The 57,088-nt window shown below is 74.3% G+C and carries 50 protein-coding genes and 1 pseudogene (1 of these 51 cut by a window edge); 37 read left to right on the forward strand and 14 right to left on the reverse strand.

Annotation, left to right across the window (positions count from 1 at the left end):
- The first annotated feature begins 257 nt into the window (after positions 1-257).
- The 5 genes from ACYVGT_RS15410 (at position 258) to ACYVGT_RS15430 (ending at position 7,252) form a co-directional block, all read left to right on the forward strand.
- Positions 258-1,349, forward strand: a complete 1,092-nt coding sequence (locus tag ACYVGT_RS15410; protein ID WP_460858882.1) for a glycosyltransferase family 4 protein — start codon at positions 258-260, stop codon at positions 1,347-1,349.
- A 244-nt stretch (positions 1,350-1,593) separates the two neighbouring features.
- Positions 1,594-2,721 (forward strand): TerC family protein, encoded by a 1,128-nt coding sequence (locus tag ACYVGT_RS15415; RefSeq protein ID WP_460858697.1) that lies wholly within the window; start codon positions 1,594-1,596, stop codon positions 2,719-2,721.
- A gap of 377 nt (positions 2,722-3,098) precedes the next feature.
- A complete protein-coding gene (gene uvrA, locus ACYVGT_RS15420; protein WP_460858699.1) occupies positions 3,099-5,936 on the forward strand; it encodes an excinuclease ABC subunit UvrA in 2,838 nt (945 codons plus the stop codon).
- Between the two features lie 160 nt (positions 5,937-6,096).
- A complete protein-coding gene (locus tag ACYVGT_RS15425; protein WP_460858702.1) occupies positions 6,097-6,654 on the forward strand; it encodes an RDD family protein in 558 nt (185 codons plus the stop codon).
- 160 nt (positions 6,655-6,814) lie between these two features.
- Positions 6,815-7,252: a Rieske (2Fe-2S) protein gene (locus tag ACYVGT_RS15430; RefSeq protein ID WP_460858705.1), complete on the forward strand. Its 438-nt coding sequence runs from the start codon at positions 6,815-6,817 to the stop codon at positions 7,250-7,252.
- A 102-nt stretch (positions 7,253-7,354) separates the two neighbouring features.
- On the opposite strand, the gene ACYVGT_RS15435 is transcribed toward ACYVGT_RS15430, so the two are convergent.
- A complete protein-coding gene (locus ACYVGT_RS15435; protein WP_460858707.1) occupies positions 7,355-8,551 on the reverse strand; it encodes a mechanosensitive ion channel family protein in 1,197 nt (398 codons plus the stop codon).
- A gap of 297 nt (positions 8,552-8,848) precedes the next feature.
- Here ACYVGT_RS15435 and uvrC point away from each other — a divergent pair, with 297 nt between their 5' ends.
- From uvrC to ACYVGT_RS15485, 10 genes are all read left to right on the forward strand, one after another.
- Positions 8,849-10,975, forward strand: coding sequence for an excinuclease ABC subunit UvrC (gene uvrC, locus ACYVGT_RS15440; protein ID WP_460858709.1), 2,127 nt, complete (start codon positions 8,849-8,851; stop codon positions 10,973-10,975).
- Between the two features lie 11 nt (positions 10,976-10,986).
- Positions 10,987-11,871 (forward strand): RNase adapter RapZ, encoded by an 885-nt coding sequence (gene rapZ / locus ACYVGT_RS15445; protein ID WP_460858885.1) that lies wholly within the window; start codon positions 10,987-10,989, stop codon positions 11,869-11,871.
- A gap of 263 nt (positions 11,872-12,134) precedes the next feature.
- Positions 12,135-13,061 carry a gluconeogenesis factor YvcK family protein gene (locus ACYVGT_RS15450; RefSeq protein ID WP_460858888.1) on the forward strand — a complete coding sequence of 309 codons (927 nt, stop codon included), beginning with the start codon at positions 12,135-12,137 and terminating at the stop codon, positions 13,059-13,061.
- A gap of 18 nt (positions 13,062-13,079) precedes the next feature.
- Positions 13,080-13,466, forward strand: coding sequence for a DUF488 domain-containing protein (locus tag ACYVGT_RS15455; protein ID WP_460858712.1), 387 nt, complete (start codon positions 13,080-13,082; stop codon positions 13,464-13,466).
- A gap of 318 nt (positions 13,467-13,784) precedes the next feature.
- On the forward strand, positions 13,785-14,765 hold the full coding sequence (gene whiA, locus ACYVGT_RS15460) for a DNA-binding protein WhiA (RefSeq protein ID WP_460858714.1): 981 nt from the start codon (positions 13,785-13,787) through the stop codon (positions 14,763-14,765).
- Between the two features lie 304 nt (positions 14,766-15,069).
- Positions 15,070-16,074, forward strand: coding sequence for a type I glyceraldehyde-3-phosphate dehydrogenase (gene gap, locus ACYVGT_RS15465; RefSeq protein ID WP_460858716.1), 1,005 nt, complete (start codon positions 15,070-15,072; stop codon positions 16,072-16,074).
- Between the two features lie 138 nt (positions 16,075-16,212).
- Complete coding sequence (locus ACYVGT_RS15470) at positions 16,213-17,400, forward strand: phosphoglycerate kinase (protein ID WP_460858719.1); 1,188 nt, start codon at positions 16,213-16,215, stop codon at positions 17,398-17,400.
- A gap of 172 nt (positions 17,401-17,572) precedes the next feature.
- Entirely contained in the window at positions 17,573-18,355 is a 783-nt protein-coding gene (tpiA, locus tag ACYVGT_RS15475) for a triose-phosphate isomerase (RefSeq protein ID WP_460858721.1), read from the forward strand.
- A gap of 260 nt (positions 18,356-18,615) precedes the next feature.
- The gene (gene secG, locus ACYVGT_RS15480; protein ID WP_460858723.1) at positions 18,616-18,852 is read left to right on the forward strand and encodes a preprotein translocase subunit SecG; all 237 of its coding nucleotides are present in this window, start codon (positions 18,616-18,618) and stop codon (positions 18,850-18,852) included.
- 93 nt (positions 18,853-18,945) lie between these two features.
- Entirely contained in the window at positions 18,946-19,323 is a 378-nt protein-coding gene (locus ACYVGT_RS15485; protein ID WP_460858724.1) for an RNA polymerase-binding protein RbpA, read from the forward strand.
- Positions 19,324-19,469: 146 nt separating this feature from the next.
- Here the strand turns inward: ACYVGT_RS15485 and ACYVGT_RS15490 are convergent, their stop codons facing one another.
- Complete coding sequence (locus tag ACYVGT_RS15490; RefSeq protein ID WP_460858727.1) at positions 19,470-20,234, reverse strand: IclR family transcriptional regulator; 765 nt, start codon at positions 20,232-20,234, stop codon at positions 19,470-19,472.
- 512 nt (positions 20,235-20,746) lie between these two features.
- Positions 20,747-20,905, reverse strand: coding sequence for a hypothetical protein (locus ACYVGT_RS15495; protein WP_460858729.1), 159 nt, complete (start codon positions 20,903-20,905; stop codon positions 20,747-20,749).
- Positions 20,906-20,978: 73 nt separating this feature from the next.
- Here ACYVGT_RS15495 and ACYVGT_RS15500 point away from each other — a divergent pair, with 73 nt between their 5' ends.
- The 5 genes from ACYVGT_RS15500 (at position 20,979) to ACYVGT_RS15520 (ending at position 27,871) form a co-directional block, all read left to right on the forward strand.
- Positions 20,979-21,926, forward strand: a complete 948-nt coding sequence (locus ACYVGT_RS15500; protein WP_460858731.1) for a LysR family transcriptional regulator — start codon at positions 20,979-20,981, stop codon at positions 21,924-21,926.
- A 4-nt stretch (positions 21,927-21,930) separates the two neighbouring features.
- Positions 21,931-23,505 (forward strand): histidine ammonia-lyase, encoded by a 1,575-nt coding sequence (hutH, locus tag ACYVGT_RS15505; protein WP_460858733.1) that lies wholly within the window; start codon positions 21,931-21,933, stop codon positions 23,503-23,505.
- Between the two features lie 95 nt (positions 23,506-23,600).
- Positions 23,601-25,250 (forward strand): urocanate hydratase, encoded by a 1,650-nt coding sequence (hutU, locus tag ACYVGT_RS15510; protein ID WP_460858735.1) that lies wholly within the window; start codon positions 23,601-23,603, stop codon positions 25,248-25,250.
- 233 nt (positions 25,251-25,483) lie between these two features.
- A complete protein-coding gene (gene hutI / locus ACYVGT_RS15515) occupies positions 25,484-26,689 on the forward strand; it encodes an imidazolonepropionase (protein ID WP_460858737.1) in 1,206 nt (401 codons plus the stop codon).
- A gap of 132 nt (positions 26,690-26,821) precedes the next feature.
- On the forward strand, positions 26,822-27,871 hold the full coding sequence (locus ACYVGT_RS15520) for a GNAT family N-acetyltransferase (protein ID WP_460858739.1): 1,050 nt from the start codon (positions 26,822-26,824) through the stop codon (positions 27,869-27,871).
- Positions 27,872-28,899: 1,028 nt separating this feature from the next.
- On the opposite strand, the gene ACYVGT_RS15525 is transcribed toward ACYVGT_RS15520, so the two are convergent.
- Positions 28,900-29,169 carry a hypothetical protein gene (locus ACYVGT_RS15525; protein WP_460858890.1) on the reverse strand — a complete coding sequence of 90 codons (270 nt, stop codon included), beginning with the start codon at positions 29,167-29,169 and terminating at the stop codon, positions 28,900-28,902.
- Between the two features lie 322 nt (positions 29,170-29,491).
- Between ACYVGT_RS15525 and ACYVGT_RS15530 the strand changes: the two genes are divergently transcribed.
- The 10 genes and pseudogenes from ACYVGT_RS15530 to ACYVGT_RS15575 all read left to right on the forward strand — a co-directional run bounded on the left by ACYVGT_RS15530 (position 29,492) and on the right by ACYVGT_RS15575 (position 37,577).
- Positions 29,492-29,995 (forward strand): DoxX family protein, encoded by a 504-nt coding sequence (locus tag ACYVGT_RS15530; protein WP_460858741.1) that lies wholly within the window; start codon positions 29,492-29,494, stop codon positions 29,993-29,995.
- A gap of 333 nt (positions 29,996-30,328) precedes the next feature.
- Positions 30,329-30,673: a DUF485 domain-containing protein gene (locus ACYVGT_RS15535; RefSeq protein WP_460858743.1), complete on the forward strand. Its 345-nt coding sequence runs from the start codon at positions 30,329-30,331 to the stop codon at positions 30,671-30,673.
- Positions 30,674-30,720: 47 nt separating this feature from the next.
- Positions 30,721-32,397 (forward strand): solute symporter family protein, encoded by a 1,677-nt coding sequence (locus ACYVGT_RS15540; RefSeq protein ID WP_460858893.1) that lies wholly within the window; start codon positions 30,721-30,723, stop codon positions 32,395-32,397.
- Between the two features lie 122 nt (positions 32,398-32,519).
- Positions 32,520-32,738, forward strand: a pseudogene (locus ACYVGT_RS15545) (DUF1697 domain-containing protein); the annotation flags it as partial.
- 95 nt (positions 32,739-32,833) lie between these two features.
- Complete coding sequence (locus ACYVGT_RS15550) at positions 32,834-32,989, forward strand: hypothetical protein (protein WP_460858902.1); 156 nt, start codon at positions 32,834-32,836, stop codon at positions 32,987-32,989.
- A 267-nt stretch (positions 32,990-33,256) separates the two neighbouring features.
- A complete protein-coding gene (locus ACYVGT_RS15555; protein WP_460858746.1) occupies positions 33,257-34,108 on the forward strand; it encodes a metallophosphoesterase in 852 nt (283 codons plus the stop codon).
- Between the two features lie 159 nt (positions 34,109-34,267).
- Positions 34,268-34,993: a DsbA family oxidoreductase gene (locus tag ACYVGT_RS15560; protein ID WP_460858749.1), complete on the forward strand. Its 726-nt coding sequence runs from the start codon at positions 34,268-34,270 to the stop codon at positions 34,991-34,993.
- A 144-nt stretch (positions 34,994-35,137) separates the two neighbouring features.
- Positions 35,138-36,358: an RNA-guided endonuclease InsQ/TnpB family protein gene (locus ACYVGT_RS15565; RefSeq protein ID WP_460858753.1), complete on the forward strand. Its 1,221-nt coding sequence runs from the start codon at positions 35,138-35,140 to the stop codon at positions 36,356-36,358.
- Between the two features lie 42 nt (positions 36,359-36,400).
- The gene (locus tag ACYVGT_RS15570; RefSeq protein WP_460858756.1) at positions 36,401-36,688 is read left to right on the forward strand and encodes a hypothetical protein; all 288 of its coding nucleotides are present in this window, start codon (positions 36,401-36,403) and stop codon (positions 36,686-36,688) included.
- 34 nt (positions 36,689-36,722) lie between these two features.
- Positions 36,723-37,577 carry a phosphotransferase gene (locus ACYVGT_RS15575; protein WP_460858758.1) on the forward strand — a complete coding sequence of 285 codons (855 nt, stop codon included), beginning with the start codon at positions 36,723-36,725 and terminating at the stop codon, positions 37,575-37,577.
- Between the two features lie 62 nt (positions 37,578-37,639).
- Here the strand turns inward: ACYVGT_RS15575 and pgl are convergent, their stop codons facing one another.
- The 6 genes from pgl to tkt all read right to left on the reverse strand — a co-directional run bounded on the left by pgl (position 37,640) and on the right by tkt (position 46,095).
- Complete coding sequence (gene pgl / locus ACYVGT_RS15580) at positions 37,640-38,428, reverse strand: 6-phosphogluconolactonase (RefSeq protein ID WP_460858761.1); 789 nt, start codon at positions 38,426-38,428, stop codon at positions 37,640-37,642.
- The gene (locus tag ACYVGT_RS15585) at positions 38,425-39,336 is read right to left on the reverse strand and encodes a glucose-6-phosphate dehydrogenase assembly protein OpcA (protein ID WP_460858763.1); all 912 of its coding nucleotides are present in this window, start codon (positions 39,334-39,336) and stop codon (positions 38,425-38,427) included. Before ACYVGT_RS15585 ends, pgl begins: the two co-directional genes overlap by 4 nt.
- Before the next feature lie 76 nt (positions 39,337-39,412).
- Positions 39,413-40,942, reverse strand: a complete 1,530-nt coding sequence (gene zwf, locus ACYVGT_RS15590; RefSeq protein WP_460858765.1) for a glucose-6-phosphate dehydrogenase — start codon at positions 40,940-40,942, stop codon at positions 39,413-39,415.
- Between the two features lie 139 nt (positions 40,943-41,081).
- The gene (locus ACYVGT_RS15595; RefSeq protein ID WP_460858768.1) at positions 41,082-42,701 is read right to left on the reverse strand and encodes a glucose-6-phosphate isomerase; all 1,620 of its coding nucleotides are present in this window, start codon (positions 42,699-42,701) and stop codon (positions 41,082-41,084) included.
- A gap of 161 nt (positions 42,702-42,862) precedes the next feature.
- A complete protein-coding gene (gene tal / locus ACYVGT_RS15600; protein WP_460858770.1) occupies positions 42,863-43,966 on the reverse strand; it encodes a transaldolase in 1,104 nt (367 codons plus the stop codon).
- Between the two features lie 35 nt (positions 43,967-44,001).
- Positions 44,002-46,095, reverse strand: coding sequence for a transketolase (tkt, locus tag ACYVGT_RS15605; protein WP_460858772.1), 2,094 nt, complete (start codon positions 46,093-46,095; stop codon positions 44,002-44,004).
- Positions 46,096-46,651: 556 nt separating this feature from the next.
- On the opposite strand from tkt, the gene ACYVGT_RS15610 reads away from it, so the two are divergent.
- Together ACYVGT_RS15610 and ACYVGT_RS15615 are read left to right on the forward strand one after the other, a co-directional pair.
- Positions 46,652-47,629: a heme o synthase gene (locus ACYVGT_RS15610; protein ID WP_460858895.1), complete on the forward strand. Its 978-nt coding sequence runs from the start codon at positions 46,652-46,654 to the stop codon at positions 47,627-47,629.
- A 149-nt stretch (positions 47,630-47,778) separates the two neighbouring features.
- Positions 47,779-49,086, forward strand: coding sequence for a PrsW family intramembrane metalloprotease (locus ACYVGT_RS15615; protein ID WP_460858775.1), 1,308 nt, complete (start codon positions 47,779-47,781; stop codon positions 49,084-49,086).
- Here the strand turns inward: ACYVGT_RS15615 and ACYVGT_RS15620 are convergent.
- Positions 49,037-50,092, reverse strand: coding sequence for a COX15/CtaA family protein (locus ACYVGT_RS15620; protein WP_460858777.1), 1,056 nt, complete (start codon positions 50,090-50,092; stop codon positions 49,037-49,039). The genes ACYVGT_RS15615 and ACYVGT_RS15620 overlap by 50 nt on opposite strands.
- Before the next feature lie 269 nt (positions 50,093-50,361).
- On the opposite strand from ACYVGT_RS15620, the gene ACYVGT_RS15625 reads away from it, so the two are divergent.
- The gene (locus ACYVGT_RS15625; RefSeq protein WP_460858779.1) at positions 50,362-50,826 is read left to right on the forward strand and encodes a nitroreductase/quinone reductase family protein; all 465 of its coding nucleotides are present in this window, start codon (positions 50,362-50,364) and stop codon (positions 50,824-50,826) included.
- Between the two features lie 240 nt (positions 50,827-51,066).
- Entirely contained in the window at positions 51,067-51,855 is a 789-nt protein-coding gene (locus ACYVGT_RS15630) for an SAM-dependent methyltransferase (protein WP_460858781.1), read from the forward strand.
- Between the two features lie 55 nt (positions 51,856-51,910).
- Here ACYVGT_RS15630 and ACYVGT_RS15635 read toward each other — a convergent pair whose 3' ends face one another.
- Positions 51,911-52,825, reverse strand: a complete 915-nt coding sequence (locus tag ACYVGT_RS15635) for an EamA family transporter (RefSeq protein ID WP_460858783.1) — start codon at positions 52,823-52,825, stop codon at positions 51,911-51,913.
- A 140-nt stretch (positions 52,826-52,965) separates the two neighbouring features.
- On the opposite strand from ACYVGT_RS15635, the gene ACYVGT_RS15640 reads away from it, so the two are divergent.
- On the forward strand, positions 52,966-54,186 hold the full coding sequence (locus ACYVGT_RS15640; RefSeq protein ID WP_460858785.1) for an arginine deiminase: 1,221 nt from the start codon (positions 52,966-52,968) through the stop codon (positions 54,184-54,186).
- 38 nt (positions 54,187-54,224) lie between these two features.
- On the opposite strand, the gene ACYVGT_RS15645 is transcribed toward ACYVGT_RS15640, so the two are convergent.
- The gene (locus ACYVGT_RS15645; protein ID WP_460858788.1) at positions 54,225-55,016 is read right to left on the reverse strand and encodes an ABC transporter permease; all 792 of its coding nucleotides are present in this window, start codon (positions 55,014-55,016) and stop codon (positions 54,225-54,227) included.
- Entirely contained in the window at positions 55,013-55,975 is a 963-nt protein-coding gene (locus ACYVGT_RS15650; protein ID WP_460858791.1) for an ABC transporter ATP-binding protein, read from the reverse strand. Before ACYVGT_RS15650 ends, ACYVGT_RS15645 begins: the two co-directional genes overlap by 4 nt.
- A gap of 226 nt (positions 55,976-56,201) precedes the next feature.
- Here ACYVGT_RS15650 and ACYVGT_RS15655 point away from each other — a divergent pair, with 226 nt between their 5' ends.
- Positions 56,202-57,038, forward strand: a complete 837-nt coding sequence (locus ACYVGT_RS15655) for a helix-turn-helix transcriptional regulator (protein WP_460858793.1) — start codon at positions 56,202-56,204, stop codon at positions 57,036-57,038.
- Positions 57,038-57,088, forward strand: partial view of a Fe-S cluster assembly protein SufB gene (gene sufB, locus ACYVGT_RS15660; RefSeq protein ID WP_460858796.1) — the start only. 1,362 nt of this gene lie beyond the right edge of the window; the window shows 51 of its 1,413 coding nt (coding positions 1-51); it begins with the start codon at positions 57,038-57,040; the stop codon falls past the right edge of the window. The genes ACYVGT_RS15655 and sufB overlap by 1 nt, the downstream gene beginning before the upstream one ends.

Raw genomic sequence — 57,088 nt, forward strand, 5'->3', positions numbered from 1 at the left:
GTGCTGCCGGGGGAGCGGCGGCGCTGGCGGTGTTCGCCGCCGCGGCCGCCCTGGTCGACGCCCCCGCCGCCCGCGAACTCGCCGGGCGCCTGCGCCGGCGGCAGTGACGGTGCCGCGCAGCGGCGCGGACGGACCGGCCCCTCGCGGCAGAGCAGCAGGGCCGCCCGGCGGGTCGGAGCGGCCGGCAGCGGGAGCAGCGGGGAGAGTCGGCAGTGCAGCACAGGACGCGCCGCCGCGGCGGCGGCAAGGGGGAGCACGTGCGGATCGCGCAGGTCGTGGCAACGAGCAGCGGGGGAGTGGGGACACACGTCCACTCGCTCACCCGAGAGCTGGTGGCACGCGGCCACCGGGTGGCGGTGCTCGGCCCCGCCGCCACCGAGGAGCGCTTCGCCTTCACCGGCGCCGGTGCGGCCTTCCGCGCTGCCGACATCGGCGCGGTGCCGCGTCCGCTGCACGACGCCGCAGCCGCCGCCGCGCTCTCCGGGCCGCTCGCCGGCGCCGACGCCGTCCACGCCCACGGAGTCCGGGCCGAGGCGCTCGCCGCGCTCGCCGGCGCCCGGCCGCTCGTCGTCACCCTGCACAACGCGCCGCCCGGGGATCGCCGCGGCGCGGCGGCCTACCGCCTCCTGGAGCGCTGGACCGCGGTGCGCGCCGACGCCGTGCGCGGGGTCTCCAGCGACCTCGTCGGCCGGATGCGCGCCCTCGGCGCCCGCCGTACCGCGCTCGAGCTCGCCGCCGCCGACCCGCCGGCGCCGCCGCGCCGCCCGCGCGCCGCGGTCCGCACCGAACTGCTCGGACCGCACGGCTACCGGCCGCTGCTGCTGACCGTCGCGCGGCTCGCGCCGCAGAAGGGCCTCGACGTCCTGCTGGACGCAGCAGCCAAGGCCGACGCGGCCGGCCCGCCGCACCCGCTGTTCGCGGTGGCCGGAGACGGTCCGCTGCGCAGGGTATTGGCGGACCGCATCGCCGCCGAGGACCTGCCCGTCCGGCTGCTCGGCCACCGCGCCGACATCGCCGACCTGCTGGCCGCCGCCGACGGGTTCGTCCTCTCCTCCTGGTGGGAGGGGCCGTCGCTGGTGGTGATGGAGGCGCTCGCCGCCGGCCTCCCGGTGGTGTCCACCCGGGTCGGCGGCATCGCCGACTCCTACGCCGGGGCGGCGCTGCTCACCCCGCCCGGCGACGCGGCGGCGCTCGCTGCGGCGGTGCGCCGCGTCCTCACCGAGCCGGGCCTGGCCGACCGCCTCGGTGACACTGCTCTCACCCGGGCCGCCCGGCTGCCCGGCGCAGAGGCGGTAGCTGACCAGGCGGAAGGGGTATACGTCCAGGTAGCGACTGAAACGCGGCGGTGATTCTGTCCGGGGGGTGGACCGCCTGCGGAACAGTTCACGGCACGCCCGAGAGATGGCATCATGGGCTGCGGACCGATCACGGTCCCTCGTGAGGGGAGTATCCCGAACGCGGCGGTGTCGTCACCACGGAACGCAATGGCGCGGGCCCGGTGCCGCCGGTCCTCCAGTGGAGGGTGGGAGAGACCTCCGGTGCACGTATCTGCCCGGATGAACCGGACAACGCGACCGGAGGAGCGTACTTCCTATGGACGTGCCCTTGTGGGTCTGGCTGGCCACCATCGGAGCGATGGTCGTCATTCTCGCCGTCGACCTCGCCATCGTCGACCACCCCTGGAGCAAGAAGAGCGGGCCCAAAGAGTTCGGCATGAAGCAGGCCGCCTGGTGGGCGGCGTTCTATGTCGGCCTCGCCCTGGTGTTCGGCCTCGGCATCTGGTACTTCGGCGGCGGTACCGCCGCGGGTGAGTACTACGCGGGCTTCCTCACCGAGAAGAGCCTGAGCGTCGACAACCTCTTCGTCTTCTACCTGATCATCGGCGCCTTCGCGGTGCCCAAGCGCTACCAGCACGAGGTGCTGCTGGTCGGCATCGTCATCGCGCTGATCATGCGCGGTATCTTCATCGCCCTCGGCGCGCAGGCGATCAACCGCTGGAGCGAGGTCTTCTACCTCTTCGGCGCGTTCCTGATCTACACCGCGATCAAGATCGTGCGCGACCACATGAAGCAGGACGAAGAAGACAAGGACTACACGCAGAGCCCCGCGGTCCGCTTCGTCCGCAGGTTCTACCCGGTCAGCAACGACTACCACGGCGCCAAGCTGACGGTGAAGCTGGACGGCGTCCGGCACGTGACGCCGATGCTCATGGTCATCGTCGCGATCGGCGTGACCGACCTGGTGTTCGCGGTCGACTCGATCCCGGCGATCTTCGGCCTGACCCAGGACGCCTACATCGTCTTCACCGCCAACGCGTTCGCGCTGATGGGCCTCCGCCAGCTGTACTTCCTCCTGGCCGGCCTGATGGACAAGCTCGTCTACATCAGCTGGGGCCTGTCCATCATCATGGCCTTCATCGGCGTGAAGATGGTCCTGCACGCCCTGCACGAGAACGGCGTGCACGTTCCGGAGGTCGGCATCGCCACCTCGCTGACGGTCATCATCGGCGTGATGGCCATCACCGTCATCGCCAGCCTCGTCAAGGCGCGTATGGACGGGAACAAGGAGGCGGGCGCGGTGGCCGCGTCCGGCGGAAACTCCGGCGGCGGCGAGGGCGGCCCGTCCGGTGAGTCCGGCGAGTCCGGCGGCGAGGGCCCCGGCGGCGGGTCCGGCGGCTCCGGGTCCGGCGGCGGCGTCGGCTCTGCGGGCGCCCGGCACTGACCCGGGGCGGGCCGTAGCGGTCCGGCCGCCGGCCCGGCCCGCGAAGACGCGGCGGCGAACCGGTCCCCTTCGAACGGCTGTTCGTCTATAGTGGTGGTCCCCGCTCTCACGGCGGGGGCCACCACTGCGTCATGCGCCCGCCCCCGGCGGCAGGCACCGGAGGGAAGTCCCCCCGGCGCTCCCAGGAAGAACAAGCCGTTCGGCGGCGTTGTGCGCAGTGGACCTGCGGGCGCTGCCCGCTGCCGGCGCCCCTGCCTGCCCGCCCCGCGGCGGCCCGCCCGGGCGCACCGCCCGCCGCCCCGGCCGTTCGCCCTCGGGGCAGTGCGCGGGCGGATACCGTAGACCCTTTCCGAAGCCGACCGGGCGGATGGAGCGACATGGCCGACCAGCTGGTGATCCGGGGTGCGCGCGAGCACAACCTCAAGGACGTCTCGCTCGACCTGCCCCGGGACGCGATGATCGTGTTCACCGGGCTGTCCGGGTCGGGCAAGTCCTCGCTCGCCTTCGACACGATCTTCGCCGAGGGGCAGCGGCGCTACGTCGAGTCGCTGTCGGCGTATGCGCGCCAGTTCCTCGGCCAGATGGACAAGCCCGACGTCGACTTCATCGAAGGCCTGTCGCCGGCGGTCTCCATCGACCAGAAGTCCACCAGCAAGAACCCGCGGTCCACCGTGGGCACCATCACCGAGGTCTACGACTACCTGCGCCTGCTCTGGTCGCGGATCGGCGTGCCGCACTGCCCCGAGTGCGGCCGCGAGATCGCCCGGCAGACGCCGCAGCAGATCGTCGACCGGGTCCTGGAGATGACCGAGGGCACCCGCTTCCAGGTGCTCGCGCCGGTCGTGCGCGGCCGCAAGGGCATCTACACCGAGCTCTTCAAGGACCTGCAGGCCAAGGGCTACACCCGGGCGGTCGTCGACGGCGCCGCGGTCCGCCTCGACGAGCCGCCGGAGCTCAAGAAGACCGAGAAGCACGACATCTCCGTCGTCGTCGACCGGCTCGCCGTCAAGGCGTCGGCCGCCAAGCGCCTGACCGACTCGGTGGAGACCGCGCTCAAGCTCGCCGGCGGCACCATCGTCCTCGACTTCGTGGACCTCGACGCCGGCGACCCCGAGCGGCAGAAGGTCTTCTCCGAGCACCTCTACTGCCCGTTCGACGACCTCTCCTTCGAAGAGCTCGAGCCGCGCTCCTTCTCCTTCAACTCGCCCTACGGCGCCTGCCCGGACTGCGTCGGCCTCGGCACCCGGATGGAGGTCGACCCCGAGCTGGTCGTCCCCGACCCGGAGAAGACGCTGGCCGAGGGCGCCCTGGCGCCGTGGTCCGGCGGGCACGCCGCCGAGTACTTCGGGCGGCTGATGAAGGCCGTGGGCGACGCGATCGGCTTCGACATGGACACCCCGTGGGAGCGGATCCCGCGGGCCGGCCGCACCGCGCTGCTCGAAGGCCACGAGACGCAGGTGCACGTCAGCTACCGCAACCGGTACGGGCGCAACCGCTCCTACTACACCTCCTACGAGGGCGTCATCCCGTGGGTGAAGCGCAAGCACGCCGAGAGCGAGTCGGACTTCGGCCGCGAGCGGCTCGAGGGCTACATGCGGACCGTGCCCTGCCCCACCTGCGGCGGCAACCGGCTCAAGCCGGTCGTGCTCGCGGTGACCGTGGGCGGCGCGTCGATCTCCACGGTGGCGGCGCTGCCGCTGAACGAGGCCGCCGACTTCCTGCGCGACCTCGCGCTGAGCGAGCGGGACCAGGTCATCGCGGCGCAGGTGCTGAAGGAGATCAGCGCACGGCTCGGCTTCCTGCTCGACGTCGGCCTCGACTACCTGAGCCTGGAGCGGCCCTCGGCCTCGCTCTCCGGCGGTGAGGCGCAGCGCATCCGGCTCGCCACCCAGATCGGCTCCGGCCTGGTCGGCGTCCTCTACGTGCTGGACGAGCCCTCCATCGGGCTGCACCAGCGGGACAACGCCCGGCTGCTGGACACCCTGCGCCGGCTCCGCGACATCGGCAACACGCTCATCGTCGTCGAGCACGACGAGGACACCATCCGCGCCGCCGACTGGGTGGTCGACATCGGCCCCGGCGCCGGCGAGCACGGCGGCTCCGTCGTGGTGTCGGGCACCGTGCCCCAGCTGCTGGAGGCGGCCGGCTCGGCCACCGGCGACTACCTGACCGGCCGCGCCGAGGTCCCGGTGCCCGCCGTGCGCCGCCCCGTCGCCAAGGGCAAGGAGCTCGTGGTCAAGGGTGCGCGGGAGAACAACCTGCAGGACGTCGACGTGGCGTTCCCGCTGGGCGTGCTCACCGCGGTCACCGGCGTCTCCGGTTCCGGCAAGTCCACACTGGTCAACGAGATCCTGTACAAGGTCCTCGCGAAGGAGCTGCAGGGCGCCCGCTCGGTGCCCGGCCGGCACACCCGGGTCAACGGCCTCAACCAGGTCGACAAGGTCGTGCACGTCGACCAGAGCCCGATCGGCCGCACCCCGCGCTCCAACCCGGCCACCTACACCGGGGTCTGGGACCACGTGCGCAAGCTCTTCGCCCAGACGCAGGAGGCCAAGATGCGCGGCTACCAGCCGGGCCGGTTCTCCTTCAACGTCAAGGGCGGCCGCTGCGAGGCCTGCTCGGGCGACGGCACGCTCCGCATCGAGATGCAGTTCCTGCCCGACGTGTACGTGCCCTGCGAGGTGTGCCACGGCGCCCGGTTCAACCGGGAGACCCTGGACGTGCACTACAAGGGGAAGAACATCGCCGAGGTCCTCGACATGACCATCGAGGAGGCGCTCGGCTTCTTCGAGCCGATCACGGCGATCCGCCGGCACATGCAGACCCTCAACGACGTCGGACTGGGCTACGTGCGGCTCGGCCAGCCCGCCACCACGCTGTCCGGCGGTGAGGCGCAGCGCGTGAAGCTCGCCACCGAGCTGCAGCGCCGCTCCACCGGCCGCACCGTGTACGTGCTGGACGAGCCGACGACCGGCCTGCACTTCGAGGACATCCGCAAGCTGCTCGGCGTCCTCGACCGGCTCACCGACGCCGGCAACACCGTGATCGTCATCGAGCACAACCTCGATGTCATCAAGACCGCCGACCACATCATCGACATGGGCCCGGAGGGCGGTTCGCGCGGCGGCACCGTCGTCGCGCAGGGCACGCCCGAAGAGGTGGCCCGCGTCGAGGACTCCCACACCGGCCGCTACCTGGGCAAGCTGATCGGCTAGCGCGCCGCCGGCGGGTCCGGCTCCGCCCGGCCGGGCCTGCACGGCGGTTCCGTGCGGGCCCGGCCGCCGCCGCGCCGGCGCGGGGACACGGCGACCCTGGGCGCACGCGCGTGCGTTTTCCGTGCGGCCGTGCGGCCTCCGGCGCCGATAGGCTGCGGGTATGACGCAGCCCCCTCCCTCGTCCAACCCGTACCACTCGCGGCCGCAGCAGGAGCCCGGCCCGTTCCCCCGTGCCGGCTGGGGTGCCCGGATCGGCGCCCGCGCCATCGACGCCGCGGCCGCTGCGATCCCCGTCTTCCTCATCGGGGCCGTCGGCGGACTGCTCGCGGCCGGCGCGGCCGGCCTGGGCGGCTCCAATTCGATGGACCAGGCGTTCACCATCGTCACCGCCGTGGTGGCCTACCTGGCCTGCGTCGTCTACGAGAGCGCGATGGTGGTGCGGCGCCGGGCCACCTTCGGCAAGCAGGTCCTGAACCTGCAGATCGCGCCCGCTGCGGGCGGCGGGCGGCAGGGCCCCATCCCGGTCATGGCGACGGCGGCACGTGCGGCGCTGCTCTGGCTGCCGGTCGTGTTCGCCTTCAGCGCGCCGCTCTTCGTCTCCGCGTGCGCGGTGGCCTTCGCCGTGTTCGGTGTCTCGTCCCGCCTCGGCGGCCCCGAGCGGCGCGGCATCCACGACAAGGTCGCCGGTACCGCGGTGCTCACCGACCAGGCTGCCTGACCGCGCACTGCTCCGGCCCGGCGGTTGAGCCCGGGGCCGGCGCTCGGGGCGGTCCGCGCAGCCCCGGGCGGAGCGCGGTGCGCCGCCGGTCCCGGCCCGGGCGCGGGCTCCCCGCCACGGCTACTACAGTACGTAGTATTCGGACCGAGAGGAGCCGCGCATGACTGCGGGGGCAACGTGCGGGTGCGGCGTGAGCCGGCGCCGCGCGATGGGGGTGGCCGGTGCCGTCGGAATCGGAGCCGCCGGCTGCGGCCGCGAGGAGGACGTTCCGGGGCCGCAGGATGCGGTGATGGGCACCGTGATCGCGGAGACCGGCGACATCCCGGTCGGCGGCGGCACCGTCGTCATCAACGGCAAGCTCGTCGTGACCCAGCCCGAGAAGGGCGACTACCGCGCGTTCAGCGCCGTGTGCACGCACTCCGGATGCACGATCCAGGAGGTCGAGGACTCGGCCATCCACTGCCTGTGCCACGGCAGCCGGTTCGACCTCGCCACCGGCGAGCCGTTCGCCGGGCCCGCCAGCGAGCCGCTGGAGCGGTTCGAGATCGACGTCGAAGGCGGCGAGGTCACCCTCGTCGGCCGCCAGGACGGCGCGTAGCGCCGAACGGCTCCCCCGCAGCGGCGGCCGGGCCCGCGGGCCCGGCCGCCGCTGCGCCGGTATGCGCCCCGGCTGCCCGGGGGAGGGGAGGACCGGTGGGCCTCAGCCGTCGCCGTCCTCGTCCTCGCTGCGGTGTTCCGGGCCCGGCCCCTTGGCGCCGGACAGTGCGCCGTCGGGGGCCTGCGCCGAGGTGCCGCGGCCGCCGGCAGTGGCGGCGCTCGCGGCAGCGGCGGCGGCAGCGCCGGCATCGTCCCGGTCGGCGGCGGTTCCGCGAGTGATCTCGGTACGGCTCCGCGGCACCGCCTCCGGGTAGTGCTCGCCGATGTAGTTGATCAGGTGCTCGCGCAGGTCGCAGGAGAGGTCCCAGCGGGCGTCGGAGTCGGCGACGGTGGCCACCGCCCGGAGTTCGATGTCGCCGCCCTCCAGGATGTCGGTGGCCTGCAGCGCCCACCGGCGGCCGTCCCACAGCGGGTGGTTGGCGACGAAGGCGCCCGTCGCCTCCCGGATCCCGGCCACCGGCACGTTCCAGTCGGTGCGCAGCATCACCACGGCCGTGAGCTGGGTGCCCTGCTTCGTCCAGTTCTCGAACGGCTTGAGGGTGAACTCCGACACCGGGATGACGAGGCGCCGCTCATCCCAGATCCGCAGCGTCACGTTGGTCAGGCTCAGTTCCTCGACCCGGCCCCACTCGCCGTCGAAGACGACGATGTCGTTGATGCGCAGCGCGTCGCTGAAGGTGAGCTGCAGCCCGGCGAACAGGTTGCCCAGCGTCGACTGCGCAGCGACACCGGCGACGACGCCCAGCAGTCCGGCCGACGTCAGCAGCCCGGCGCCGAGCGGGCGCACCGCCTCGAAGGTGAACAGCACCGCGGCGGTGGCGATCACCACGATGATCCCGGTCGCGACCCGGCGCAGCAGCCGGACCTGGGTCTGCAGCCGCCGGGAGCGGCGGTCGGCGTCGCCGTTGCTGATCGCCAGCCGGTCCAGCACGCTGTCGGTGATCGCGTAGGCCACCGACGCCGCCAGCCAGGTCAGCCCGATGATCATGGTGATCTCGAGCATGTGCGCGATGACACCGTACAGATCGCGGTCCTCGGTCTCGGTGCGCGTCGGCATCCCGATGTTGACCCCGATCGCCGCGGCGGCGACGTAGGCCGACACACGGCACCGGGCGACCAGGAACACGGCCAGCCGCCACACCTTCGACAGCTGGTGGGTGAGCAGCCAGTGGGCGACGCTGACCAGTGTGCATGCGATGAGGACGCTGAGCGCGATCGTCATCCACTGCATCAGATCCACAGTGGTGGGTCCTCTCCTCGGTTCGGCGTTCCAGCACCGCCAGCGGTGCGGCTTCCGGATCAGTGCTCCTCGCGGGCATCCCAGCGCCCGCCCCCCGAAAGCATCCGAAAGCCACACCCTAGGACATCGAGATGCTGAATCGTGACGTTTCAGCGGGCGCCGACCGGACCCGGCGGGCGCTGCGGCCGGGCCGCCCCCGGCCCGCCCCCGGCCCGTCCCCGGCTCGGGCGCCGCAGCGCCGGCCGCGCCTCGGGTGAAGAGTGGCCGTCTGTCCCCGGCGGCCACCACAATGGGGGCATGACCGCCCGACCCCACCTCCGTCCGCGCCCGGGCTCCATCCCGACCGAGCCGGGCGTCTACCGCTTCCGCGACGAGCACGGCCGCGTCATCTACGTCGGCAAGGCGAAGAACCTCCGCGCGCGGCTGGCCAACTACTTCCAGGACTTCGCGGCGCTGCACCCCCGGACCCAGACCATGGTGTCCACCGCGGCCGACGTCGACTGGACCGTGGTCGGCACCGAGGTCGAGGCGCTCCAGCTGGAGTACTCCTGGATCAAGCAGTACGACCCGCGCTTCAACGTCAAGTACCGGGACGACAAGAGCTACCCCTACCTCGCGGTCACCATGAACGAGGAGTACCCGCGGGTGCAGGTCATGCGGGGCGCCAAGCGCAAGGGTGTGCGCTACTTCGGGCCCTACGGCCACGCCTGGGCCATCCGCGAGACCGTGGACCTGCTGCTCCGCGTCTTCCCGGTGCGCACCTGCTCGGCCGGGGTGTTCCGCGGTGCCCGCAACGCCGGCCGGCCCTGCCTGCTCGGCTACATCGGCAAGTGCTCGGCGCCGTGTGTGGGCCGGATCGACGAGGCCGGGCACCGCGAGCTCGCCGAGGACTTCTGCTCGTTCATGGCCGGCGACACCGGCCGGTTCATCCGCGCGCTGGAGCAGTCGATGCGGGCCGCCGCCGGTGAGATGGACTACGAGCGCGCCGCGCGCATCCGGGACGACATCGAGGCGCTGCGCACCGCACTGGAGAAGCAGTCGGTGGTGCTGGGGGAGTCCACCGACTGCGACGTCATCGCCTTCGCCGAGGACCAGCTGGAAGCGGCCGTCCAGGTGTTCTACGTGCGCGGCGGGCGGATCCGCGGCCGCCGCGGCTGGGTCGTGGACAAGGTGGAGGACGTCGGCACCGGCGGGCTGGTCGAGCGGTTCCTCGGCGAGCTCTACGGCTCCGCGGGGGCCGGCGCGGACCGCGGAGCGGTCGACGGGCCCGCGGTGCCGCGCGAGGTGCTGGTCTCGGCCGCCCCGGAGGACTCCGCCGCCGTCGCCGCCTGGCTGGAGGAGCTGCGCGGCAGCCGCGTGCAGGTGCGCGTTCCGCAGCGCGGCGACAAGAAGTCGCTGCTGGAGACCGTGCAGAAGAACGCCGACCAGGCGCTTGCCCGGCACAAGACGCAGCGCGCCGGCGACCTCACCACCCGCAGCCGCGCCCTGCAGGAGGTCCAGGAGGCCCTCGACCTGCCGGACGCGCCGCTGCGCATCGAGTGCTACGACGTGTCCAACCTGATGGGCGACCACGTCGTGGCCTCCATGGTGGTGTTCGAGGACGGGCTGGCCCGCAAGTCGGAGTACCGGCGGTTCAGCATCCGCGGGCTCTCCAGAGGCGACCGGGAGCAGAACGACGTCGCCTCCATGCACGAGGTCATCCACCGCCGCTTCAGCCGCTACCTGGCAGAGGGCACCGCGGCGGGCGAGCTCGCCACCATGGGGGAGGAGGGGCCCGGTGGCGCCGAGCCGGGCGCGGATGCGGCTCTGGCCGGAAAGGACAAGGACGAGGAGCGGCGGCCCGGCAAGTTCGCCTACCCCCCTAACCTGGTGGTGGTGGACGGCGGACGCCCGCAGGTCGAGGCGGCGCGGCGCGCGCTCGACGAGCTCGGCATCGACGACATCGCGGTGTGCGGCCTGGCCAAGCGGCTCGAAGAGGTGTGGCTGCCGGGCGACGAGGACCCGGTGATCCTCCCGCGGTCGGGCGAGGGGCTGTTCCTGCTGCAGCGGGTGCGCGACGAAGCGCACCGGTTCGCCATCGCCTACCACCGGCAGAAGCGGGCGAAGGCGCTGACCGGCAGCGCGCTGGACGACATGCCCGGCCTGGGGCCGGCGCGGCGCACGGCGCTGCTGAAGCACTTCGGCTCGGTGAAGCGGCTGGCCGAGGCCGACGCCGAGGCGATCGCCGCGGTCCCGGGGATCGGCCCGGCCCTGGCCGGGTCGATCCACGACCGGCTCACCGGCGCCGGCGGGAACGGCGGCGCCCGGAGCGGCGCGGAGAGCGGGGGAGAGGAGAGTGCGGACGGGGGCACCGGGAATGGCGGAGGAGGTTCCGGCGCTGATCAGGGCGACGGGGCAGGCGGCGACGAGGGGCGGCGGCAATGAGCGGTGACGGAATGGCGGAGAGTCTGAGCGAGGAGCTGCCGCCGGAGATCGTCATCGTCACCGGCATGTCCGGTGCCGGGCGCAGCACCGCGGCCCGCGCCCTGGAGGACCTCGACTGGTTCGTGGTCGACAACCTCCCGCCGGAGCTGCTGCCCACCATGATCGACCTGGCCGGGCGGACCCGCGGCGCGGTCGCCCGGGTGGCCGCCGTCGTCGACGTGCGCTCCATGGCCTTCACCGAGGACCTGCTCTCCACCGTCGAGGAGCTGCGGCGGCGCGGCATCGCGGCCCGCGTCGTCTTCCTGGAGGCCGGCGACGACACGCTGGTCCGCCGGTTCGAGGGCGTGCGGCGGCCGCACCCGCTCCAGGGCGACGGCCTGCTCACCGACGGCATCGCCCGCGAGCGGGCCACGCTCCGCGCCATACGGGGCGAGGCCGACCTGGTCATCGACACCTCCCAGATCAACGTGCACCAGCTCAAGGCGAAGGTGATCGGCTTCTTCGGCGACTCCGAAGAGGTGCGGCCGCGCGCCAACATCGTCTCCTTCGGCTTCAAGCACGGTCTGCCCGTCGACGCCGACCTGGTGCTGGACTGCCGCTACCTGCCCAACCCGCACTGGGTGCCGGAGCTGCGGCCGATGACCGGCCGGGACGCCCCGGTCCGCGAGTACGTGCTCGCGCAGAACGGCGCCAAGGAGATGCTGGACGCCTACGGCGAGGTGCTGCGCCTGCTCATCGCCGGCTACCAGCGCGAGGGCAAGCACTACATGACGCTCGCCGTGGGCTGTACCGGCGGCAAGCACCGCAGTGTGGCCATGGCCGAGCAGTTCGGCGCGCGGCTGCGCGACGAAGGGGTCGAGGTGCACGTGGTCCACCGCGACGTGGGGCGCGAGTGACCCGGCCGGAGCGCCGCAGCGGCGGCGCGCAGGGCGGTGTGCAGGGCAGCAGCGGAGCCGGCGGCGCGCAGCGCGCCGGACAGGCCGGCGGCGCAGCGGAGCGCCGGGACGGCGGCGGGAGCGAGGGGAGCGCGGTGTCCGAAGGTGCAGCGGGGAAACCGGCCGACGGCACGCCGCCTCCGCCGCCCCCGCCTCCGCCGATGGAGGGCCCGTTCGCTCCGGTCGCCGCACTGGCGCGGGACGGCGACACGCCGCCGCCCCGGGTGGTTGCGCTCGGCGGCGGGCACGGACTGTCGGCGTCGCTGCGTGCGCTGCGCCGGGTCACCACCGACATCACCGCGATCGTCACCGTCGCCGACGACGGCGGCTCCAGCGGCCGGCTCCGCAAAGAGCTCGGCGTGCTGCCGCCCGGGGACCTGCGGATGGCGCTGGCAGCGCTCTGCGGCGAGGACGAGTGGGGGCACACCTGGAGCGAGGTGATCCAGCACCGGTTCACCGGCGGCGGTGAGCTCGACGGGCACGCCGTCGGCAACCTGCTCATCGCGGCGCTGTGGCAGCTGCTCGGCGACTCGGTGGCCGGCCTCGACTGGGTGGGCCAGCTGCTCGGCGCGCACGGCCGGGTGCTGCCCATGTCCTCGGTGCCGCTCGACCTGGCCGCCCAGGTGGAGGGCGCCGATCCGGCGCACCCGGCCGCCGTCACCACGGTCCGCGGCCAGGTGGCCTGTGCCAGCACCGCCGGCCGCGTGCGGTCGATCTCGCTGGTGCCCGAGGGGCCGCCCGCGTCGCCCCAGGCGGTCAAGGCGGTCCGGGAGGCCGACTGGGTGGTGTTCGGCCCCGGCTCCTGGTTCACCAGCGTCCTGCCGCACCTGCTCGTACCGGATCTGGCCCGCGCCCTGGTCGAGACCGGCGCGCGCCGCGCCGTGGCGCTCAACCTGTCCCCGCAGCGCGGTGAGACCGACGGCTTCAGTCCGCAGACCTACCTGCGGGTGCTGCACGAGCACGCCCCCTCCCTCGGTATCGACGCGGTGATCGCCGACCGGGGCGTCGTCGGCGACGACGGCCCGCTGCGCGCCGCCGCCGCTCGGCTCGGCGCCGAGCTGGTGCTGGACGACGTCGCGGCCCCCGGCGGAGGAGCCCAGCACGACCCGGACCGGCTGGCCCGCGTGTTCGAGCGGCTCTTCGCGGACTGAGCAGGCACCCTGGTGGCCATGAGCGACATCACGCTGATGCGGGTCTACGAGGCCGAGGGCGACGCGCCGCCGACCCGGGGGAAGGTGTTCCTCGTCGACCGCCTCTGGCCGCGCGGAGTGCGCAAGGACGCGCTGCACTACGACGGCTGGCCCAAGGGCGCCACGCCCAGCCCGGACCTGCGCTCCTGGTTCCATGCCGACCCTGACGCCCGGTGGGAGGAGTTCGCCCGCCGCTACCGGCAGGAGCTCCTGCAGGAGGCCGATGCCCTGCAGCCCATGCTGGACGCGCTCAGCGAGGGGCCGATCACCCTGCTGTTCGCGGCCAAGGACACCCGGCACACGCACGCCAAGGTGCTGCGCGATGTACTGGCCGAGCTGTCCGGCAGCGGATCCGCCGGCGGTTAGGGCCTGTCGGGCGGGCAGCGGTCCTGCTGCTTCTCGCCCTGGCAGGCCGCTCGCGGTGTTCTCCTCTCCTGGAGGAGGAAGACCCGCCCCGACCCCCTCGCCGGCCGTGCGCCGGGTGCACCGCCGCCACCGCCCGCGACAACTGCCACCCACCGGGCACGCCCGAGCCGCTGGCCCGGGGCGCACAGAGGGGGACGACCCGGACGCGCCCGGAGGAGGCGGATGACACGCACTTTCCACCGGGAGGCGGCCACGGCGGCGCGGGCAGTAGTCTGCGACGTCAGGGGAGTGTCGAGCACCTGGGGGAGGACCGCATCCATGGCGATGACCGGCGTGGTGAAGGACGAGTTGAGCCGGCTGCCGGTTCTCAAGCCCTGCTGCCGCAAGGCTGAGGTGTCCACAATCCTCCGGTTCACCGGAGGGCTGCACCTCGTCGGCGGCCGCATCGTCATCGAGGCCGAGCTCGACACCGGCGCCGCGGCGCGCCGGCTCCGCAAGGACATCTCCGAGGTGTTCGGCCACGAGTCCGAGGTGGTCGTGCTCGCGCCCAGCGGCCTGCGCAAGGGCAACCGGTACGTGGTGCGCGTCATCAAGGAGGGCGAGAGCCTCGCCCGCCAGACCGGGCTGATCGACAACAACGGCCGCCCGGTGCGCGGCCTGCCGCGGCACGTCGTCGCGGGCGGCGCCTGCGACGCCGAGTCGGCCTGGCGCGGCGCGTTCATCGCCCACGGCTCGCTGACCGAGCCGGGCCGCTCCATGTCGCTGGAGGTCACCTGCCCCGGCCCGGAGGCGGCGCTGGCGCTGGTCGGCTCCGCCCGCCGGCTCAAGGTGCACGCCAAGGCGCGCGAGGTGCGCGGCATCGACCGCGTCGTGGTGCGCGACGGCGACTCCATCGGCGCCCTGCTCACCCTGCTCGGCGCCCATCAGAGCGTGCTGGCCTGGGAGGAGCGGCGGATGCGCCGCGAGGTGCGGGCCACCGCCAACCGGCTCGCCAACTTCGACGACGCCAACCTCCGGCGCAGCGCGCGCGCCGCCGTCGCGGCCGGCGCACGGGTCGAGCGGGCGCTGGAGATCCTCGGCGAGGAGGCGCCGGACCACCTGGTCGCGGCCGGCCGGCTCCGGCTCGCGCACAAGCAGGCGTCGCTGGAGGAGCTCGGCCAGCTCTCCTCGCCGCCGCTGACCAAGGACGCCATCGCCGGCCGGATAAGGCGCCTGCTGGCCATGGCCGACAAGCGCGCCTGTGACCTTGGTATCGCCGGCACCGACGCCAACCTCACGCCGGACATGCTGGTGCCCTGACGTGTGAATCCGTGTGAAGGATTGCGTGTCGGTCCCGGTCACGGCACACGCGGGTGGGAAGTTGCGTGACGCCGTGCGGACCTCGGAAAACTTCCGAAAATGGTCTAGTCCTCTCCGGCTCCGCGGTGCGAAACTGGGCCACGGTGCCCGGGTGTGGGCGACGGCGCCGCGGGTCGGCACAGCCGTCCGCGCACCAGGCGATAGGCTCGGCCTGCCACCCCCCGGCGCACCCCTTTCCTGTGGCCGGCGGCCGCCCGCCGGGCGCTTCTGCTCCACCCGCGAATACGTGAGGAGACTGGTCACCGTGACCATCCGTGTAGGCGTGAACGGTTTCGGCCGGATCGGCCGCAACTTCTGGCGCGCGGCCCAGGCGGCCGGCAGCGAGGTCGAGATCGTCGCGGTCAACGACCTCACCGACAACGCGACGCTCGCGCACCTGCTCAAGTACGACTCGGTGCTCGGCACCCTCGACGGCGACGTCGAGGTCGGCGACGGCCAGATCCGCGTCGGCTCGGTCACCGTCAAGACCCTCGCCGAGCGCGACCCGGCCCAGCTGCCCTGGGGCGAGCTGGGCGTGGACGTCGTCATCGAGTCCACCGGCCGCTTCACCTCGGCCGAGGACGCCGGCAAGCACATCGCCGCCGGCGCCAAGAAGGTCGTCATCTCCGCGCCCGCCAAGGGCGAGGACCTGACCGTGGTCATGGGCGTCAACGACGACTCCTACGACCCGGCCAGCCACCACATCGTCTCCAACGCCTCCTGCACGACCAACTGCGTCGCGCCGATGGCGAAGGTCCTGCTGGACGCGTTCGGCATCCGCAAGGGCCTGATGACCACGGTCCACGCCTACACCAACGACCAGGTCATCCTGGACTTCCCGCACAAGGACCTGCGTCGCGCCCGCGCCGCCGCGGCCAACATCATCCCGACCAGCACCGGTGCCGCCAAGGCCACCGCCTTGGTCCTGCCCGAGCTCAAGGGCAAGCTCGACGGCATGGCGATGCGCGTCCCGGTGCCGGACGGCTCGGTCACCGACCTCGTCGTCGACCTCGAGCGCGAGGTGACCGCCGAAGAGGTCAACGCCGCGTTCAAGGCCGCCGCCGACGGCCCGCTGAAGAACGTGCTGCGCTACACCGAGGACCCGATCGTCTCCTCCGACATCGTCGGCACCGCGCCCTCCTGCACGTTCGACTCCTCGCTCACGATGGCCTTCGGCAACACCGTGAAGATCATCGGCTGGTACGACAACGAGTGGGGCTACTCCAACCGCCTCGTCGACGTCGCCAAGCTCGTCGGCGCCGGCCTGTAGCACCGCCGCGGGGACGGGCGCGCTGCTGCGCCCGTCCCCGCCGCGCGCCCGCCGACTGCCGGGGCGCGTCCGGCCGGCGGGACCAGGCGGACCCCGCCCCGCCGCGCAGCGCGCCCTCCGACCCAGGAGAAGGACCCCATGCGGACCATCGACGACCTCGACGTCGCCGGAAAGCGCGTGTTCGTGCGCGCCGACCTCAACGTGCCCCTCGACGGGGACCGCATCACCGACGACGGGCGCATCCGCGCCGCGCTGCCCACCATCACCGCGCTGCGCGAGCGCGGCGCACGGGTCGTCGTCGCCGCCCACCTCGGCCGCCCCAAGGGCGCGCCCGACCCGGCCTACACGCTGCTGCCGGTGGCCAAGCGCCTCGCCGAGCTGCTCGGCACCGAGGTCGCCTTCGCCTCCGACACCGCCGGACCGGCCGCCCGCGAAGCCGCAGACGGGCTCGCCGACGGCCAGGTCGCGCTGCTGGAGAACCTGCGCTTCGAGCCCGGCGAGACCAGCAAGGACGAGGCCGAGCGCGGCGCCTTCGCCGACCGCCTCGCCGCCCTCGCCGACCTCTACGTCGGCGACGGCTTCGGTGCCCTGCACCGCAAGCACGCCAGCGTCTACGACCTCCCCCGGCGCCTCCCGCACGCCGTCGGCGGCCTGGTGCTCGCCGAGGTGGAGGTCCTCAAGAAGCTCACCGAGGACCCGGAGCGGCCCTACACGGTCGTGCTCGGCGGCGCGAAGGTCTCCGACAAGCTCGCCGTCATCGCCAACCTGATCGGCACCGCCGACCGCATCCTCATCGGCGGCGGCATGGTGTTCACCTTCCTCAAGGCGCAGGGCTACGAGACCGGCTCCAGCCTGCTCGAGGCCGATCAGGTGGAGACGGTCGCCGGCTACCTGAGCGAGGCCCGGGAGCGCGGCGTCGAGATCGTGCTGCCGGTCGACGTGGTCGCCGCCGAAGCGTTCTCCGCCGACGCGCCGCACGCCGCGGTGGAGGTCGACGCGATCCCCGCCGACCGGATGGGCCTGGACATCGGGCCGCGCAGCGCCGAGCTGTTCGCCGGGAAGGTCGCCGACAGCAGCACCGTGTTCTGGAACGGGCCGATGGGCGTCTTCGAGATGGCGCCCTACGCCGAGGGCACCCGCGCCCTCGCGCGGGCCCTCACCGACAGCCCGGCCTTCACCGTCGTCGGCGGCGGCGACTCCGCGGCCGCGGTCCGCGCGCTCGGCTTCGACGAGGCGGCCTTCGGCCACATCTCCACCGGCGGCGGCGCCAGCCTGGAGTACCTGGAGGGCAAGACCCTCCCCGGGATCGAAGCGCTGTCGGACTGACTCCGGCGCGCTGAGCGGGGCGCACCGGCGCGGTGCGGCCCGCCGGCGGCGCTCCCCGCGGAGCGGGCCGCCGCACCCCTGACGACGCAGGACCGAGCAGGACACCGCCCCCACGACCGACGCCGCCGCGCCCCAGACCGCGCGGCGGCGCACTCCACCGACGAGGACCGACATGGCACAGGCCGAGCGCAAGCCCCTCATCGCGGGCAACTGGAAGATGAACAACAACCACCTCGAGGCGATCGCGCTCGTCCAGAAGGTGGCCTTCGCACTGAAGGACTCCGACTACGACCGCGCTGAGGCGGTCGTGCTCCCGCCCTTCACCGACCTGCGCAGTGTGCAGACCCTGGTGGACGGCGACAAGCTGCGCCTGGGCTACGGCGCCCAGGACGTCTCGGTGCACGAGAAGGGCGCCTACACCGGCGAGATCTCCGCGGCCATGCTGGCCAAGCTCGGCTGCAGCTACGCGCTCGCCGGGCACTCCGAGCGGCGCGAGTACCACGCCGAGGACGACGCGCTGGTCAACGCCAAGGTGAAGGCCGCGTTCGCGCACGGCATCACCCCCATCCTCTGCGTCGGCGAGGGACTGGACGTCCGCAAGGCCGGCGACCAGGTCGCGCACACCTCCGCCCAGGTCGAGGCCGGCATCGCCGGGCTCACCGACGAGCAGGTCGCCGAGCTGGTCATCGCCTACGAGCCGGTCTGGGCCATCGGTACCGGCGAGGTCGCCACCCCGGCCGATGCCCAGGAAGTGTGCGGCTCCGCGGTGCGCGAGACCCTCGCCCGGCTCTCCTCCGCGGAGACCGCGGCCGCGACCCGCATCCTCTACGGCGGCTCCGTGAAGCCGGACAACATCGCCGGAATCATGGCCGAGAAGGACGTCGACGGCGCGCTGGTCGGCGGCGCCAGCCTCAAGGCCGACGACTTCGCGCGTCTGGTCCGCCTCGGGGAGTGAGTTAGACTTCCCTGAAGCCCTGCCGAGCAGGCCCTGCCGAACCGCCTCCCGCCCCGGGAACCGCGTCGGCGGGCACTGCTCATCAGGTGTTTCGAGCGGATTCCGTGCGCGGAGGCCGCGCGCAGTAGAATCGAGCATCGTCCCCGGCCCCCTCGGCCGCCGGCCGGCCCCGCGAAGGCGGCGGCGCACGGCGGAGGGCGTGTTTCCGGGGCCCAAAGTCGTCCAATCCCCTTTTTCGGGGTCGAGTTGCGGGTGAGCGTGTGATCCTCGGTCTGTCCATTCTCGTGATGGTCTGCAGTGTCCTGCTGCTGCTCCTGGTGCTCATGCACAAGGGGAAGGGCGGCGGCCTGTCCGACCTGTTCGGCGGCGGCGTCACGTCCTCGCTGGGCGGGTCGTCCGTGGTGGAGCGCAACCTGGACCGGCTGACGGTCGCCACGGCCCTGGTGTGGATCGCTGCCATCGTCGTCCTCGGCCTGCTGATCAACCGGGGAGCCTGATCCCGTTCGCTCCGCCCGCCGGCGGCAGGGTGCCCGAGGGCGCCGGCCGCCGGCGCCGTCTCCCTCGGCGGGGCCGTCCGTAAGGAGTTTTTCGTGGGTAGTGGCAGTGCCATCCGTGGCAGCCGGGTCGGAGCCGGCCCGATGGGCGAGGCCGAGCGCGGTGAGTCCGCGCCGCGCGTGCGCGTCCCCTTCTACTGCGCCAACAAGCACGAGGTCGTGCCGAGCTTCTCCAACGAGGCCGCGGTCCCCGAGGAGTGGGACTGCCCCCGCTGCGGGTTCCCCGCGGGCAAGGACAAGGACAACCCCCCGTCCCCGCCCCGCACCGAGCCGTACAAGACGCACCTCGCCTACGTGAAGGAGCGCCGCTCCGTCGAGGACGGCCAGGCCATCCTCGACGAGGCCCTGGAGAAGCTGCGCGCCAACCGCGCCGCGGTCCGGGCCCACATGGAAGCGGCCGCCGCCGCCAAGTAGCCGGTCCCACCACTGACTGCACTCCGCCGCCCCGCGCCCTGCGCGGGGCGGCGGAGGTGTTTCTGCCGGGACTCTCCCCGCGGGGGAGCTGCGGGCCGCTGCTTCGCGCGCGCCCCCGTCTGCCGCACTGCGAGACGGCCCGCCGCTCAGCAGTGCGGGGTGCGGCCGCCGAGCCGGCGGGTGAGCTCTGCGGCCGCATCGGCGGCGCCGCCCGCGAGTGCGGCCGGCCCGCCCGGCCGGTCCTCCGGTACGGTCAGGCCGATCGCCGCTGCGGGGACTCCGTTGTGGTCGAATGCGGCGACCGCGACCGAGGCGTACCCCTCGGTGACCTGGCCCTCCTCCACGGAGTGGCCGCGGCGCCGCTCGGCGGCCAGCAGTTCGCGCAAGGCCGCGGGCGCCGCTGGACCGCGCCCGGTGCGCGACGTGAACGCGGCCGCGTCCGGGAAGAGCGCCCGCACCTGCGCACGCGGCAGCCGGGCCAGCAGGCAGCGTCCGGACGCCGTCAGGTGCGCGGGGAGCCGCACACCCACCCCGGTGACCAGGGCGGGCGAGGAGCGGGGCTGCTCTTTGAGCAGGTAGAGCGTGTCCCGGCCGTGCAGGATGCCCAGGTGCGCCGTCGCCCCGGTCCCGGCCGCGAGCCGCTCCAGCAGCGGGCGGGCGAGGCGCTCCAGCGGATCCTGCCGCAGATAGGCGGAGCCGATCTCGAACGCCGCCACGCCGAGCCCCCACCGGCGCTCCTCCGGCAGGTGGACGACGAACCCCTCCCGGGCCAGCGCCTCCAGCAGTTCGTACACGCTCGACCGGGGCAACTCCAGCTCCGCCGCCAGCCCCGCCGCCGAGACCGGTCCGGACCGCCCGGCCAGGTGGCGCAGGATACGCAGCGCACGCGTTGCCGCGGGGACCGGTGACATGCGGGCATTGTGCCACGCCGCCGTCCGGGCGGAGCGAGGCGTGCACCCCTCCGGGAGAAGCGCACGGGCACTGGATCCGGGGCGCCGCTGCCGCTAGGGCGTGCCGGGTGGACACCTGTCCTGCTGCGCACCGCCCTGGCACGCCTCGCGGCGTTCTCCCCTCCTCGGCAGGGAAAACCCGCCCTGACTCCTTCGCCGGCCGTGCGACGGGTGCACCGCCGACACCGCTCGCGAGAAACGCCATCCACCCAGCACGCCCTGGCCGGCCGCCGCGCCGGTGGAAGCGGCGAAGCCCGTTCCGCGGAGGAGTGGGCCGCAGGCGCCCGTGCGCCCTTCCCGCCGTTCTTCGGGCCGGCGCGGAGCCGGAACGGCCCGGGCCGCTCCGCAACGCTGCCGCGCAGGGCCGGGGGCGGATCGGGTACGGCCGCCGGAACCTCCAGGGGCCTGCGGATTGGCCGAGGGTGCTGGGCGTCTCCGCCCCGTCCCTCCTGGCCTCGGCCGGCGGGCCCTGGTCAGAGGCGGACGGTGCGGACGCGGATGCGGCCGCAGACGCAGCGGACGTAGACGATCCAGCCGGTGGAGACGGTGTGCCGGGAGACTACAGGGAGGCTGTCGCCGAGCGGCCAGCCGCACGCCCCGCAGGCGCACTCGCGGTCAGAAAGAGTGTCCATGCCGTGATTCTCGCGGACCCCGCTGTCCACGTCTATCTCAACTTTATGGACAGAAGTGTGTAGCGTGGCCTTCATGATCGACCTGCGCCGGCTCGAAGTCCTCCAGGCGGTGAGCCGCGACGGCGGTGTCTCCGGTGCCGCCCGCGCCCTGCACCTCACCCCGTCGGCCGTCTCCCAGCGGATCCGCCAGCTGTCCCGGGAGCTCGGCGTCGAACTCCTCAGTCCGGACGGCCGCGGCGTCCGGCTCACCGCGCAGGCCCGCGTGCTGCTGCGGCACGCCGATGCGCTCGGTGCCGGCTGGGAGCGGGCCAAGGCCGACCTCGCTGCGCAGGCCCAGGGCGAAGCCGGCGAGCTCCGGCTGATCGGCTACCCCACGGCGATCGCCACCCTGCTCGCACCGGCCGCCGCGCAGCTGCACGCGGCGCGGCCCCGCCTCCGGGTCTTCGTGGACGAGGTCGACGGCCTGCCCGCCTACCAGGCGGTCCTCGCCGGCGACGCCGACCTGGCGATCGCCGTGCCCGCCCCCGGCGGTCCCACTGAGGACGACCAGAGCTTCACCCGGGTGCCGCTGCTCAAGGAGCCGCAGGACCTCTTCGTTCCCGCCGGCCACCCGCTGGCCGAGCGCGGGCCGGTCGAGCTGGCCGACGCGGCCGGCGCCGACTGGATCCGGTCCAACCGGGACTGCCACCAGGCGCACATCATCGACACCGCCTGCGCCGCGGCCGGCTTCACCCCGCGCATCGCCCAGCAGGCCGCCGACTACATCGGGGTGTGCTCGCTCATCGCCCACGGCCTCGGCATCACCCTCGGGCCGCGGCTGCTCACCCTGCCCGCGGACGGGTCGATCGCGCGGGTGCCGCTCACCGGCGACGTCGTGCCGATGCGCAGCGTGCTCGCCGTCGTGCGGCGCGGCAGTGAGCTCCGGCCCGACCTCGCCGCCGTGCTCCGGCTGCTGTCCGAGATCTCGGACCGAACACCCGTGTCGGGGCTACCCGGCGGGGCCGCCGCGGGCGTCGAATAGGGGCATGCCAGGTTCGAACCCCGCCCTCTCCTCCCCATCCGCCCCGGTGCGCCTCACCAGCGCGCCGCCGGCGCCCGCCGACGTCGTCGCCGTCGCCCGACACGGCGCTCCCGTCGAACTGGTGGGCGACGCGCACGCCGCCATGGCGGCTGGCCGGAGCCGCGTGCGCGCGCTCGCCGGCGGGCCCGACCCCGCCTACGGAGTCAGCACCGGCTTCGGTGCGCTCGCCACCCGGCACATCGCACCCGACCTGCGCGCGCGGCTGCAGCGGTCGCTGGTGCGCTCGCATGCCGCCGGCGCCGGCCCCGAGGTCGAGCGGGAGGTGGTGCGCGCCCTGATGGTGCTGCGCCTGCGCACCCTCGCCTCCGGCGCGACCGGCGCCGAACCGGGCACCGCGGAGGCACTCGCCGGCCTGCTCAACGCCGGGATCACCCCGGTCGTGCACGAGTACGGCAGCCTCGGCTGCTCCGGCGATCTCGCCCCGCTATCGCACGTCGCTCTCGCCCTCATCGGCGAAGGCGAGGTCCGCGACGCCGGCGGCGCCCTGCTGCCCGCGGCCGACGCGCTCGCCGCGGCCGGGCTCGCACCGGTCGAGCTCGGCCCGAAGGAGGGCCTGGCGCTGATCAACGGCACCGACGGCATGCTCGGCATGCTGCTGCTCGCCCTCGACGACCTCGGCACGCTCCTCACCACCGCCGACGTCGCCGCCGCGATGAGCGTGGAGGCGCTGCTGGGCACCGACCGGCCCTTCGCCGAGGACCTGCAGCGCATGCGCCCGCACCCCGGGCAGGCGGCGTCGGCCGCCAATCTGCGGGCGCTGCTGGCAGGCTCGCCGATCGTGGCCTCGCACCGCGGCCCCGACTGCACGCGGGTGCAGGACGCCTACTCGCTGCGGTGCGCCCCCCAGGTGGCCGGGGCGGTCCGGGACACGGCCGCGCACGCGCGCGCCGTCGCCGAGCGGGAGCTCGCCGCGCTCATCGACAACCCGGTCGTCACCCCCGACGGCCGGGTCGAATCCAACGGCAACTTCCACGGTGCGCCGGTCGGCTACGTCCTCGACTTCCTCGCCGTCGCTGCCGCCGACCTGGCCGCGATGGCCGAGCGGCGTACCGACCGGATGCTCGACACCGCCCGCTCGCACGGGCTGCCCGCCTTCCTCGCCGACGACCCCGGCGTCGACTCCGGCCTGATGATCGCCCAGTACACCCAGGCCGGGCTGGTGTCGGAGATGAAGCGGCTCGCCGTGCCGGCCAGCGCCGACTCCATTCCGAGCTCGGCCATGCAGGAGGACCACGTGTCCATGGGCTGGGGTGCGGCGCGCAAGCTGCGCCGGTCGGCGGCGGCGCTCACCGACGTGCTCGCCATCGAACTGCTCACCGCCGCACGCGCCCTCGACCTGCGCGCGCCGCTCCAGCCCGGACTGGGCACCGGCGCCGCCCGCACGCTGATCCGCACCCGGGTCGGCGGCCCCGGCCCGGACCGGCACCTGGCGCCCGAGATCGCCGCCGTCTCCGCACTGGCGGCTTCCGGCGGCGTCGCTGCGGCGGCCTCCGCCGCCTGCACCGAGCCCCTGCAGTGAGCCGCCGGCCCGACCGGCCCGCTTCCGCCGCCGCCCGAATCCGGCCGCACGGCCGCTCCCGTCCGACGTCCCGCCGCTCCCGTCCAGGAGGAGACATGGCCCGCACCGTCCGCGCCCCCCGGGGCTCCGCGCGCACCGCCAAGGGATGGCCCCAGGAGGCCGCCCTGCGGATGCTGCACAACAACCTCGACCCCGAGGTCGCCGAGCGCCCCGAGGAACTGGTCGTCTACGGCGGCACCGGCAAGGCCGCGCGGGACTGGCGCAGCTTCGACCGGATCACCGCCGAACTGCAGGAGCTCGGCGGCGACGAGACCCTGCTGGTGCAGTCTGGCCGCCCGGTCGGTGTGCTGCGCACGCACGAGTGGGCGCCGCGGGTGCTCATCGCCAACGCCAACCTCGTCGGCGACTGGGCCAACTGGGAGGAGTTCCGCCGGCTGGAGGCGCTCGGGCTCACCATGTACGGCCAGATGACGGCCGGGTCCTGGATCTACATCGGCACGCAGGGCATCCTGCAGGGCACCTACGAGACGTTCGGCGCCCTCGCCGCGGGCCGCGGCGGCAGCCTCGCCGGAACGGTCACGCTGACCGCGGGCCTGGGCGGGATGGGCGGCGCCCAGCCGCTCGCCGTCACCCTCAACGGCGGTGTCGCCATCGTCGTCGAGTGCGACCCGAGCCGGATCGAGCGGCGCATCGCGCACCGCTACCTGGACGAGCAGGCCGACTCCCTGGACGACGCGGTGCGCCGGGCCGAGGAGGCCCGCGCCGCCCGCCGCCCGCTCTCCATCGGGGTGCTCGGCAACGCGGCCGAGGCGGTGCCGGAGCTGCTGCGCCGCGGTGCGCCGATCGACATCGTCACCGACCAGACTTCGGCACACGACCCGCTGGCCTACCTGCCGGCCGGCGTGCCGTTCGAGGAGTGGCGCAGCGCCGCCGCGGCGGACCCCGCGGGCTTCACCGAGCAGGCCCGGCAGTCGATGGCGCGCCACGTCGAGGCGATGGTCGGGTTCGCCGACGCGGGCGCCGAGGTGTTCGACTACGGCAACTCGATCCGCGGCGAGGCGCGCACCGCCGGGTATGCGCGCGCCTTCGACTTCCCCGGCTTCGTGCCCGCCTACATCCGGCCGCTGTTCTGCGCGGGCAAGGGGCCGTTCCGGTGGGCGGCGCTCTCCGGCGACCCGGCCGACATCGCGGCGACCGACCGGGCCGTCCTCGACCTGTTCGGCGAGGACGAGCACCTGAGCCGGTGGATCCGGATGGCGGGGGAGAAGGTCGCGTTCCAGGGCCTGCCGTCCCGCATCTGCTGGCTCGGCCAGGGGCAGCGGGCCGCGGCGGGGGAGCGGTTCAACGCGATGGTGGCCTCCGGCGAGCTGTCCGCACCGGTCGCGATCGGCCGGGACCACCTCGACACCGGGTCGGTGGCCTCCCCGTACCGGGAGACCGAGGGCATGCGCGACGGCTCCGACGCCATCGCGGACTGGCCGCTGCTGAACGCCCTGGTGTCGGCTTCGTCCGGCGCGTCCTGGGTGTCGCTGCACCACGGCGGCGGTGTGGGCATGGGCCGGTCGATCCACGCCGGCCAGGTCAGCGTCGCCGACGGCACACCGCTGGCCGCGGAGAAGCTCCGCCGCGTCCTCACCAACGACCCCGCCACCGGAGTCCTCCGCCACGCCGATGCGGGCTACCCCGAAGCCCGCGCCACCGCCGGCGAGGCCGGCCTCCGCATCCCGATGCAGGACCGGGACTGAGGCGGCAGAACGCGGGTCTGCGCGCCTCGGCTCCCGAGGCCCGGCCCGGTCCGTCCCGCCCCGGTCTCGGCTCCGGCTGGCGGCCCGGCGGCGCCGCGTCCGGCGGTGCGGATTCCGCCGGGGGAGCCGGCAGGCAGGCCGAGCTGGGCACCGAATCGCATCCTGCCCTGCCGGACGGAGTGCCCGACGACGGGCCGGGCGGCCGCGGCCGCCCGGCCGAGGAAGGAACACGCGTGAGCGCACTGCTGATCGACGGAATCGGGGTGCTGGCCACCAACGACCCGCACCTGGGGGAGGGGATCACCGGCGAGATCGCGGATGCCGCGCTGGTCGTCGAGGACGGAACCGTCGCGTGGGCCGGGCCGCGCAGCAGCGCCCCCGCCGCCGACGAGCGGGTCGGGGCGGGCGGGCGGGCCGTCATCCCCGGATTCGTCGACTCCCACACCCACCTCGTCTTCGCCGGGGACCGGTCCGCCGAGTTCGCCGCCCGGATGTCCGGCCGCCCCTACGAGGCCGGCGGTATCCGCACCACCGTCGCCGCGACCCGGGCGGCGTCCGACGCCGAGCTCGCCCGCACCGCCCGGCGGCTCGCCGCCGAGGCCCGCACCCAGGGCACCACCACCCTGGAGGTCAAGTCCGGCTACGGGCTCACCCCCGAGGACGAGGCGCGGGCGCTGCGGATCGCTGCGGAGGTGGCCGACGAGACCACCTTCCTCGGCGCGCACGTCGTTCCGCCCGAGTACGCCGACGACCCCGCCGGCTACGTCGACCTCGTCACCGGGCCGATGCTGGACGCCTGCGCGCCGCACGCCCGCTGGATCGACGTGTTCTGCGAGCGCGGTGCGTTCGGCGCCGACGCGGCACGCCGCATCCTCGCCGCCGGCGCCGCCGCGGGCCTCGCCGCCCGGGTGCACGGCAACCAGCTCGGCCCGGGACCGGGGGTGCAGGTCGCCGTGGAGGCCGGCGCCGCATCGGTCGACCACTGCACCCACCTCTCCGCCGCCGACGTCGACGCCCTCGCCGCAGCGCCGGACACCGTCGCCACGCTGCTGCCCGGCGTCGACTTCTCCACCCGGCAGCCCTATCCGGACGCCCGCGCGCTGATCGACGCCGGCGCCTCCGTTGCGCTGGCCAGCGACTGCAACCCGGGTTCGTGCTTCACCTCCAGCGTCGCCTTCTGCATCGCGCTGGCCGTCCGCGAGATGCGCATGACGCCCGCCGAAGCGCTGTGGGCCGCCACCGCGGGCGGTGCGCGCGCCCTGCGCCGCACCGACGTCGGCCGCCTCGCGCCGGGCGCCCGCGCGGACTTCGCGGTGCTGGACGCCCCCTCGCCCGTCCACCTGGCCTACCGGCCGGGGGTGCCGCTGGTCGCGGCGGTGGCCAAGGACGGCGTCCTGGTATCCGGTGCGCTGCCGGATTCGGATCTCACCCGGGGTTGACGCTCACGTAGCCTCCCGGAAACCTCGCCCCGCCAGACTCGTCGGTGTCAGCGGATGGCGGCCCCGATCCTGCAGTACGGACCGGGTGCGGCCGCACCGGGACGGAGCGGTTGGGCAAGGGGGGAGGGCAGCATGGCACTGTGGCGCATCCGGACGCCGGTCGACGACCGGCCGGGCAGTCTCGCGGCACTGGTCGGCGCGATGGCCGACCGGGGCGCCGACATCGTCGCGCTGTCCTTCCACACCGGCGCCGGAGGGGCGGTCGACGAGTTCGTCGCCCAGGTGCCCGGCGACCCCGCCCCGCTGTTCGCCGCGCTCGGCCCGGGCGTGCGGGCGGTGCCGGCGCAGCCCCGCGAGGTCGGCGATGAAGCCACCCGCTCGCTGCTGCTGGCCGCACGGCTGCGCCGCGAACCCAACCGCCTGCCCGCGGCGCTCGCCGAACTCCTGCACGCCGACAGTGCCCGCTGGACCAACGGCGGCGAGGAGGAAGGCGCGCTGCTCGTGCCGGTCGGACCGCTCCGCGCGGTCCGCGTGCGCCGCCCGGAGCAGCCGTTCACCTGGACCGAGTCGGCCCGCGCCGACGCCTTCGTCCGCTCCGTCCTGCCGCCGGCCGGCCCGGTGCCGACCAGCGGGGTGCTGCACCTGCCCGGCGGAGCCGGGATCAGCGTCGCACAGGTCCGCCCGGACGACGCCGAAGGAGTGCGCCGACTGCACCGGCGCTGCTCGAAGGCGGCCCTGCGCCGCAGGTACCTGGGCTCGGCCGCCGAGCCCGGCGACCGGATGCTCGCGGTGTTCTGCGATCCCGAGCGCGGGCTGACGCTGGCTGCCCGCGCCGATGGCGGCGAGCCGGTAGCGCTCGCCCACCTGATGTACACCCTCGACCCCGGCGTCGGCGAAACGGCGTTCCTCGTGGAGGACGCCTGGCACGGGCGCGACCTGGGCACGGCCCTGGCCGGCGCGCTGGTTGCCGTCGCCGCCGACTGGGGTCTGGCGGAGGTCCGTGCCGAGATCTCCGCGGAGAACCGCGCCATGCTGCGGATCATGCACCGGCTGGGGGCCGCCGTCGGGCGGCCGAACGCCGGAGCGGTCCAGGCCCGGGTGCCGCTCGCCGGAGGTACTCCGGCCCGCGCCCCGGGACGGCTGACGGCGCTGATGACCCGCCCCGGGGCCGCCGGGCGGTGAGGGAAGCGCGGCCGAGGGCCAGGGGTGCGTCCTCGACCGCGCGCGAGGGGCCGGAGCGGAAACCGCTCCGGCCCCTCCCTGCTTTTCCGCCCGCGGAGGGCGGCCGCGGCCGGGCGCACGGGCGGTTCGCTGGCGGCCGTTTCCGGCGCGGGAGCGCACCTCGGTTGTTCGTGCGGGGTAGCCCGATACGAATGCCCCCGGGACATCCGGAATTCTGCCCGCTCCGACCGCAGCAGGGGAGGGGAGAGGCGAGCGGGGGCGGCTGCACGCCGGGGATGGGAGCAGTTCTGCTCCGGTCCGCTCCCTGCTTCCTACGGGTGCCGCGGTCGGGCGCACGGGCAGCTTCGCCGGGGTGGTTCCCGGCGTTCCAGTGCGGCGCGGCTCTGACGCGCCCCGACCGCCCGAGGGCTGACTCGGCCACCGCGCCCGGCGTGGTCGGGAAGCGGCTTCCGAGCGCCCGGGCACTGCGGGTGAGGCTGCCATCCCGGCCGCCGCACCGGCCCCGGCGTGCAGAGGGCCGGCCGCATCGGGGAGGGGGAGAGCGGACGCTGCTGCGGGGCGTTGGGGCAGGGGCCGCACGCAGCCGTGCGCACAGGCGGGTCCGCCGGCGCCAATCCGGCCGCGCTTCGGCGCCCAAGCCGTTCGGGGAGGCTTCCGCCGCCGCTCCCACCCGCGTGCAGGAGGGCCGTCGGCCACCCAGCGCCCGCGGACGGGGCTGCGCTCTCGGGCTTCCTCCGCGGCCTTGGGATGCAGCAGCGGTCCGCCCGCAGCGGGGGGAGGAGCGAAGCGGCAGCGCGCCGCAGGGCGGAGCAGCCACTGCCGCGGTGCGACACGGGCGGCTGCGCCGGGGATGTTCCCGGTGCGGCGGTGCCGCGCGATCATCCGCTCTCGGTGGCACGAGGGCAGGGGAGCGGACACGGCCGCGCGGTTGACGCCGGCGCCGGCCGGTGCCGGCTGCGCCGGCCGCGGAGAAAGCGCGGCCCTGCAGCGCCGGGCGGGCGCGGCAGGGCCGGGGTGCTTCCGGGGCGCTACTCCGCGGCGGCGTCGGCGGTCTCGGCCGTCTCGGCCGAGGCCGCGTCGTCACCCTTCTTCTTGGTGACGCGGCGCTTCTTCACCGGGCGCGAGTAGTCGACGAGGGGCTCGTAGCGCGCCTCGTGCTCCTTGCGGCACTCGTCGCAGGCGTCGACCTCGCGGACGGTGCCCTCCCAGGCGAACTGGACGACCTCGGTCGCTTCGACCTTCTCGTCGCGGAGGGCGTGGGGGTCGCAGTACTTGCGCGTGAAGACCTCGGTGACCACGGCGGTGGCATCCCTTCGGTAGCGGATCGGGTGCGGATGGCACAGATCATACACACGTTCGAAGTGCGTATGCAGGGGTGCGGGGCGCCACGGACCGGCGGGGTTGCGGCAGGCGGTGCCGCCTCGCCCCGGGGGCGGGTCCGCGCGGCACGCGGGGCGCCCGGCGCTTACGACCCTAGCGAATCCCGCGCCGCCGAGCGGCGCCGCGGCGCGGCCGCCGCGCCGCCGCATGGCCGACATCACGCCGCGCTCTTCTTCCATGGAAATCTTCATCTGGTTAGATGACGCTCCGATCCACCACTGCAACGGAACGGAGCCACCCATGGCCACGATCACGCCGCGCACGCGCGCCGCGCTCGCCGACACCACCCACCTCCTCGCCCGATTCGCCGCCGGCACCGTCTTCCTCGCCCACGGCTGGCAGAAGGTGTCCGAGATGGGCCTCGACGGCACCGCGGCCATGATGGCCGGGATGGGCGTGCCGGCGCCTCAAGTGGCCGCCGCGGCCAGCATCGGCATCGAGATCGGCGGCGGGCTGCTGCTCGTCCTGGGCCTGTTCCTGCCGCTCGCCGGAGTCCTCCTGGCCGGCATGATGGCCGGCGCGATCGCCTTCGCCCACCTCGGCGCCGGGCTCATCGGCGAGGGCGGCATGGAGCTGCCGCTCGTCCTCGGCGCCGCGGCACTCGCCCTCGGCCTGAACGCCAGCCGGTTCACCCTCGACCACGTCTTCTTCTCCGGGCGCGGCGGAGCGTCCGCGCCGGCCGGCGGCAGCGCCGCCCAGGAGGGTGAGGACGCGGCCGCCGGAACCGGGGCCGCCACCCGCTGACCGCGGCGCAGCCCTCCGCTGCGCCCCGCGGCGCCTCTCCTCGCCCAGTCCCATCTACCCCATCCGCCTCAGCCGCGTTCCGGCCTGCAGCAGGTTCCCCGCCCGGTGCGGGCTGGCCCGCGCAGCACCGGCGGGACTGCGGGATTCGTCCGCGGACCTGCGGGTCCGCTGCCATCTGCGGAGCTTTCTCCGCGGCGAAGCGGACGATTTCGGAACAAGCCCGCGGAGCCGCGGACCCCGTGGCTATCGTGATCCCCCATCGGGCACCGGACTCCGGTGCTCCGCCGTGCCCCCGCGCGCCGCGGGGGCACGGCACGGGGGAGGGGAACAACGATGGTCGACTATCTCGAAGGGGAGCGGGAGGCGCCGCGGTCGGTCGATCCGCGCTACGCCGCGCTCCGCAGACGCTACGCGGCCGCCTCGGCCGCCCTCGTCACCGCGTTCCTGAGCTGGTACGCGGCCTATCTACTGCTCTCGGTGTTCGCGCGCGACCTGCTGGCCGTGCGCGTCGCCGGGTCGGTCAACATCGCGCTGCTGCTCGGCGTCGGCCAGTTCGCCAGCACATTCCTGCTGGCGTGGCTCTTCGCCCGCTACGCCGAGCGGCGGCTCGATCCGCTCGCAGATGAGGTGCGCGCCGCGGCCGGCGACCTGCCCGACCCGGGGGAGGTGCTGCGGTGAGCCCGGATCCCACTGCCGCTGCCTCCGGTTCCGCGGTGGACGCCGCGATGAGCGCTGCCAGCATCGGCTCCTCGCACGCCTGGACGCTCGCGCTGTGCGGCCTGTTCATCGCGGTGACGCTCGCCGTCACCGTGCGGGCGCGGCGCAGCACCCGCGGCGCCGTCGACTTCTACGCCGGCGGCCGCACCTTCGGCGAGACGCAGAACGGCCTCGCGCTGACCGGCGACTACCTGTCGGCCGCCTCGTTCCTCGGCATCGCCGGACTCATCGCCCTGCAGGGCTACGACGGCTTCCTCTACTCCATCGGCTTCCTCGTGGCGTGGCTGCTCGTGCTGCCGATGGCCCAGCTCACCCGGAACTGCGGCCGGTACACGATGGCCGACCTCCCCGCCTTCCGCATGCGGCGGATGCGGGTGCGGCTGGCCTGCGCCACCTCCACCGTCACGGTCAGCGTCGTCTACCTCATCGCGCAGATGGTCGGCGCCGGCGCCCTGATCGCGCTGCTGCTCGGCGTGGACCGGGGCAACAGCCTGTTCGGGCTGTCCCCCGAGCAGACGCGCACCGCGGGGATCGTCCTGGTGGGCGTCCTCATGGTCGTCTACGTGATGTACGGCGGCATGAAGGCCGCGACGTGGCTGCAGATCATCAAGGCCGGGCTGCTATTGGCGGGCACCGGCGTCCTCACCGTCCTCGTCCTCGCCGTGTTCGGCTTCGACGTGAGCGCCCTGCTCACCCGGGCGGCCGAGGCGAGCGGCAGCGGCCAGGCGTTCCTGGAACCGGGACGGCACTTCGCGGTGGAGGCGCCCGGCGACGCGGCGGCCACCCTCGCCAGCCGGCTCGACCTGTTCAGCCTCGGCATGGCGCTGGTGCTGGGCACCGCGGCGCTTCCGCACATCCTGATCCGCTTCTACACCGTGCCCGACGGCCGGGCCGCCCGCGCCTCGGTCACCCGCACGATCGGCCTGGTCGGTGTCTTCTACCTGATGACGCTGGCGCTCGGCTTCGGTGCCGCAGCCCTGGTGGGGCCGGAGCGGATCGCCGCGCAGGACCCCTCCGGCAACGCCGCCGTACCGCAGCTCGCCGCAGAACTCGGCCGGATCGTCGCCGGCCCGGCGGGCGCCACGGTGCTGTTGGCGTTCATCTCCGCGGTGGCGCTGGCCACCATCCTCGCGGTGATCGCCAGCCTCACGCTGGCCTCGTCGTCCTCGATCGCGCACGACCTGTTCGGCCACATCCTGATGTGGGGCCGCCCGCGGGAGTCCCAGGAGGTCGGGGTGGCCCGGCTGTCCGCGGTGCTGGTGGGAGCGGCGGCGATCGCGCTCGCCATCCGCGCCCAGCACCTCAACGTCGCCTTCCTGGTGGGGCTCGCCTTCGCGATCGCGGCGGCGGCCAACCTGCCCGTCATCGTGCTGACCCTGTTCTGGCGCCGGTTCAACGCGCGCGGCGTGGAGTGGGGCATCTACGGCGGGCTCGGCGCGTCGCTCCTGCTGGTGCTGGTGTCGCCGGTGGTGTCCGGCAAGGTGCACCCGGAGACCGGCGCCAACCTGTCGCTGCTGCCCTCCTGGATCGACATCCAGCTCTTCCCGCTGGAGAACCCGGGCATCGTCGCGATCCCGCTCGGCTTCGCGTTCGCGATCATCGGCTCGCTCACCTCGCCCGACCGGGACCTGCCGCGCTACCGCGCGCTGCGGCTGCGCGCCCTCACCGGCCTCGGGGCCAACTGAGCGGTGCGCCTGTCACCGGGACCGTGCATCCTGGGTCGGACACGCAGGGGGAGGGGAGCCGTATGGACCGCTGGGCCGTACTGCTGCGCGGGGTCAATGTCGGAGGAAGGCGCCGGGTGCCAATGGCCGACCTGCGCGCGCTCCTGCAGGACCTCGGCCATACCGGCGGTGCCACCCTGCTGCAGAGCGGCAACGCCGTCTTCACGGCGCGCGCTTCGGGCCTCGGCGAGCAGGAGCTGCGCGCCGAGCTCGAAGCGGCCCTGGCGGACCGCTTCGGCTTCGCGGTGGAAGCCGTGCTGCGCGACGCGGCCGCGCTGCGCGCCGCCGTCGGCGCCAACCCGCTCCCGGTCGGCGACCCGGCGCGGTTCCTCGTCTCCTTCCTGTCCGGGCCCCCGGCCCCCTGGACGGCATCGCCCCCTCCGCCGGTTCCGAGCAGATGGCCGTCGGCCACCGCGAGCTGTACTTCGCCCTCCCCGACGGCCTCCGCAACGCCGCCCTCCCCGCCCGCGCCGAACGCGCCCTCGCCGGCACCGTCACCACCAGCCGCAACTGGCGCACCGTCCTCCGCCTCCTCGACCTCACCGGCCAGTGACCCCGCCGCCCGCCTCCCGCCCTCCCGTGGCGGAGGGGTCTGCTGTCCTTCGGGCGGCGCTGCTGGAGCGGCCGCCGGAACTGGCGCAGCGGGACGACTGGCCCCGGCTGGAACAGGGGCTCTCCCGCGCCGGGAATGCCGCCTGACCCTCTCGGAGCTGGGACGACGCGGGCGCCACAGGGGTGTGGCGTGCGTTCGGGTGGTGGAGGGCGCGCAAGTGTGGTGCAGTCGGCAGCGGTGGATCCCCCTCGAACGGCTGGTGCGGACATGACGCTGATCGCCCACGTGAGCGACACCCACTTCGACGGCAGCGCCGCGAGCGCCGACCGGGCCCGGAGAGTGGCGGGCTACCTCGCCGCGATGGATCCGGTGCCGGACGCGGTCGTGCACACCGGCGACGTCGCCGACCGGGGAAGGCAGGAGGAGTACGCCCAGGCCGCAGGCTTCTTCGGCGTGCTGCGGGACGCCGGGATCGGCGCGCTCGGCGCCGTGCCCGGCAACCACGACGACCGCGCCGCCTTCCGCGCCGGCCTGGCCGCGGCGTGCAGCGGAACCGCGCCCCTCTCCCCGGAGCGCGCCCAGCGCGCCCCGGCGGCCGGACGGCCGGGAGAGGAGGACGGAGCCGCACCGGCGGGGAGCCCGCCCCTCGCCGGGGTGCTCGACGTTCCCGGGGACCCGGGCGCCGCGGTCGTGCTGGCCGATGTCTCCGTGCCCGGAAAGCCCTGGGGCGCGTTCACCGCGGAGTCGCTGGAGCGGCTGGACGCGGACCTGTCCGCCGCCCGGCCCGGCGCCTACCTCGCCGTGGCGCTGCACCACCACCCGGTCGACCTCGGGATCGCCTACGTCGACGAGATCCGGCTCCGCGGCGAGGAGCGGTTCGCCGCGGTCCTCGACCGCCACCCCCGGGTGGCCGCCGTCCTGTGCGGCCACGCACACACGCCCGCCGCCACCCGGTTCGCCGGCCTGCCGCTGCTGGCCGCGCCGTCGGTGGCGCCGCCGATCCGGATGGAGCGCGAGCCCGCCTGGAGCCCCGAGGGCCTCGACGCGCCGCCCCCGATGCTCGCCCTGCACGGCATCGCCTTCGACGGCCGGGTCACCACCCACGTCCGCGCTGCCTGACCAGCGGACGGACCCGGCTCCGCGGCACTGATGCAGCGGTCCCCGCCCTGGCGGATGCCGCCGGGCGGCGCGGTGCCAGACAAGTTGGAATAGGGCGTTTCGGGCGGAGGTTGTGGCCTTCGGGGCGCAGCCGCGCCCGCAGTCGCGGAGGGAGGGCCCGTGCGGGTCGATATCTGGTCAGACATCGTCTGCCCCTGGTGCTACATCGGGAAGGCGCGGTTCGAGAAGGCCCTGGCGTCGTTCCCGCACGCCGGCGAGGTCGAAGTGGAGTTCCACAGCTTCGAGCTGCAGCCCGGGTCGCCGAAGGAGCCGGTGCCGATGGCCGACGGCCTCGCCGCGAAGATGGGCGTCACCGCCGCGCAGGCGCGGCAGATGGAGGAGGGCGTCGCCGAGAACGCCCGCGGCGAAGGGCTGGCCTACAGCACCGACCGGCTCGGCGGCAACACCTTCGACCACCACCGCCTCATCCACTTCGCCAAGGCGCAGGGTCAGGGGCGCGACACCGCGCTCGTCGAGGAGCTCTTCGCCGCCTACTTCGGCGCCGGTGAGAACGTGTTCGACCGGGACGCGCTGGTCGCGCTCGCGGAGAAGGCCGGTCTGGACGCGGACGCCGCCCGTGCCGTCCTGGACTCCGACGACTACGCCGGCGCGGTACGCGACGACGTCGACGCCGCCCGGTCGATGGGTGCGACGGGTGTGCCGTTCTTCGTCGTCGACCAGCGCTACGGCGTCTCCGGCGCCCAGCCGTCCGAGCTCTTCACCGAAGTCCTCGAGCGCGCCTGGGCCGACGCGCACCCGGCCGCGCCCACCCTCGTCACCCCCGCCGCCCCGGTCGCCGACGACTGCGCCGACGGCTCCTGCGCCGTCCCCGCCGACCGCGCCTGACCGGACTCCCGCGGCGCCCGCCGAATCCGTAGATCCGGCGGGCGGGGATGCCCTTGAGGTATTTGCCATCTTCGAGACGGCGACTTTAAGTGGGTTTAGCGGATTAGTAAGTGCACGTGATCGCGTTCGCTTACGATCTTGGGCATGCAGCTTCGCTATTCCCACCGGGTGTACCCGGATGCCGCCCAGCGTCGTGCGCTGGCTCGGGCGTTCGGGTGCGCCCGGGTGGTGTGGAACGACTGCTTGCGAACCCGCCAGGAAGCGCACGCGGCCGGGCGGGCGTACGTGACGTCGGCGGAGCTGTCCACGACCCGCATCACCCAGGCCAAGAAGACGCCCGAGCGGGCGTGGCTGGCTGAGGTGTCCGCCGTGGCACTCCAGCAGTCCCTGCGGGACTTGGATAGAACGTTCACGAACTTCTTCGACGGCCTCAGGGGGAAGCGGCCGAAGACGGGGCCGCCCCGGGACAAGTCGAAGAAGGACACCCGGCAGTCGATCCGCCTGACCAGCACTGCCTTCGCTCTCCGGGACAACGGCGCGGTGTATGTGGCCAAGGTCGGCAACCTCAAAGTGAAGTGGTCCCGCCCGCTCCCGGCCGCTCCGACGTCGCTGACCGTGATCCAGGACAGCTCGGACCGCTATTTCCTCAGCTTCGTCGTGGACACAGGCCCCGAGCACCTGCCCGAGCGGGACACCGACGTCGGCATAGACCTCGGTCTCAGACACTTCGCGGTGCTCGACGACGGGGCCAAGGTCGGCAGTCCCCGCTTCCTGCGCAGAGCCGAGAAGAAGCTCAAGAGGATGCAGAAAACCCTGAGCCGCAAGGACAAGGGCAGCCGCAACCGCGCCAAGGCGCGGGCCAAGCTCGCACGCCAGCATGCTGTCGTGGCCGACCAGCGCCGAGACTGGCTGCACAAGCTCTCCACCGGCCTGATCCGCGACAACCAAGCGATCTATGTGGAAGACCTCGCAGTCAAGAGCATGGCCCGTACGCGCCTGGCGAAGTCCGTGCACGACGCGGGCTGGTCGATGTTTGTCGGGATGCTGGAGTACAAGGCCGTCAAGCACGGCCGGTACTTCGCCAGGATCGGCCGTTTCGAGCCGACCTCTCAGGTCTGCTCGGCCTGTGGAATCAAGGACGGCCCCAAGCTCTTGCACGTCCGCGAGTGGACGTGTCGGGCGTGTGGGGCTGTCCACGACCGCGACGTGAACGCCGCGCGCAATATCCGGGCCGCTGGGCGAGCGGACCGGCTCAACGCCTCGCTGAGCGCAGGTAAGACCGGGGCGAAGGTCCCGGCGCAGCGCGGTGACGCAGGAAGCCACCGGAAGGGGCAGACGCCCCAGGCCGGAATCCCCGCCCTATAGAGCAGGGGAGCACGTCAAACTCAGTATGCCCTCGCCACCATCGTGGATGAGCATGCGAGGACCGAGCTGGAGGCGTACGTGATGTCGAGCGTGGTCAACTACCGCACGGAGTACTCCGACCGCTTGCGCGCAGAAGGCCGCGAAGAAGGCCGCGCAGAAGGCGCGGAGAGGGCGACGCGGAGGCTTCTGTGGAAACTGGTCGCGAGCCGGGGAATCGTCCTGACCGACCGGCAGCGTGCTCGGATCGAGGACTGCTGCGACGCCGAGGTTCTGGAGCGCTGGACCGACCGGGCGCTGACCGCGTCGACGGCGGCGGAGATCTTCGAGTGAGGCCGGGGCTGATCGCTTACCGGGCAGCGTGACGATGCGCAGCTACACGGGCGATGACGCGCCGGAGACGGCGCTGCCCAAGGGCGACGTCACCGACGGCGTTGTCCGTGCGGGCCGGACGGTGCGCCGGCCCGCACAGCCGCAGAGCCCCGCCGTCGCCGCCTACCTCGACCATCTGGAGCAGGCCGGGTTCGACGGGGCTCCGCGCTTTCTCGGGCGCGACGGCCAGGGGCGGGATGTCCTCACGTTCCTGGACGGTGCCGTTGCCGGAGCTCCGCCGGAGGAGTGGGCCGCGGATCCGCACCTCCTGGCGTCAGTCGGTGCTCTGCAGCGCGAACTGCACGACGCGTCGGCCGGGTTCCTGGCTGCGTCCGGCTTCGCGGCTCCCGGCGGCGGCGTGTGGGGGCGCGACCTTGTGCCGCCCCCGCCGGCGGAGCTGGCCGCGGCGCAGCCGGAGGCCGAGCTGGTGACCCACCTCGACACCACTCCGCAGAACACGGTGGTCCGCGAGGGCCGCGCCGCCGGGTTCATCGACTTCGACCTTGCCGGCCCCGCTGCGCGGCTGGTGGACGTGGCCAACACCGCGCGGCACTGGGCACCGCTCGTCGCACCGGAGGACCGGCATCCGACCTGGCCGGCGGCCGATCCGGTGGCGCGGGTGCGGGTTCTGGCCGACGGCTACGGGCTGTCGGAGGCTGAGCGCCGCGCCCTTCCCGACCTCGCGATCGCCCGCTGCGACCTGGCTCGGGAGCGCCTCCGCACCTTCGCCACCCACCTCGGCGGCGGGTGGGCGCGGATGTGGGACGAGGGTGCCGGGCAGGAGCCCCTTCGCCGGCGGGCGTGGCTGGGCGACCGTCGGACCGCGCTGCTTGACGCCCTCCTCGGCTGAAGGCCGGCCGCAGCAGGCCCCGCCGGCGTACTGCTGACCGGCGGGGTCCGCGGGAGTGCGGGCTACATGCGCCCCGGGGCCGACAGGTCCTGGGGCAGGGCTGCGGCGGCCGGGCGGTCCAGCAGGACCAGGGTGCGGGCGGTGCCGCGGGCTCCGGCGGCCGGGACCTGGACCGGACCGGCCTCGGGGGCGAGGGCCATCCGGACCGCCTCGGCCTTGCCGTCGCCGGAGGCGAGCAGCCACACCTCGGCGGCCGCGCGGATCGCCGGCAGGGTCAGCGTGACGCGGGTCGGCGGCGGCTTCGGCGCGCCGCGCACCGCCACTGCCGCCCGCTCCTCCTCGTACAGCGCCGGGAACTCTGGGAAGAGCGACGCGACGTGAGTGTCCGGGCCCACGCCGAGCAGCACCACGTCGAGCGGGCCGGCCGCGGCGAGCGCGCGCGCATAGCGGTCCGCGCCGGGCTCCGGCTCGGGGCCGTCCGCACCGTCGGCAGCCGGCATCGGGTGCAGCCGCGCCGGGTCGAGCGGCACCGCGTCCAGCAGCGCCTGGCGCGCCTGGGTCTCGTTGCGCTCCGGGTCGCCGATCGGCAGGAACCGCTCGTCGCCCCACCACACGTCGAGGCGGGACCAGTCCACGGCGTCCCGCGCCGCGGAGCCGGCGAGCGCTTCGAGCATCGCGATGCCGATCCCGCCGCCGGTCAGCGCGACCGACGCCGCGCCGCGCTCCGCCTGCAGCTCGGCCAGCCGGCCGCCCAGGCGCGCGGCCGCCGCTTCGGCCAGTTCGGCCGCGCCCGGATGCACGATCACCTCCGGCGCGGCCGGATCTCCGGAACCGCCGGGGACGCCGGTCACGCGCCCACCCCCTCACACGTGTGGCGCGCGGTGCGCTCGTACATCTCGTCGGCGTCGAGGCGGCGCAGCTCCTCGGCGAGCGCCTCAGCGGCCCGGCGCCGCGCCAGCGCGACGGTCTGGTCCGGCTGCCCCGGACGGGACAGGGTGGCCACCCGGCCGTCCTGCCGGCGCAGTGCGATAGCGCCCGCGTCGGTGGTCAGCGTCACCGCGGTGATGCCGGGGCCGTTCGACTCGGTCCGCGCCACCTCCACGCCGAGCTGCAGCGACAGCCAGCCGGCGAGCAGCTCCGCACTCGGGTAGTGCGGCTCCGCGGTGACCTCGGCTCCGGTCACCCAGCCGGGCGGGTGGTCCATGGTGCTGGCCAGCATCGACCGCCAGGGGGTCAGCCGCGTCCAGGTCAGGTCGGTGTCGCCGGGCCGGTAGGCGGCGACCCGCGCGAACAGGTCGGCCAGCGGGTCGGGGGCGCGCAGCGCGTCGGTGATGCGCCGGTGCGCCAGTGCGCCGATCGGGTCGGCCGAGGGGTCCTGCGGGCCGACACCCGGCCACCACACCACCACCGGCGCATCGGGCACCAGCAGCGGCGTGACGACGGAATCGGCGTGCCCGCCCAGCGGCCCGTACAGCCGCAGCAGCACCGCCTCGCCCGGGCCGGCCGTACCCGGCCGGCGGATCTCGGCGTCGATCGCGGGCTCCGCACCGGAGTCGCGGCGGATCACCGCGAGGATCCGCGACGGGTGTTCGCGGCCGGCCTCGGTGGCGGCGCGCACGGCGTCGTAGCTGTCCGCCTCGTCGGTGACCACCACCAGCGTCAGCACCATGTTCATGGCGCCGCCGCCGATGCTGTGCCGCTCCGCGGCGAGCGCCTCGGTGATCTGCGCGGTGGTGGTCCGCGGCAGGTACAGGGTCATCGCCGGTCCTCCTCGACGGAAGTCTGCTGCGTTCCGGTGCCGGTCCCCGGCCGGGCGCCGCCGGCGCTGCCCGCGCTCACGGCCGCCGCCACTGGCGGCCCTCGCGGGCGAGCATCGCGTCCGACGACGCGGGCCCCCACTGGCCGGACGCGTACTGCTCCGGCTGGCCGTCCGAGGACCAGTACTCCTCCACCGGGTCCAGCACCTCCCAGGACAGCTCCACCTCGCGCTGGCGCGGGAAGAGCGGCGGGTCTCCCACCAGCACATCCAGGATGAGCCGCTCGTAGGCCTCCGGGCTCGCCTCGGTGAACGACTGGCCGTAGGCGAAGTCCATCGTGACGTCGCGGACCTCCATCGCCGCGCCCGGCACCTTGGAGCCGAACCGCATGGTGACGCCCTCGTCGGGCTGGATGCGCAGCACCAGCGCGTTCTGCCCCATGTCCTCGGTGTCGGTCTGGTTGAACATCTGGTTGGGCGCGCGCCGGAACACCAGCGCCACCTCGGTCACCCGCCGCCCGAGCCGCTTTCCGGTGCGCAGGTAGAACGGGACGCCGGCCCACCGCCGGGTGTTCACCTCCAGGCGCAGCGCCGCATAGGTCTCGGTGGTGGAATCGGCGGGGATGCCCTCCTCCTGCAGGTACCCCGGCACCTCGGCGCCGCCCTGCCAGCCGGCCGCGTACTGCCCGCGGGCGGTGCCGGACGCCAGGTCCTCGGGCAGCCGGACCGCGGAGAGCACCTTCTCCTTCTCGGTGCGGATCTCGTCCGCGGTGAAGGAGACCGGCTCCTCCATCGCGACCAGCGCCAGCAGCTGCAGCAGGTGGTTCTGGATGACGTCGCGCGCCGCGCCGATCCCGTCGTAGTAGCCGGCGCGGCCGCCCACCCCGATGTCCTCGGCCATGGTGATCTGCACGTGGTCGACGAGGGTGCGGTCCCACAGCGGCTCGAACAGCGTGTTGGCGAACCGCAGCGCCATGATGTTCTGGACGGTCTCCTTGCCCAGGTAGTGGTCGATCCGGAAGACCGACTGGGGCGGGAAGACGTCGTCGACGACCGCGTTCAGCTCGCGGGCGCTCTCCAGGTCGTGCCCGAACGGCTTCTCGATGATCACCCGCCGCCACGCGCCGCCCTCCGAGGCGGCCAGCCCGGACCGCTTCAGCTGGGTGACCACCGTGGGGAACAGCGCCGGCGGCAGCGACAGGTAGAAGGCGTAGTTCCCGCCGGTGCCGCGGTCGGCGTCGAGGTCGGTGACGGTCTGCGCCAGTTGGTCGAAGGCGGCGTCGTCGTCGAGCTCGCCCTGCACGAACCGGACGCCCTCGCTGAGCTGGCGCCACACGTCCTCGCGGAAGGGGGTGCGCGCGTGCTCGCGTACCGCGTCGTGGGCGACCTGGGCGAAGTCCTGGTCGGCCCAGTCCCGGCGGGCGAACCCGACCAGGCCGAAGCCGGGCGGCAGCAGCCCCCGGTTGGCGAGGTCGTAGATCGCCGGCAGCAGCTTCTTGCGCGCGAGGTCGCCGGTGACGCCGAACAGCACCAGCACGCACGGCCCGGCGATCCGCGGCAGGCGGCGGTCGTCGGTATCGCGGAGCGGGTTCGGCGTGGCCCCCGGCATCGCCGGCTCTCTCACGTGGTTCCCCCAAGGTTGAGCGGGTCCGGCGCGCCGGCCGCTGCCGGGCACGCCGCTGCGGACGCTGTCTCGAGCACTGTCACATCGGCCTCTGTGTCCGGCCCGGTGCTCCCGGGCCCCGTCGTCACCGCAGCGCGTCGCGCAGCTGCGCCAGGCCTTCCCGCCGGTCGCGCAGGTGCAGCCGGACCGCGGGCCGCCCGCGGCCGTCCAGCGCTGCGAAGTCTCCCAGAGCCTGGGCCCGCTGCAGCCGCGCCAGGCCGTAGCCGCGCCCGGGGATCTCCAGGTCGGCCGCCGGATCGCCGGTGATCTGCAGGAACACGCCGTCGGACGGGCCGCCCTTGTGGTACTGCCCGGTCGAGTGCAGGAACCGCGGCCCCCACCCGAACGTGACCTGCGCGCCGGTGCGCGCCGCCAGCCCGGGCCGCAGCCCGGCCGCCGCGGCGTCGGCGAACCGGTCCAGGTAGGCCATCACCGCCAGGTACCCGGTGGCCGGCACCGCGCCGGCCAGCTCGCGCAGCAGCCCGGCCAGGTCGCCGGCGCGGGGCGCGCGGGCGGAGGCGTACACCTCTACCGCCCCTTCGGTGAACAGCGGCTCCGCCGGAGCCGGCGGTCCGGATCCCGCCGCCGCCAGCAGCTCCGCGGTGTTATCCTTGGACTCCTGCACGTTGGGCTGGTCGAACGGGTCGATGCCGAGCAGCCGCCCGGCGATCGCGGTCGCGTACTCCCAGGCGAGGAACTGCGCGCCGAGCGGGCCGGTCACCCGGACCGCCGCGCCGCCGTCCGGAGCCGGCCCGGCTTCGGAGAAGCCGACCAGCAGCGTGTCCGGCCGGTCCGCGAAGCCCGGCGCGTTCACGCCCTCCACGACGACCGGCAGCACGCCGGTGCCCTGCTTGCCGGTGGACTCGGCGACGAGCTGCTCGATCCAGTCGCCCAGCCGCACCGGCGTCGCGCCGGCCAGTACCGCCTTGTCCCGGGCGCCGCTGGCGCCCAGCGCCGCGCCGAGCAGCAGCGCCGGGTTGTCGGTCTCGGCCAGGCCGCCGGCCAGCGCCTCGGCCTCGTCCAGCAGGGCGGCGGCGTCGACCCCGGCCAGGAACGCCGGGACCAGGCCGAAGGCCGACAGCGCGCTGTACCGGCCGCCCACCTCCGGGTCGGCGAGGAAGGTGCGGTAGCCGTGCTTCTCGGCCAGCTCCGCCAGCGGCGAGCCGGGGTCGGTGACGCAGACGATGCGTCCGGCCGGGTCGATGCCGGCGTCGGTGAACGCCCGCTCGAAGACGCGGCGGTGCGCGTCGGTCTCCGCGGTGCCGCCGCTCTTGGAGGAGACCACCAGCACGGTGCGCTCCAGCCGGTCGGCGAGCGCGGCGCGCACCTGCCCCGGGTCGGTCGTGTCGAGCACGGTGAGCTCGGCGCCGCGGGTCGCCGCGATGACCTCCGGTGCCAGTGAGGAGCCGCCCATGCCCGCCAGCACCACCCGGTCCAGGCCCTGGGCGCGCAGCTCGGCGCGGAGCGCCTCCAGCCGCGGCAGCAGCTGCCGGGAGGACCGCGGCAGGTCCAGCCAGCCGAGCCGGACCGCGGCCAGTTCGGCGGCGCCCGGGCCCCACAGGGCGGCGTCCTTGCCGGCGAGGGCGGCCGGCACCCCGTCGGCGGACAGCGCGGCGACCGCGGCGGCCGTGCGGTCCGCGGCCGGGCCGCGCACCTCGACCCTCAGCCCGCCGTGCGCCTCTTCGATCCGGTTCGCGTCGTCCACCCTCGATGACCCTTCCGTTCGCGCCCATGGCCCGCTGCCCGCGCCGCTGCCGCGCGGGCGCTGCAGCGCCCGCAGCACCCGAGCCTAACGCCGATCGGGCGCGGCGGAGCGGTCTTCCCGCCCGCCGCGCCCGGTGCGTCCGGCGGCCGCCGCGGAACGGCTCAGGCGGAGCCGAGTGCGGAGCGCACCTGGTCGAGCAGCTGCTCCCAGGACTGCTCGAACTTGGCGACGCCGTCCTTCTCCAGCTCCTCCAGGACCGCCTCCAGGTCGACGCCGACGCCGGCCAGCGCGTTCAGGTCGGCGCGGGCCCGGTCCGCGGTGCCGGTGACGGTGTCCCCGGTGATCTCGCCGTGGTCGGCGACGGCCTCCAGGGTGGCCTCCGGCATCGTGTTGACGGTGCCCGGCGCGGCCAGTCCGGCCACGTAGCGGGTGTCGTCGTAGGCCGGGTCCTTCACGCCGGTGGACGCCCACAGCGGCCGCTGCCGCTGCGCACCCGCGGCCTCCAGCACCCGCCACGCGTCGTTGTCGAAGAACTCCTGGCAGGCCGCGTAGGCCAGCCGGGCGTTGGCGATGGCCGCCCGGCCGCGCAGGTCGGCCGCCTCCGCGGTGCCGATGGCGTCCAGCCGCTTGTCGACCTGGGCGTCCACCCGGCTGACGAAGAACGACGCCACCGACTGGATCCGCGCCACGTCCAGCCCGGCCTCGCGGGCCTTGGCGATGCCCTCCTGGAAGGCGGCCATCACCTCGCGGTAGCGCGCCAGCGAGAAGATCAGCGTCACGTTGACGCTGATGCCCTCGGCGAGCGCCCGCGTGATCGCCGGCAGGCCCTCCGGCGTGGCCGGGATCTTGATCATCAGGTTGGGCCGGTCCACCAGCCACCACAGCGCCCGCGCCTCGGCGACGGTCCGCTCGGTGTCGTGCGCCAGCCGCGGGTCGACCTCCAGCGACACGCGGCCGTCGGTGCGGCCCGTCGCGTCGTAGACCGGGCGCAGCACGTCGGCGGCGGCGCGGATGTCGGCGCCGGTCAGCGCGCGCACCGCCTCGTCGACCGAGACGCCGCGGGCGGCCAGGTCGTGCAGCTGCGCGTCGTAGGCGTCGCCCTCGGCGAGCGCCTTCTGGAAGATGGTCGGATTCGAGGTGACGCCGACGACGCTGGAGCCGTCGATGAGCTGCTGCAGGTTGCCCGTGCGCAGCCGGTCGCGGCTGATGTCGTCCAGCCAGACCGCGGTCCCCTCGGCGCTGAGCTTGCTCAGGGCATCGGTCACGGTTCTCACTCCTTCGTGGGCTCGCGGGAAGAGGGTCAGGACGCGGCGGCGATGCTGTCGCGGGCCGCAGCGACGACGGCCTCCGCCGTGATCCCGAACTCCTCGTACAGGCGCTGGTAGGGCGCCGAGGCGCCGAAGTGCTCCAGGGAGACCGAGCGGCCGGCGTCGCCGGTGAACTCGCGCCACCCCATCGCGATGCCGGCCTCGACCGACACGCGGGCCCGCACCGCCGACGGCAGCACGCTCTCCCGGTACTCGGCGCTCTCCGCCTGGAACCACTCCACGCACGGCATCGACACCACGCGTGCCGGGGTGCCCTCGGCCTGCAGCTGCTCGCGCGCCTGCAGGGCGAGCTCGACCTCGCTGCCGGTGGCGATGAGGATCACCGCGGGCGCGCCGCCGTCGGCCTCGGCCAGCACGTAGCCGCCGCGCGCGGTGCCCTCGGCCGGGCCGTACACCGAGCGGTCCAGCACCGGCACGTTCTGCCGGGTCAGAGCGAGTGCGGTCGGCCGCTCGCCGGAGGCGAGCAGGGTCTTCCAGGCGACCGCGGTCTCGTTGGCGTCGGCCGGGCGGACCACGTCCAGCCCCGGGATGGCGCGCAGCGACCACAGGTGCTCGACCGGCTGGTGCGTCGGGCCGTCCTCGCCCAGGCCGATGGAGTCGTGCGTCCACACGTAGGTCACCGGCAGCTGCATCAGCGCGGCGAGCCGCACCGCCGGGCGCATGTAGTCGCTGAACACCAGGAACGTGCCGCCGTAGGGGCGGGTCGGGCCGTGCAGGGCGATGCCGTTCAGCGCCGCGCCCATGCCGTGCTCGCGGATGCCGAAGTGCAGCACCCGGCCGTAGGGGTTGCCCGGGAACATGGCGCTGGCCGCGCTCTGCGGCAGGAACGACGGCTCGCCCTTGGGCGTGGTGTTGTTGGAGCCGGCCAGGTCGGCGGAGCCGCCCCACAGCTCGGGCAGCACCGGCGCGAGGGCGGACAGCACCTCGCCGCCGGCCTTGCGGGTGGCCATCCCCTTGTCGTCGGCCTCGAAGACCGGCACGGCCTGCTCCCAGCCCTCGGGAAGCGCGCCGGCGGCGAGCCGGTCGAACAGCTCGCCGCGCTCGCCGGCGCCGGTGCGCCAGGCGTCGAAGGAGGCGGTCCACGCGGTGTGCTCGGCAGCGCCCCGGTCGCGGGCGGCGCGGGTGTGCGCGAGCACCTCGGCGGGAACCTCGAAGACCGCTGCCGGGTCCAGGCCCAGCTCCTGCTTGGTGGCGGCGACCTCGTCGGCGCCCATCGCGGCACCGTGGATGGCGCCGGTGTTCTGCTTGTTCGGCGAGGGCCAGCCGATCACGGTGCGCAGCCGGATGAACGACGGGCGGCCGGTCTCGGCCTGCGCGGCGCGGATCGCGTCGTGCAGCTCCTGGACGTCCTCGCGGTAGGTGCCGGTGGCAGTCCAGTCGACGGTCTGCACGTGCCAGCCGTAGGCGGCGTAGCGGGCCGCGACGTCCTCGGAGAACGCGATCCGGGTGTCGTCCTCGATGGAGATCTGGTTGTCGTCCCAGATCAGCACCAGGTTGCCGAGCTCCTGGACGCCGGCCAGCGCGCTCGCCTCGTGGCTCACGCCCTCCTGCACGTCGCCGTCGGAGCAGATCGCGTAGACGTGGTGGTCGAACGGGCTGGTGCCGTGCGCGGCGTCGGGGTTGAACAGGCCGCGCTCGCGGCGGGCCGCCATGGCCATGCCGACGGCGTTGCCGATGCCCTGCCCGAGCGGGCCGGTGGTGGTCTCCACGCCGGCCGTGTGGCCGTGCTCGGGGTGGCCCGGGGTGCGGCTGCCCCACGCGCGCAGGTTCTTCAGGTCCTCCAGCTCCAGGCCGTAGCCGGCGAGGTAGAGCTGGATGTAGAGGGTGAGGCTGCTGTGTCCGGCCGAGAGGACGAACCGGTCGCGCCCGATCCACTGCGGGTCAGCCGGGTCGTGCCGCATGATCTTCTGGAACAGCAGGTAGGCCGCAGGGGCGAGGCTCATCGCGGTCCCCGGGTGGCCGGAGCCCGCCTCCTCGACGGCGTCCATGGCCAGCGTCCGGACCACATCGACCGAGCGCCGGTCCAGGTCCGACCACTCGAAGGTGTTCTCAGTGCCGATGTTCACGCGGGCTCAGGGCTCCTTTCGGGCGGCCCCGGGCAGCGTTCACCGGGGACCGCGACTGTGACGTTGTCCATGCTGGCTGGTCGATGACCGGTTCGAGCCTATCGCCCGCTCCAGCGGGCCGCGGGCTCCGCACGGCCCGCCGCGCGCACCGGACGGGGAAGGCCGCGGTGCCGGCGCGACGCCGCGTTGACGCGGCCGCCGCCGGGGTGCGGATCGGGGCAATGCCCGACAGGGAGCGGCAAAGGGGCCGAACGGGGAGGGTCGCTTCAGGCTGCGGGGCGCGGGCGGGGCCGGGAACGCGCGCTGCGCGGCGGATGCGCGGGGGCCGCGGGCCAGGCGGGGGGCCTGCGTGGCGGGTGGCCGCCGGTGCGGGCGTGTGGGAGCGTAGAAGGCCCTGCGCGCAGTCGGAACCCCGGTCGAGCCCCCTCCCGCGGGAGTACTACAGTATGTCGTTGACGGGGTTTTACGGGTTCTTGGCCGCGCGCCGGAGTCGACCCGGACCCCGCTGTGGCGAGCAGTGACGGTCCCTATATTTCCTTCGAGGTTCAGCGTGTCCATGTCCGTGGAGCGGGCGGCTGCAGGGGAGAGGCCCCCCCACGCGGCGTCCGGTGAACAGGGGGAGCCCGGCCGCCGGGCGTCCTTCGGCGCCTATGTCCGGGCGTATGTCGCGCTGTCCAAGCCGCGCGTCATCGAGCTGCTGCTGATCACGACGATCCCGGTGATGTTCGTCGCGGCCAAGGGGATCCCCCCGCTGTGGACCGCGGTGGCCACCCTGGTCTTCGGCACCATGTCGGCGGCCAGCGCCAACGCCATCAACTGCTACATCGACCGCGACATCGACCAGGAGATGCGCCGCACCCGGCGCCGCCCGGTGGCGATGCACCAGGTCACCCCGCGGGGCGCGATGGCCTACGGGCTCATCCTGGCCGCCGTGTCCACGGCCGGCTTCCTGGTCTTCGTGAACTGGCTGTCGGCGGCGCTGTCGCTCTTCGCGATCCTGTTCTACATCTTCGTCTACACGATCCTGCTCAAGCGGCGCACCGCGCAGAACGTCGTGTGGGGCGGTATCGCCGGCTGCATGCCGGTCCTGATCGGCTGGGCCGCGGTCACCGACCGCCTCGACTGGGCGCCGCTCGTCCTCTTCCTGGTGGTCTTCTTCTGGACGCCGCCGCACACCTGGGCGCTGGCCATGCGCTACCGGGAGGACTACGCCGCGGCCAACGTCCCGATGCTTCCGGTGGTCGCCTCGGACAAGCGGGTCCTCCTCGAGTGCGTGCTGTACAGCTGGGCCACCGTGCTCACCTCGGTCGCGCTCTGGCCGGTGGCCGGGACCACGCTGTTCTACCTGGCCGTCGCCGTCGCCCTCGGCATCCTGTTCCTGGTCCAGGCGCACCGCCTCTACGCCGCGAGCCGCGCCGGGGCCACCGGCGCCAAGCTGAAGACGATGGGCTTCTTCCACCTGTCCAACGCCTACCTGGCACTGCTGTTCACCGCGGTCACCATCGACCCGCTCCTGGCCCAGTGGTTCGCCTAGCAGCCGGCGGCGGGGCGGCGGCGCCGGCGCGCTAACCCCCGGGACGGCCCCACCGGGCCGCCGCGCCGGAACACTCCCGGGCACGATGTCCCCGCCGGCGGGCAGGTCCTGGCGCGCCGGGACCCTCGCGGGGGCTACGATCTGGGGCCATGCCCGACCGCCTCGACACCAAGGCCATCCTCGAAGGACGCACCCCCGGCAGCCGCTCATACGGGCTGTTCATCGGGATCTTCATCAGCGTCCTGTGCACCCTGGGAATGCTCGGCTACCTGCTCACCGCGGGACTGGCGACCGGGGGCGTCTCCGGCGTCGTCGGGTTCCTCGTGAGCCTGCTGGCCGCGGTGATCCCGGTCGCGGTGCTGATCCCGCTGATCCTGATGCTGGACCGGCTGGAGCCCGAGCCGCCGTCGATGATGCTGTTCGCGTTCCTCTGGGGCGCCGGCGTCGCGGTCGGGGCGTCGTTCCTGCTCAACACCGCGGGCATGGAGCTGTGGGCGGTGCCGCTGTTCGGCGCCGACACCGGCACCTTCATCGCCTCCGCTGTCGGCGCTCCGGTGATCGAGGAGAGCGCCAAGGGCCTGGTGCTGCTGGTCCTGCTCTGGCGGCGGCGCTACGAGATCGACTCCTACACCGACGGCGTGATCTACGCCGCGATGGTCGCCACCGGCTTCGCCTTCTCCGAGAACGTCCTGTACTTCCTGACGTCCTACTTCGAAGAGGGCTTCTTCGGCCTGGCCTTCACCTTCGTGCTGCGCGGCCTGGTCGGCCCGCTCGGACACCCGCTCTACACGGCGATGATCGGGCTGGGAGTCGCCTACGCGGCCATGAACCGCGGCCCGGGGCGCCTGCTGGCGCCCGTCGCCGGCTGGATCGGCGCGGTCCTCCTGCACGCGCTGTGGAACGGCTCCACCGCGTTCGGCTGGACCGGCCTCGGCGTCGCCTACGTGCTGCTGTTCTTCGTGCTGGTCACCATCGTCGGCATCGCCGTCGGCGACCGGCGGCGGCAGATCGCCGCCATCGCCCACTACCTGCCGCCCTATGTCAAGACCGGGCTGGTCTCGCCGGCCGACGTGCGCATGCTCAGCAGCATGGGCGGGCGCCGCGCCGCGCGCCGGTGGGCGCTGCGCACGGCCGGCCAGCGCGGCCGCCGCGCGATGGAGGACTACCAGCTGGCGGCGACCGAGCTCGCGCTGCTGCACCAGCGGCTCGACCGGGGCGTTGCGCGTCCGCACTGGGAGAAGCGGCGGGACGCCTTCCTGGCACTGATGCACGTGGCCCGGGAGGCGTTCCTCGGCCGCGTGGCCCGGCCGGCGGCGCCCGACTGGGCGCCGTCGGTGACCGACTCGGGCTTCCTCAAGCGGGCCGACTTCGCCCACGTCATCGCCGAGGCGCAGGCGCGCCGCGGGTTCAGCGGACCGCCGCCGCAGGCGCCTCCGGGGCCGCCGCCGGGGCGGTGACCCGCTCCGCGGTCGCGAAGTACAGCCGCAGGATCGCGATCCACACCAGCGCCGAGCCGAGCACGTGCCCGACCACGAGCCACTCCGGCAGGCCGTAGAGGTACTGGATGTAGCCGAGGGCGCCCTGGCCCAGGACCGCGGCGACCAGCAGCAGGCTCTGCCTGCGCACCGGCTGCGGTGCGCCGCTGCGCCAGGCGAGGAGCACCGCGGCGAGGCCGCCCACCAGCACCAGCCAGGCCAGGCCGGAGTGGATCGGCGCCACGACGAGCATGTCGAAGCCGTACCGGGGGGCGTCGGCGTCCCCGCCGTGCGGTCCGGTCCCCGTCACCACCGTGCCGGCGATGAGCAGCAGGAAGCCGGTCGGCACCAGGGCGGTGGCGAGCGCGCGCAGCGGTCGGCCGACGGTGGGGCGCAGCTCGCCCTCCGGCTCGCGGCAGCGCACGTAGTAGGCCACGGTGATCACGACCACCGCCATCGAGAGCAGGAAGTGCGCGCCGACCGAGGCCGGGTGCAGGTCGGTGAGCACGGTGATGCCGCCGACCACGGCCTGGCCGAGCACGCCCAGCGGGATCGCCGTGGCCATCGCCAGCAGGTCGGCGCGGCGCGGGCGCAGCCGCAGCGTCGCGACGAACACGATGATGCCGACGGCGAGCACGAGGAACGTCAGCGTGCGGTTGCCGAACTCGATCGCGGCGTTGAGCGCCGGGTGGTCGCCGCCCATCGGGACGAAGCTGTCCGGCGTGCACCGCGGCCACTCGGAGCAGCCCAGCCCGGAGGACGTGACGCGGACCGTCGCTCCGGTGACGGCGATGCCGGCGTTCACCACGACGTTGCCCAGCGCCCACCAGCGCAGCGACCGCGCCGTCGGTTCCCACACCGTGCGCGCCAGCAGCGCGAGCGCGACGACCCCGGCGACGGCGACAGCGATCTGCCACGCCCACAGGGGGAGGGAGAGAATCTCGATCTCTTCGGCCGCCACAGCGCCCGGACCAGCGTCGACAAGCATACGACACAGCGTAGTAGAAACCCGGTGCAACCGTGCCCCGGGGCGGGGTTCCGCGGCGGTTCCGGCGCGCCCGCCCGGCGGTGCTGCGGGGGCCGGGCGGGCGGTGGCCCGATGCGGACAGCGGCGGCGCGGGACCGGCGCCCCGTGGTGTGGGACGGTGGGATTGGTACTTGAGACATCATGTCTCAAAGTGCCCCAGTGAGCGGCGGGACGGCCGCCGCGGACACCGCGCCCCCGGATGCCTCCGGTCCGGCGCCGAAGGAGGACCCGTGCTCAGTACCTGGAAGCGCCGGATGTACCGGGGCGGGCGGCCGGACCGCACCGCCGCCGCGATGAACCGCCTCTCCGCGTGGTGGTTCCGGTCGGGTGTGCTCGCCCGGGACAACTGGATCGAACTGGAGGTGCGCGGCCGGACCAGCGGGCGCCGCGTCACGTTCCCGCTCGTCGTCGCCGAGGTGGGCGGTGAGCGCTACCTCGTGTCGATGCTCGGCGAGGCCAACTGGGTGCGCAACGTGCGCGCAGACGGGGGCCGGGCCGTGCTCCGGCACGGCACCGCCGTCCCGGTCCTGCTGGAGGAGGTGCCCGCGGCCGAGCGCCCGCCGATCATCAAGCGCTACCTCGCCCTCGCTCCCGGCGCCCGCCCGCACATCCCGGTCGACCGCAGCGCCCCGGCCGCCGACTTCGCGCCCGTCGCCGCCGGCCACCCGGTCTTCCGCATCCGCCCCCGCGGCTGACGGGGCGGCGGGGGCCGGGACGCGGCGAGCGGGGCGGCGCCGGAACCGGACGGTTGCGGACCCGCCCGCCGGCCAGGTGCCACCGGGGTGTCCGGCAGGGGGTGCCCCCCGCTCCGGCGGCGGAGAGGCCGGAGCGGGGAGGGGCGCCGCCCAGAGCCCCTAGACTGCCGGGAACCGCGGCGCTGGGCCGCTCCCAGGCAGCCGGCGCCGGGCCGGCACACCGCTTCGGAAGGACCCCCCATGGCCGATCCCGTGATCGACACCTCCGTCTCGCACCCCGCGCGCATCTGGGACTACTGGCTGGGCGGCAAGGACAACTTCGCCGCCGACCGGGAGACCGGGGAGGCGATCCTCGCCGCTATCCCGGACATGCGCGCCAACGCCCGCGCCAACCGGGGCTTCCTCGGCCGAGCAGTGCGCCACCTCGCCGCCGAGGCGGGCGTGCGGCAGTTCCTGGACATCGGCACCGGAATCCCCGGGCCGGGCAACACCCACGAGGCGGCCCAGTCGGCCACGCCGGACGCCAGGGTCGTCTACGTCGACAACGACCCCGTGGTGCTGGCCCACGCCCGTGCGCTGCTGGTCGGCCAGGAGCCGGGCAGCACCGACTACATCCACGCCGACCTGCGCGAGCCCGAGGCGATCCTGGAGCGCGCGGGTGAGACGCTGGACCTCTCCCGTCCGGTCGCCGTCACGCTGCTGGCGATCCTGGAGTTCATCCCGGACAACGCCCAGACCAAGGACATCATCGACCGGCTGATGGCGCCGCTGCCGGCCGGCAGCCACGTCGTGCTCTCCGTCGCCACCACCGAGGTGCGCCGGGAGAACGCCGAGAAGGGCGCCCGGATCTGGAACGAGAGCGGCTCGACGCCGATGCTGCTGCGCACCGGCGGGGAGCTGGCGGCCTTCTTCGACGGCTACACGCTGCTGGAGCCGGGCGTGGTCTCCTGCACGGACTGGCGCCCGGATGGCCCCTACGACCCGGACGCCCGCGTCGCGCAGTACTGCGGCGTGGCCCGCAAGGACTGACCCGGCCGGCGCCGCCGCGCGCCCGGACACCCGGCACCCCGGGGCGGCGCGCTCCTCAGGCGGGCGCGCCGCGGGAGCCGGTCCGGGTGGCGCCGATGCTGGCCGCGACGACGCAGGCGATCGCGAGCCACTGGCCGGGCGCGAGGAACTCGCCGAGCAGGACCAGCCCGACCAGGGCGGCGGCGGCCGGCTCCAGGCTCATCAGGATGCCGAAGACGCGCGGCGGCATGCGGCGCAGCGCCTTCAGCTCCAGCGTGTAGGGCACCACCGAGGACAGCACGCCGACGAGCAGGCCGATCAGCAGCAGCCGCGGATCGAGCAGCGCGTCGCCGCCCTCGGCGATGCCGGCCGGCGCCACCGCGACCGCGCCCACCACGCTCGCGATCGCCAGCCCCGAAGTGCCGGCGAACCGCCGCCCGGTCGCCGCGCTGAGCAGGATGTAGGCGGCCCAGGCCACGCCGGCCAGCAGTGCGAACGCGACGCCGGCCGCAGTGATGTCGCCGTCGGCTCCGCTCTGGCCGAGCAGCACCACACCCGCGCCGGCCAGCAGCACCCAGAGCACGTCGATCCTGCGCCGCGAGCCCAGCACGGCCACGGCGAGCGGGCCGAGGAACTCGATGGTGACGGCCACGCCCATCGGGATCAGCGCGAACGACTGGTAGATCGCGTAGTTCATGGTGGCCAGGGAGAGCCCGAAGCCGGCCGCCACCGCCCAGTCGGCCCGGCTGCGGCCGCGCAGGACCGGCCGCGCGATCAGCACCAGGAGCACCGCCGAGGTGAGCAGCCGCAGCCAGACCACGGCCGCCGGCGGCAGCTCGTCGAACAGGCCCTTGGCGATGCCCGCGCCGGCCTGGACCGAGACGATGCCGACGAGCACCAGACCGGTCGGCGGCAGGCGGTCGAAGAGCGAGCCGGGCGGCTCCGGGGGCGGTGTCGGTCCGGAGGTGCTGGCAGAGGCGTCGGCGGTCACGTCGGACCATCCTACGTGCGCCGCGGCACCGGTTCCGCAGCCGCCGGTGCGGGCTGCGCCGATCCGGTGGCGGCTGCGGGAGCGGGGTAGGCCGGTGGGGGAGCGGCCGAGCCGCGGCCGGAAGGGAAAGGACGGCGCGCATGGTGTTCCGGGTGGATTCCGAGGTGGGGCGGCTGCGCCAGGTCATCGTGCACCGGCCCGGCCTGGAGATGAAGCGGCTGACCCCGGCCAACCGGGGGGAGCTGCTCTTCGACGACGTGCTCTGGGTGCAGCGCGCCATGGAGGAGCACGACGCCTTCACCGGGCTGCTGCGCTCGCACGGCGTGCGCGTCCACTACTTCCACGACCTGCTCCGCGAGGTGCTCGCCGTCCCCGCGGCCCGGGACCACATCCTCGCCGCAGTCGCCGACGAGCGCTTCCACGGGCCGCGCGCCGCAGGGCCGCTGCGCGCCGCGCTCGCCGCCCTGGACGACGCCGCGCTGTGCAGCGTCCTGATCGGCGGGTGGACCAAGGCCGAGCTGCTGGAGCACACCGGCGACCCGGTGTCGCTGTGGCTGCACTCGCTGCCCGACGACGGTTTCGTGCTCGACCCGCTGCCCAACCACCTCTTCACCCGCGACACCTCCTGCTGGCTGTACGGCGGCGTGTCGGTGAACGCCATGCGCAAGAAGGCGCGACGCCGCGAGACCGTGCACTACGAGGCGGTCTACCGGTGGCACCCGATGTTCGCCGGCGCCGGATTCGCGGTGTGGAACCAGGGCCGGGAGCACGCGCCGGCCACCATCGAGGGCGGCGACGTGATGCCGATCGGCAACGGCGCCGTTCTCGTCGGCGCCGGCGAGCGCACCCGTCCCCAAGCCGTCGAGATGCTGGCCCGGGAACTGTTCGCGGGCGGCGGCGCCGAGCGCCTCGTCTGCCTGCACATGCCGCACGCCCGCGCCGTGATGCACCTGGACACCGTGATGACCGGCGTCGACCGCGGCGTGTTCACCGCCTACGCCGGGCTGGGCCGGCTGCCGTCGGCCACCCTGGAGCCGGGGCCCGGCCCGAGCGGGCTGACCATCACCGACCACCCGCCCGAGGACATGTACCGCGTCATCGCCGAAGCGGCGGGGTTCGACAAGCTGGAGGTGCTCACCCCGGTCCAGGACGTCTTCTCCTCGCAGCGCGAGCAGTGGGACGACGGCTGCAACGTGCTGGCCCTGGAGCCGGGCGTGGTGGTCGCCTACGAGCGCAACACCACCTCAAACGCCCACCTGCGGGCCAACGGCGTCGAGGTGCTCACGGTGCCCGGATCGGAGCTGGGCCGCGGCCGCGGCGGGCCGCACTGCATGAGCTGCCCGATCGAGCGGGACGCCTGACGGGGAGTGTGCCCGGCGTGGCGCCCGGCGTGCCCGGCCTACTCCCAGCGGAAGAACCGCGCGGCCAGGGCGGCGCCGGCGGCCGCCCACAGCGCGAGCACGGCCACCGGCATGAGGGCCGGCGGCGCACCGCCGGCGAGCACCGCGCGCATGCCCTCGGCGAGCGCGGTGATCGGCAGCGCGTGCAGCAGCGGCTGCACGGCCTCGGGGAACCGGTCGACGGCGAACACGACGCCGCCCAGCCCGAGCAGCACCACGTAGACGAGGTTGGCGGCGGCCAGCGTCGCCTCGGCGCGCAGGGTGCCCGCCAGCAGCAGGCCGAGCGAGCTGAACGCGGCGGTGCCGAGCAGCACCAGCAGCGCGCAGTAGGCGAAGCCGGCCGGGCCGCCGGCCGGCTGCCAGCCGAGCAGCAGGGCGACGCTGCACAGCACGGTGATCTGCAGCGCCTCCACCGCGAGCACCGCTGCGGTCTTGGCGGCGAGCAGCCCGAACCGGGAGAGCGGGGTGGCGCCGAGCCGCTTGAGCACGCCGTAGCGGCGCTCGAACCCGGTGCCGATGGCCTGGCCGGTGAACGCGGTGGACAGCACCGCCAGCGCGAGGATGCCGGGCGTGAGGAAGTCGACCCGCGCGCCCTCGCCGAGGTCGAGCACCCCGGTGGTGCTGAACCCGGCCAGCAGCAGGATCGGGATGACCATCGTCAGCAGGAGCTGCTCCCCGTTGCGGAGCATGATGCGCAGCTCCATGCCGGCCTGCGCGGCGATCATCCGGGGCAGCGGCGCGGCGCCGGGCGACGGGGTGAACAGGGCGGTGCCCGGTGCGGTCTCGGTCATGGCTCTCGCAGTTCGCGGCCGGTCAGGTCGAGGAAGACGTCTTCCAGGGTGCGCTGCTGGACGCGGAGCCCCTCGGGCTGGACGCCGTTGGCGGCGCACCAGGTCCCGACGGTCGCCACCAGCTCGGGCCCGATCGGCACCGGGGCGGCGCCGCTGCCGCCGCCGGTGACGGTCCAGGCGGTGCGGCCGGCGGCACCGCGGGCCGGCGCGGCGTCCACGGCCGTCCCGGCCGGCAGGGCGGCACGCAGGCCGGCCGGGTCGGCCGCGCCGCCGGTCTCGAAGCGCAGCTCCTGGCGGGTGGAGGTGAGGTCGGCGGTGCTGCCGTCGGCGACCACGCGGCCGCGGTCGATGATGACCACGTGGTCGGCGAGGCGCTCGGCCTCCTCCATGTAGTGCGTGGTGAGCAGCACCGCGACGCCGGAGGAGCGCAGCTCCTCGATGAGGTCCCAGGTGGCGTGCCGCGCCTGCGGGTCCAGTCCCGCGGTCGGCTCGTCGAGGAACACCGCCTCCGGGCGGCCGACCACGGCCGCGGCCAGGCTGAGCCGCTGCTGCTGGCCGCCGGAGAGCCGGCGGAACGGGGTCCGCCGGACCGCGGTCAGCCCGAGCCGCTCCAGCAGCGCCTGCGGCGGCACCGGGTCGGCGTGGAAGGCCGCCATCAGCTCCAGCCACTCGCCGGCCCGCGCGCCGGTGGGCACGCCGCCGGACTGCAGCATGACCCCCACCCGCGGAGCCAGCCGGGCCGCGTCGGCGGCGGGGTCCAGGCCCAGTACCCGGACGGTGCCGGCGTCGGCGCGGCGGAACCCCTCGCAGATCTCCACGGTGGAGGTCTTGCCGGCGCCGTTGGGGCCGAGGAGCGCGGTCACCGCGCCGGCCGGCGCGGTGAACGACAGCCCGGACACGGCGGTGGTCGCGCCGTACCGCTTCACGAGGCCGGACACCTCGACCGCTGCTGTTCCCATGATTGGGAAGTCTATGGGCGCCGCAGCAGGGATCCGACCCGCCCCGCCCACAGTGGCGTCCCGCAATGCGAGACAGTCATCTCGCAATACGGTCCGCGCCGCGGATCGGGCGGATCGGAGGGGTGCAGTTCGGGGAATGCCGGGGCCGTCCCGGGGCTTGTTCCACCAGGGCGGAACCGGCTGGTCGCGGCGGATTCAGGTAAGCCTTGCCTTGGTGATCAAGGGCATGAATCACCGTTTGCCTCATCGGAAGCATTTACGCCACACTGATGTTGTGAAAAAGGTGAGTGAGGGTCCGCTGCCGCAGTCGGGGGCCGTGCTGCCCGACGGCGCGCACGGCCAGTCCACGCGCGCGCGGGTGGCGCGGCTCATCTTGGAGCAGGGTCCGATCACCGCCTCCAGCCTCGGTGAGCGGCTCGGACTCACCTCGGCGGCCATCCGCCGCCACCTTGACAACCTCATGGAGGAAGGGCTGGTCGAGGCCCGCGACGCCCGCCCGATCGGACGCCGCGGCCGCGGCCGCCCGGCCCGGGTCTTCGCGGTCACCGAGGCCGGCCGCGACGCCTTCGTGCACGGCTACGACGACCTCGCCTCCTCGGCGCTGCGCTTCCTGGCGCAGCGCGCGGGGCCGGGCGCGGTCGCCGAATTCGCCCGGAGCCAGGTCGCCGACCTGGAGGACCGGTACCGGCCGCTGCTCGACGGCGTCCCGGCGCACCAGCGGGCCCGCAGGCTCGCCGAAGCGCTGAGCAACGACGGCTACGCCGCCGTGGCGGGAGAGGCCCCCGCACCCGGTGGAGGCCAGCAGCTGTGCCAGCACCACTGCCCGGTGGGGCACGTGGCAGCGGAGTTCCCCGAGCTGTGCGAAGCCGAAGTCGAGGCGTTCGCGCGGCTGCTGGGCACCCCGGTGCGGCGGCTGGCCACCATCGCCCACGGCGACGGCGTCTGCACCACCCACGTGACGCCCCGCGACCTCGAGGGCAGCAGCACCGAAACCGCCCGCCCGGCCTCCAGCCGCGGCGGGAGTGACCAACAGGACGTCAGAGTCCAGGAGGAGTCCGCGTAATGACGTCGATCGCGCACCCCGAGCTCGAAGGGCTCGGTACATACGAGTAC

Source organism: Nocardiopsis coralliicola (assembly GCF_054779695.1).

Bases quoted from the DNA above. Each gene is read 5' to 3' on its own strand.
- ACYVGT_RS15415 (WP_460858697.1), top strand. From the start codon at position 1,594: ATGGACGTGCCCTTGTGGGTCTGGCTGGCCACCATCGGAGCGATGGTC.
- uvrA (WP_460858699.1), top strand. From the start codon at position 3,099: ATGGCCGACCAGCTGGTGATCCGGGGTGCGCGCGAGCACAACCTCAAG.
- ACYVGT_RS15425 (WP_460858702.1), top strand. From the start codon at position 6,097: ATGACGCAGCCCCCTCCCTCGTCCAACCCGTACCACTCGCGGCCGCAG.
- ACYVGT_RS15430 (WP_460858705.1), top strand. From the start codon at position 6,815: ATGACTGCGGGGGCAACGTGCGGGTGCGGCGTGAGCCGGCGCCGCGCG.
- uvrC (WP_460858709.1), top strand. From the start codon at position 8,849: ATGACCGCCCGACCCCACCTCCGTCCGCGCCCGGGCTCCATCCCGACC.
- rapZ (WP_460858885.1), top strand. From the start codon at position 10,987: ATGGCGGAGAGTCTGAGCGAGGAGCTGCCGCCGGAGATCGTCATCGTC.
- ACYVGT_RS15455 (WP_460858712.1), top strand. From the start codon at position 13,080: ATGAGCGACATCACGCTGATGCGGGTCTACGAGGCCGAGGGCGACGCG.
- whiA (WP_460858714.1), top strand. From the start codon at position 13,785: ATGGCGATGACCGGCGTGGTGAAGGACGAGTTGAGCCGGCTGCCGGTT.
- ACYVGT_RS15470 (WP_460858719.1), top strand. From the start codon at position 16,213: ATGCGGACCATCGACGACCTCGACGTCGCCGGAAAGCGCGTGTTCGTG.
- tpiA (WP_460858721.1), top strand. From the start codon at position 17,573: ATGGCACAGGCCGAGCGCAAGCCCCTCATCGCGGGCAACTGGAAGATG.
- ACYVGT_RS15490 (WP_460858727.1), bottom strand. From the start codon at position 20,234: ATGTCACCGGTCCCCGCGGCAACGCGTGCGCTGCGTATCCTGCGCCAC.
- ACYVGT_RS15495 (WP_460858729.1), bottom strand. From the start codon at position 20,905: ATGGACACTCTTTCTGACCGCGAGTGCGCCTGCGGGGCGTGCGGCTGG.
- ACYVGT_RS15500 (WP_460858731.1), top strand. From the start codon at position 20,979: ATGATCGACCTGCGCCGGCTCGAAGTCCTCCAGGCGGTGAGCCGCGAC.
- hutH (WP_460858733.1), top strand. From the start codon at position 21,931: ATGCCAGGTTCGAACCCCGCCCTCTCCTCCCCATCCGCCCCGGTGCGC.
- hutU (WP_460858735.1), top strand. From the start codon at position 23,601: ATGGCCCGCACCGTCCGCGCCCCCCGGGGCTCCGCGCGCACCGCCAAG.
- ACYVGT_RS15520 (WP_460858739.1), top strand. From the start codon at position 26,822: ATGGCACTGTGGCGCATCCGGACGCCGGTCGACGACCGGCCGGGCAGT.
- ACYVGT_RS15530 (WP_460858741.1), top strand. From the start codon at position 29,492: ATGGCCACGATCACGCCGCGCACGCGCGCCGCGCTCGCCGACACCACC.
- ACYVGT_RS15535 (WP_460858743.1), top strand. From the start codon at position 30,329: ATGGTCGACTATCTCGAAGGGGAGCGGGAGGCGCCGCGGTCGGTCGAT.
- ACYVGT_RS15540 (WP_460858893.1), top strand. From the start codon at position 30,721: ATGAGCGCTGCCAGCATCGGCTCCTCGCACGCCTGGACGCTCGCGCTG.
- ACYVGT_RS15550 (WP_460858902.1), top strand. From the start codon at position 32,834: ATGGCCGTCGGCCACCGCGAGCTGTACTTCGCCCTCCCCGACGGCCTC.
- ACYVGT_RS15555 (WP_460858746.1), top strand. From the start codon at position 33,257: ATGACGCTGATCGCCCACGTGAGCGACACCCACTTCGACGGCAGCGCC.
- ACYVGT_RS15565 (WP_460858753.1), top strand. From the start codon at position 35,138: ATGCAGCTTCGCTATTCCCACCGGGTGTACCCGGATGCCGCCCAGCGT.
- ACYVGT_RS15575 (WP_460858758.1), top strand. From the start codon at position 36,723: ATGCGCAGCTACACGGGCGATGACGCGCCGGAGACGGCGCTGCCCAAG.
- ACYVGT_RS15585 (WP_460858763.1), bottom strand. From the start codon at position 39,336: ATGACCCTGTACCTGCCGCGGACCACCACCGCGCAGATCACCGAGGCG.
- zwf (WP_460858765.1), bottom strand. From the start codon at position 40,942: ATGCCGGGGGCCACGCCGAACCCGCTCCGCGATACCGACGACCGCCGC.
- ACYVGT_RS15610 (WP_460858895.1), top strand. From the start codon at position 46,652: ATGTCCGTGGAGCGGGCGGCTGCAGGGGAGAGGCCCCCCCACGCGGCG.
- ACYVGT_RS15615 (WP_460858775.1), top strand. From the start codon at position 47,779: ATGCCCGACCGCCTCGACACCAAGGCCATCCTCGAAGGACGCACCCCC.
- ACYVGT_RS15620 (WP_460858777.1), bottom strand. From the start codon at position 50,092: ATGCTTGTCGACGCTGGTCCGGGCGCTGTGGCGGCCGAAGAGATCGAG.
- ACYVGT_RS15630 (WP_460858781.1), top strand. From the start codon at position 51,067: ATGGCCGATCCCGTGATCGACACCTCCGTCTCGCACCCCGCGCGCATC.
- ACYVGT_RS15640 (WP_460858785.1), top strand. From the start codon at position 52,966: ATGGTGTTCCGGGTGGATTCCGAGGTGGGGCGGCTGCGCCAGGTCATC.
- ACYVGT_RS15645 (WP_460858788.1), bottom strand. From the start codon at position 55,016: ATGACCGAGACCGCACCGGGCACCGCCCTGTTCACCCCGTCGCCCGGC.
- ACYVGT_RS15650 (WP_460858791.1), bottom strand. From the start codon at position 55,975: ATGGGAACAGCAGCGGTCGAGGTGTCCGGCCTCGTGAAGCGGTACGGC.
- ACYVGT_RS15655 (WP_460858793.1), top strand. From the start codon at position 56,202: ATGAATCACCGTTTGCCTCATCGGAAGCATTTACGCCACACTGATGTT.